Below are 57,671 nucleotides of genomic sequence, written 5' to 3' on the forward strand. Positions count from 1 at the left end.
CGTTCGGACCCAGCAGGGAGAACACCGAACCGGCCGGAACCACCAGATCGATGCCGTCGAGCACGACCTTGTCACCGTAGGACTTGCGCAGACCGTTCGCCGCGATGGCCAACGTGCTCATGAGGGGAGCTCCTTCGAGGGACGGAGGGTGGTCAGAGGCTGCTGGCGGTGATGTCGCCGTAGGCGGTCGTGGCCCGGATGTTCAGGGCGGCGGCGCCGGTGTTGTAGAGCGCGTTCTGGATCCGGCCGTAGGTGGTGCCGGCGTCCAGGGAGGCGGAGACGCCGCGGGCGGCCCCGACCGAGATGTCGCCGTACTGGGTGTCCAGGGTGACCGCGCCGCCATGGGCCTCGGCGATCCGGATGTCGCCCCTCTGAGTGCTGATCTGCGCGGGGCCGCCCAGGCGGCCGACCGTGATCTCGCCGTCGTGGGCGCTGAGGCGGGCGCTGGCGGCCTCGTCGAGCTTGACCGAGCGGTAGCCGCCCTCGAAGGCGACGTCGCCGAGCCGTCCGACACCGCGGAACTCGGCGCCGGCGGTCTTCGCCTCGATCCGGGAGCCGGCGGGCAGCTGGACGGTGACCTCGACGGATCCGGAGCTTCCGAGGAACCGGTTGGTCGCCTCCGGGGCTTCGATGCGCAGGACGCCGTCGCCGTAGGAAACCTTGATCTCCTCGGCCGCCCTGACGTCGCGGCTCTTGGCCGGGTTGGCGGGCCGGACCTCGACCGTGGTGTCGGTCCGGTCGGCGGCGATGAACTGGAGGCGTCCGGCGGGGATGTCGAGGACGGCGGAGATGGGGGCGGGGGTGTCGAACTTCTGCGGGGTGCTCAGGTTCTTCTGCATCGTGCGCTCCTTCGGCTCGCTGTTTCCGATAGTGGAAACGCTACGTTGCATTCATGGTCCTAGCAACACACTCGTTGCACGGAATCGGTATTGCTGCAGGTAGAAGCCGAGAAATCGTTGCAACGGGCCTGAATCTAACGCAACAGCCCCCATGTAGTTCGTTGCAATGAACTGAGGGTGAACGCTATGCCGGAGACCCCACCGCCGTCAGCTCCCCGTCGAGGGTCTCGGACAGGGCCGCCCGGAAGCCCTCGACGAATGTGTCCACTTCACGGTCCGACACGATCAGCGGCGGGGCGAGCCGGACGACGTCCGGCATCACCGCGTTCACCAGCAGACCCCTGTCCTGGGCCGCCCGCTGTACGCGCGCCGCGATGTTCCCGTGCAGCGCGATGCCCAACAGCAGTCCGGCGCCGCGGACTTCGCGCACCAGGGGGTGGCCCAGGGCTTCCAGGCCGTGCCACAGACGCTGTCCCGCCGAGGTCACGTGGGCGAGGAGGCCCGCCCGCTCGATGGTGTCCAGTACGGCGAGGGCGGCCGCGCACACCACGGGGTTCCCGCTGAAGGTGGAGCCGTGCGCGCCGGGCGTGAGCAGCTCGGCGGCCGCGCCGAAGGCGAGCGTCGCGCCGATGGGCAGCCCGCCGCCCAGACCCTTGGCGAGGGTGACGACATCCGCCTCGACGCCTTCGGCCTGCGCCGCGAACCAGCGGCCCGTGCGCCCGATGCCGGTCTGGATCTCGTCCAGGACGAGGAGGGTGCCGGTCGCCGCCGTGATCTCGCGGGCGGCCCGCAGATAGCCGGGCGGCGGCACGACCACACCGTTCTCCCCCTGCAGGGGCTCCAGGATCACCAGCGCGGTGTCCGGGGTGACGGCGGTGCGCAGGGCCTCGACGTCCCCGTACGGCACATGGCTGACGCAGCCCGGCAGTGGCTCGAAGGGACGCTGCTTGGCGGGCTGGCCGGTCAGGGCCAGGGCCCCCATGGTGCGGCCGTGGAAGCCGCCGGTGGCCGACACCATGTGCGTACGGCCGGTGAGCCGGCCGATCTTGAAGGCCGCCTCGTTGGCCTCCGCTCCGGAGTTGGCGAAGTAGACCCGGCCGTCGCGCCCGGCGAGCCGCAGCAGGCGCTCGGCGAGGCGCACGGTCGGTTCGGCCAGGAACAGGTTCGAGACATGCCCGAGCGAGGCGACCTGCTCGCAGACGGCCCGTACGACCGCCGGATGCGCGTGGCCGAGCGCGTTGACCGCGATACCGCCGAGGAAGTCGAGGTACTCGTTGCCCTCCGCGTCCCAGACCCGGGCGCCCTGGCCGCGGACCAGAGGCAGCCGGGGGGTGCCGAAGTTGTCCATCATGACGCCCTGCCAGCGGCGGGTCAGCGCCGCGTTGCCCGCCTCGGTGATGATGTCCGCGCCGTCGTTCATGCCGTCGCTCCCTCGAAGCGCACGTCGTCGTCCGGCACGACCACCGTGCCGGTGCCGTCATCGGTGAAGATCTGCAGCAGGAGGGAGTGCTTGACCCGGCCGTCGACGACACGGGCGGAGCGCACGCCGTTGTTCACGGCGTACAGGCAACCCTCCATTTTGGGGATCATCCCGGAGGCCAACCGGGGCAGCAGCTCGGCCAGTTCGCCGGCGGTCAGGCGGGGGATCACCTCGTCGCTGTGCGGCCAGTTCGCGTACAGACCCTCGACGTCGGTCAGGACGAGCAGCATCTCGGCGCCGAGCGCGGCGGCGAGGGCCGCGGCCGCGGTGTCGGCGTTGACGTTGAACACACCGCCCTCGGCGGCGTCCTTGTCGTCCTCGGGCCGGGCGATGGAGGAGATGACCGGGATGCGTCCGCCGTCGATGAGGTCCTGCACGATCCCGGCGTCGACCCGGGCGACCTCGCCGACGCGGCCGATGTCCACGGGCTTGCCGTCCTTCTCCGCGTAGCGTTTGACGGCGGTCATCAGGCGGGCGTCCTCACCCGTCAGGCCCACCGCGTGCGGGCCGTGCGCGTTGAGCAGCCCGACCAGCTCGCGCTGCACCTGCCCGGCGAGGACCATGCGTACGACGTCCATGGTCTCGTCGGTGGTGACCCGCAGGCCGCTCTCGAACCGGGACTGGAGGCCCAGGCGCTCGAGCTGTGCGCTGATCTGCGGGCCGCCGCCGTGCACCACGACGGGGTGCAGGCCCGCGTGCCGCAGATACAGGATGTCCATGGCGAAGGCCGCCTTCAGGTCGTCGTCGACCATGGCGTTGCCGCCGAACTTGATGACGACGGTCTTGCCGTGGTGGTCCGCCAGCCAGGGCAGCGCCTCGACGAGGGCACGGGCCTTGGGCAGGGCGGCCGATCGAGAAGAATGCGGAGATGGCGAAGCGCTCATGAGGCGTACTCGCTGTTCTCGTGGACGTAGTCGGCGGTGAGGTCGTTGGTCCAGATGACGGCGGAGTCCGCGCCCGCGGCGAGGTCAACGGTGATCCGGACCTCGCGGCCGGACATGTCCACCCGCGCACGGTCCTCGCCCACCGCTCCGTTCTTGCAGACCCACACGCCGTTGATGGCGACGCCCAGCCGGTCGGGTTCGAAGGCGGCGGAGGTGGTGCCGATCGCGGACAGCACGCGGCCCCAGTTGGGGTCCTCGCCGTGGATCGCGCACTTGAGGAGGTTGTTGCGGGCGACGGAACGGCCCACCTCCACGGCGTCGTCCTCGCTCGAGGCGCCCACGACCTCGATGCGGATCTCCTTGCTCGCGCCCTCGGCGTCCCCGATGAGCTGCCCGGCCAGATCGGCGCAGACCGCGCGGACGGCCTCGGCGAACTCGCCGTATTCAGGGGTGACCCGGGAGGCGCCGGAGGCGAGCAGCAGCACGGTGTCGTTGGTGGACATGCAGCCGTCGGAGTCGACCCGGTCGAAGGTGACACGGGTGGCGTCCCGCAGCGCCCGGTCCAGGGCCGCGCCCTCCAGGGCGGCGTCCGTGGTGAGCACGACCAGCATGGTGGCGAGCCCGGGGGCGAGCATCCCGGCGCCCTTGGCCATGCCGCCGACGGTCCACCCGCCCCGGGTGACGGCGGCCGTCTTGTGCACGGTGTCGGTGGTCATGACGGCGACGGCCGCGTCCTCGCCGCCGGACGTGGACAGCCGGGTGACGGCGCTCTCGACGCCGGCCAGAACCCGGTCCATGGGCAGCGGTACGCCGATCAGCCCGGTGGAACAGACCGCCACGTCCGCCGCGTCCAGGCCGAGCCGCTCGGCGGCCTTCTCGGCGGTGGCGCACGTGTCCTGAAAACCCTGTGGTCCGGTACAGGCGTTGGCGCCACCGGAGTTGAGCACGACCGCGCGGATCTCGCCGTCCGCGAGCACCTGCCGGGACCACCGGACGGGCGCGGCCTGCACGCGGTTGGAGGTGAACACGCCCGCCGCGGCGCAGCCCGGCCCGTTGTTGACGACGAGCGCCAGGTCCCGGTTGCCGTTCTCCTTGATGCCCGCGGCGATGCCCGCCGCGGTGAAACCTTGTGCTGCGGTGACACTCACGGTGCGACTCCGATCGTGGAAAGTCCCAGTCCCTCGGGGAGGCCGAGCGCGGCGTTCATGCTCTGGACGGCACCGCCCGCGGTGCCCTTGGTGAGGTTGTCGATGGCGCTGATCGCGATGATCCGGCCGACCGCCGCGTCGAGGGCCACCTGGACCTGTACGGCGTTCGACCCCTGCACGGCCGCGGTGCTGGGCCACTGCCCCTCGGGCAGCAGCCGTACGAACGGCTCGTCGGCCAGCGCCTTCTCGTACACGGCCCGCACGTCGTGTGCGCCGACCCCGGGGCGCGCCGCGGCGGAGCAGGTGGCGAGGATGCCGCGGGGCATGGGAGCCAGGGTCGGGGTGAAGGAGACGGCGACCGGGCGACCCGCCACGGCGCTGAGGTTCTGCACCATCTCGGGCGTGTGCCGGTGGCCGCCACCCACACCGTACGGCCGCATGGACCCCATGACCTCACTGCCGAGCAGGTCCGCCCTGGGTGCCTTCCCGGCGCCGGACGTGCCGGACGCCGCGACGACCACCGCCTCGGGTTCGGCCAGGCCGGCCGCGTAGGCGGGGAAGAGCGCCAGCGACACGGCGGTCGGGTAGCAGCCGGGCACCGCGATGCGCCGGGCGCCCGCCAACGCGGCGCGGGCCCCCGGCAGTTCGGGCAGGCCGTAGGGCCAGGTGCCCGCGTGCGGCGAGCCGTAGAACGTCTCCCAGTCGGCGGCGTCCGCGAGGCGGAAGTCCGCGCCGCAGTCGATGACGAGCGTGTCGTCACCCAACTGCTGTGCGACGGCGGCGGACTGGCCGTGCGGCAGGGCGAGGAAGACGACGTCGTGGCCCTCGAGGGCGTCGGCGGTGGTGAGCCGTACCTCCCGCTCGGCCAGCGGAGCCAGGTGCGGCTGCAGCGTGCCCAGACGCCGGCCCGCGCTGGAATGCCCGGTCAGGGCACCGATCTCCACTTCAGGGTGGGCCAGAAGCAGGCGGAGGAGTTCGCCCCCCGCGTATCCGCTCGCTCCCGCCACGGCTGCTCGGACGGTCATAAACCCTCTCCGTTGACAGACATGTCGCTAGTCACGCGATCCGGGCCCCGAGGCGGCAGGCGTGTCGCAGAACTCGCCGTTCAGAACGGGCAGCAAGGTCTCCGGTCCCCAGTCGCTGTTGTAGTTGAACGTGAGCTGGTGGCGGCCGTCCTCGGTGAAGGCGGTCATGGTGAGCCACCCCGCCGTGCCCCCGTCACGGAACCAGAGGGGGGTGCCGCAGCTCAGCGTGATCTTTTCGATGTCCAGCCCGTAGGTCGCGCCCGGGAAGTCGGGGTTGGCTACGGTCGTCGTCAGCTCCTTCAGCTGCCGCGGCGGCAGCAGCTTCCCGCGGATCAGGGCCCCGTAGAACCGGTTCAGATCGGCCGTGCTGGAGATGATGTCGCCGTTGCCCCAGACCTGCGAGCCGTTCATCTCGGTGACGTCGTCGATCCGGTCCGGCTGCGACAGGAAGAGCTTGGAGTAGCCGCGGCTGCTCGGCTGGGGCAGGCCGATGCCGTTCCCGGGGTTGGACGTCGCCCGGAGCCCCAGGCGTTCGATGATGCGCTCGCGCACCTCGTCCTCGTACGACCTGCCGCCGACCTTCTCCACGATCAGCGCGGCCAGGACGTCGTTGGTGTTGGAGAACGAGAACCGGGCCCCGGGCGCGAACAGGGGCGCGTGGCCGAGGGCCACCTTCACGCGCTGCTCGGGCGTCAGCGTGTCGTACCGGTGCTGGAGGAAGCCGTCGCCCAGCGCGTACGTCTGGTAGTAGTCCTGGTCGGCGAGGTAGTCGAACAGGCCGCTGGTGTGGTTGAGCAGCTCCCGCACGGTGATCTTGCCGCCGTCGTTGCCGTTGCCCGTCACCAGGCCCGGCAGGTAACGCTCCACCGTGTCGTCGAGGCTGAGCTTCTTCTCCGCCTCCATCTGCAGGAGGACGGTCGCCACGAACGTGTCGGTCAGGCCACCGATGCGGAACCGGTCGTTCTTGCCGCGCGGCGCACCCGTCTGCCGGTTGCCCACGCCGGACGCCGACTTCCAGACTCCGTCGGCATCGCGTGCCTCGACGGTGATGCCGGGGATCCCGGCCGCGACGGCCGCGTCGATCGCGCGCTGCGTCGCCTGGTGGTCGGCCGCCGTGGGAGCCGTGCCCTGCGCTGCCCGGGCGGGACCCGCGAAGGCGGTGGCCGTGAGCGCGACCGCCGCCAAACCGACCACGCCGGCCCGTGTTCTCTTCCGTCTCGTCATGCCCCGCTCCTGAGAATCGTCTCTACTTGGCTGATGTCGTACTTGTGCGGTCTGTGGGCGGCACAGTAGGTCAGCTGCCTTGAGTGCGGGTCGTGTGTTCACACCCCCCGGGGCGCGCAGGGTTCGAACACGCACTCCGTGAACCATGTGGCAGCGTTGTCAGCAGGCCGGTGCCACCGTGCTCGCCGTCAACTCCTGGAAGCGGCACACCAGTTGGTCCTGCTCCTGCTGCAGTCGCTCGATACGGCGCTGCAGACGGGATATCTCCTGGCAGAGGGCGAGCACCGCGTCGTCGGCCGACGCGTCGGCCTGCGCGGGCACCGCCTCGGCCTGGGCCGGGGCGGCCGGGCGGGGGCGCACGGCGGTGGCGAGGGCCGGGTCGTGGTGGAGGATCGCCTCCATCAGACCGCGCAGGGCGGGGCCCGGCTCGACGCCGAGTTCGTGCACCATGCGGTTGCGCGCCCGTTCGTACACGCCGAGCGCCTCCGCCTGCCGGCCGCAGCGGTAGAAGGCGACCATCAGCAGGTCGTAGAACCGCTCCCGCATGGGGTGGTCGGTGGTCAGCTCCATCAGCTCGCCGGTGATCTCGCGGTGGCGCCCGGTGCGCAGATACGCGTCGTACATCATCTCCAGGGCGGTCAGCCGGTGCTCCTCGAGCTGGGCCGCCCTGCCCGCGCAGATGTCGCCGAGCACGCTGCCCTCCAGCGCCGGGCCGCGCCACAACGACAGTGCCCGGCGCAGCAGTTCACCCGCCTGCCCCGGGTCCTCGCGCAGGACCCTGCGGCCCCGCTCGGCCAGGTGCTGGAAGCGCGCGGCGTCCGTGTCGACGGGGTCGAGCTGCAGGGCGTAGCCGCGCGAGGTGGTCACGATCCACGGGTGCGGTGCGGGCCGGCCGGGGTGACGGCTCTGCGGGCCGGACAGCAGCCGGCGCAGCCGGGTCACCTGCAGCTGCAGCGCGTTCGCCGCGTTGGCGGGCGGGTGTTCGCCCCACAGCTCGTCGATGAGCCGCTGCACCGAGACGTTGTGCCCGGCCTTCACCACCAGCGCCCCGAGCAGTGCACGCTGCTTGGCACCCGTGGGAAGGATCCGCAGACCGGTCTGTTCGTCCTGGACCTCCACGAGGCCGAGAATGCGGAACTGCATCTCTTCCCCTCACACAGGCTGGTGGCTTCAGCAGGAGCGCGCCGCGCCCGCCGCCCGAAGCGCCGTGGTGGCGTCCCGTTCGATCTGCCGCAGCAGCGGTCCGGGATCGGCCTGGAAATAGAAGTGACCGCCGTCGAAGACCCGCAGCCCCAGGAAGTGCTCGCTGTACTGCGCCCAGCCGGCCATCCGCTGCGGTGCGGCGGAGTGGTCCTCGACGCCCGCGAACGCGGACAGCGCCACGGGCAGGGGACCGGCGTCGGGAGCGGGGCGCCAGTTCTCCACCAGACGCAGGTCGGCCCGGATGATCGGGTCGAACAGGTCCCACAGCTCGGGGTCGTCGAAGACCCCGTCGGGCGTGCCGCCGAGCAGCCTCAGACGAGTCCGCAGCTCGGCGTCGGGCAGCTCGTGGTATCCGCCTCCCGGCCCCGCCAGCTGCGGTGCGCAGCGTGCGGAGACACCGGCCCACACCGGCAGCGGCAGGCCTCGGTCGGCGACCCGCCGGATGATCTCGTACGTCACGAGGGCGCCCATGCTGTGCCCGAACAAGGCGTAGGGACAGGTCAGTTCGGGCTCGATGCTGCGCAGGAGGTAGTCGGCGAGGCGGCCGGCGTCGGGGATCTGCGGCAGCTCGAGGAGGAGGCCGTGGCCCGGGGCGTCGAGCAGCCGGACGTCCCATGTGCGCGGCAGCAGCTGCGGCCAGTCGCGGTACAGCAGGTGTGAGCCGCCCGCGTGGTGCAGGACGAACAGGCGCAGGTCAGGTCGTGTGCTGTCCATCGCTCTCCCTCGGCTCGGGCCGCGCATTCCCGAACCATAGAACGGTGCCGGTCCGCGAGGGCGCGGGCACCGGCCGGTCTCCGCCGAGGGTGTGGCAGCTCTTGAGCGATCCTCAGGCGGGCGCCGCTCCACACCACCTGGGCGGCAAAGGGTCGGCATCGTGGCACACGAACCCGGTGGGGTACAGAGGATCCGGTGGGGTGCAGATCCGGGTGGACGACCGGGCGGTCGGCGAGCCCGTCGCCTTGTAGCGCCGACGGTCGAGTCCTTACGGTGACGTGGCAACGCCGGGGTCGCCACCGATGCCGGGTGTCCCGTCGACCGGACGGCCGAGTGTCCTGTCGGCCGGACAGCCGCAGTGTCCTGTCGGCCGGACAACGCCGATCGGCGACCTCGCGCCCGGTGCTCTCTCGCACCCGGCCCTGGCGATTTCCCAATCCCGAGTCATTCCATGTCGGTTAAGGACGGTGCCAGTTGAGCGCGAACCCCTTCGATGACGAGGACGGCCGCTTCTACGTCGTGGTGAACGACGAGGAGCAGCACTCCCTGTGGCCGGTGTTCGCCGAGGTGCCCGCGGGCTGGCGGGTGGTCTTCGGTGAGGCGGCCCGGGCCGATTGCCTGGAGTACGTCGAGCGGAACTGGACCGACCTGCGGCCCAAGAGCCTGCGCGAGGTCATGGCGGCGGACTGAACACCGGCCGCACACCGACGGGCTCGCGGGCCCGCATACCTGCGTCTCGCCGGCGCTCGTGACGGTCACCGAGCAGGCCGGCCGAAGAGGAACGACGGTGATCGCCGCCCGGGTGCGCGGCCGAGTGATCGCTTAACGCCCATGAAGACAGGCTGTGTTGGGAGATGAAGGTAGTGACGGGCGCTGTGAGGACCGCGAGCAGGTACAAGGCGATTCCGGTGGACAACAGCGGTGAACCGGCACAGCGCGATGTGCTCCTGTCCTTCGTGGGGACACAGGCCAAGGTGCAGAAGTCGGGGCTGATCTTCCCGCAGAACCTGCCGGAGCGGTCCTGGGAGCAGATCGGGACCAACCTGCGTGAACTGGTCAACTCCTCGGCGTGGTGGCTCGCCGACTGGCTGATCTACGGCGAGGCCACCTACGGGTGGCGGCGCTACAAGGAGGCCATCGAGCGCACCGGGCTCGACTACCAGACCCTGCGCAACTACGCGTGGGTGGCCCGGCGGTTCGAGCACCACCGCAGGAGGGACGGCCTCAGCTTCGCCCACCACGCCGAGGTGACCCGGCTGTCGCCGCCGGAGCAGGACTACTGGCTGCGCAAGGCCGAACAGCAGAAGTGGTCGCGCAACGAACTGCGCAGGGCGGTGCGGGCCAGCCTGGCCGTGCAGAGCGACACGGCCGAGGTCTCCCCGAGCGGTGGCGACGAGCAGCAGGAGGTGCCCCGGCTGGCCGAGCCGGCGGCCGCGGACAAGCGCCGGCAGCAGGTCACCACGCTCACCATCGAGCTGTCCGCCGGCCAACTGGAGCACTACTCGAAGGCCGCCGCCGCGCACGGTCTTTCCGTCGACAAGTGGGTGGCCCAGCTGCTCGAGACCGCCGACCGGCGTCTCCCCGAGGTGCGCACCGCCTAGCGGCGCACGCCCGAAGGTGCCGGCAAGCCCGTTCCCCGGGGTGTGCCGGCGGCTCGTCCGACCGGACACCTCTCACATCGGAGTCAGTTGATGATCCTTCAGGGAAAGCGGGTCGCCCTGCCCTCGGCGCCCGTCGTCCACAAGCAGTTCGAGGCGCACGTGGAGGCCGCGCCCGACGCCCTTGCCGTCTCCTGCGGCGGTGAGCAGGTGACGTACGCCGAACTGGACGCGCGGGCGAACCGGTTCGCGCACTTCCTCGTCGCGCGCGGACACGGTCGGGGGGCGAAGGTCGGCGTCTGTCTCGACTACTCGGTCGACATGCTCGTGGCCATCCTCGGCACGCTGAAGGCCGGCGCGGCCTATGTGCCGTTCGACCCGGCCTACCCGGCGGCGCGACTGCAGCTGCTGCTGGGCCAGGTCCCCGACCTCGCCCTGATCGTGGCCTCGCGGACGACGGCGGGGATGGTCGAGTCGGCGGCCGCCGAGGTCATCGGTGTCGAGCAGCTGCCCGGCCGGCTGGCAGGTCTCCCGGCGACCGCGCCCGACGTCCCCGTCACCGGGGACGACGTGTGCTACGCGGTCTTCACGTCCGGATCGACCGGCACGCCGAAGCTGACCGCGGTGCGGCACGAGGGCTGGTTCAACCTGATGAACTGGCTGAAGCTCGAGTACGGCCTGGACAGCGCGTCGAACAACCTGGTCGTGAGCGCCTTCGGCTTCGACCTCTCCCAGCGCGCCCTGATGACGGCGCTGTTCTGCGGCGCCACCCAGTACCTGATGGCGAGCCGGAACTTCGACGCCATGCTGGCGTACCGCCTGCTGACCGAGCACGACATCCGCACGGTGCACTGCGCCTCCAGCACTCTGTACCTGCTGGTGGACTGGGAGACCGCCCGCGGCGGTGACGCGCTCACCCAGCTCGACTACGTGCTCTTCGGCGGCGAGCCGCTGAAGTTCGAGCGGATCGCGGACTGGGCGCAGCGCGAGAACAACTACTGCACCCTGCTGCACCAGTACGGCGTCGCCGAGTGCACGGACGTCGCGACGTCGTACGACCTCGACGGGTACCGGCCCTGCGACCAGGACATCGCCCCGGTCGGCAAGCCGGCCTACAACACCGAGATCCACCTCCTCGACGAGAACCTGCGCGGTGTCGCGCCGGGGGGGTACGGCGAGATCTGCATCGCCGGGGCCAGCGTCGGCGCGGGCTACCTCAACGGCTCGGGCCCCGAGAACGAGAAGTTCACGACCATCGTGGTCGACGGAGAGCCGCGCCGGCTGTACCGCACGGGCGACCGCGGCCACGTCAACGAGGCCGGCGACCTGGTCGTCGCCGGCCGGATGGACGCGCAGGTGAAGGTGCGGGGCATGCGCATCGACCCCACCGACATCGAGCGCGCGCTCGGCAGGCTGGCGGGGGTCCGGGAGGCCGCCGTGGTGGTCACCTACACCGACGCCGGCGAGGCCGAGCTGACCGCGTTCCTCGTCCCGGCGGGCGGCGAACTCGCCGAGGACGACCTGCGCAACGGCCTTCTGCAGACGCTGCCGCGGAACATGGTCCCGGCCAGGTTCGTGAACGTTCTGCGGCTTCCGCTGAGCCCGCACGGAAAAGTGGACCGCGCGGCGCTGGTCGATTCACTCAAGAACCAATATGCCGGCAGCGGCACGGCGGCATAGTCGACGGACCTTGCTGACGAACGAGAGGACTGTGATGATTGCCGACCGCGTGCGCGCCATTTGGTGCCGGGAACTCCAGCGCGATGACATTTCGGCCGACGACGATTTCTTCGCCCTGGGCGGCCAGTCCGTGATCATGGTCAGGATCCAGGGTGCCTTCATCGAGGAACTGGACGCCGAGGTGCCGATGGACCAGCTCTTCCTCAACCCGACGGTGGCGTCGATCTCCGCGTACATCGAATCCCTGAGTGCGGTCACCAAATAGAAAGAGAGGCGCCGCCATGTACGACGTGATTGTCATAGGTGCCCGTGTTGCGGGTTCGCCGACGGCCATGCTGTTCGCACGGCAGGGTTATCGCGTCCTGCTCCTGGAAAAGGCGAAATTCCCGCAGGACACGCTGTCCTCGCACTACCTCCACATGCAGGGCGTGGCGCTGCTGAACCGGTGGGGGCTGCTCGACAGGATCCGTGACTCGGGCGCCCAGCCGATCACCCGCCAGAGCTACCAGGGGCCCGATGTCCGCATCGAGGGCTTCTCCCTGCCGATCGACGGCCTGACGACCACGTACGCGCCGAGGCGGTACGTGCTCGACCCGATCCTCGCGGACGGCGCTGTGGCGGCCGGCGTGGAGTTCCGGCAGGGATGCGCGGTCAGGGATCTGGTATGGGAGGACGACCGGGTCGTCGGGGTGCGGTACACGACGCCCGGCGGTGCCGAGGCGACGGACCGGGCGCGCCTCGTCGTCGGCGCGGACGGCATGCGCTCGCTGGTGGCGCGCAAGGCCGGCGCGGAGAACGTCATCGAGCACCCGCGGATGACCACCACCTACTACAGCTACTGGTCCGGGGTTCCCGCGAACTTCGAGCTGTACGAGCGGCCCGGGCGCTGGATCGGTGTCCTGCCCACCAACGACGACCTCACCCTGCTCATGGCCTACTTCCCGCAGGACGACTACAACGAGGTCCGCAAGAACGTGGAGCCCGCCTACCTCGACGCCTTCCGCACGACGGCGCCCGAGTTGTGGGAGCGGATGCAGTCGGGCAAGCGCGAGGAACAGCTGTACGGCACGGGGCACCAGGAGAACTACTTCCGCAAGGCCTACGGGCCCGGGTGGGCGCTGGTCGGCGACGCGGTGAACCACAAGGACTCCATCACCGCCCGCGGTATCACCGAGGCCTTCGTCCAGGCCCAGTCGCTCACCGACCACATCGGGGACCGGCTGCACGACGACGACGCGCTCAAGGCGGCGCTGCGGCGCTACGAGAACGACCTGGGCGGCGAAGCCCTCAGCCACTACCAGGGCGCGCTCAACGTGGCCGAGCTCAAGCCCGAGGGGCGGACGGACATGCTGCGCAAGCTGGTCGGCCACCAGGACCACATCGACCGGTACTTCTCGACGCTGTCGGGCGCGTGCTCCATCGACGACTTCTACAACGACGAACTCCTCACCCTGCTCGACCAGGGCTGACCGAAGACCTGCTCACCTGGTTTGCCGATTTGGAGACACAATGATCCCGTTGTCGTTCGCGCAGCGTCGGCTGTGGTTCGTGGACCGGTTCGAAGGCCCGTCGCCCACCTACAACGGCGCTTTCGCCCTGCGGCTGACCGGTGAGCTGAACGCAGGGGCGCTCGAGGCGGCGCTCCGCGACGTCATCGACCGGCACGAAGTCCTCCGCACGGTGATCGTCGAGGGCGACGACGGAGTCCCGCACCAGCAGGTGCTGCCGTCCGGGGAGCAGCCGTTCGCCCTGCCGCTCGTCGAGGTCGCGGGGGAGGCCGAGCGGGCGGCGGCGGTCGACGAGGTGGCCACCGCGACCTTCGACCTGGCCGCCGATGCGCCGATCCGCGCCAGGCTGGTGCGGTCCGGACCGCGCGAGCACACCCTCGTCGTCGTGGCGCACCACATCGCCGTGGACGGGGAGTCCTTCGGGCCGCTGTTCCGCGACCTCACCACGGCCTACGCGGCCCGCACCGAGGGCGGGGCGCCGGCGTGGGAGCCGCTCCCGGTGCAGTACGCGGACTACACGCTGTGGCAGCGGGACGTGCTCGGTGACGAGTCCGATCCGGACAGCACGGCGGCCCGGCAACTGGCGTACTGGCGCGAGGCCCTGGCCGATCTGCCGCAGCCGCTGGCCCTGCCGACGGACCGCCCGCGTCCGAGGGTGATGAACCCCGCCGGCGACCGGATCCCGTTCTCCGTCGGCGCCGACCTCCTCGGGGCCGTGGAGAGGCTGGCCACGGAAGCCGACACCACGGTGTCGATGGTCATGCACTCGGCGCTCGCGGTGCTCCTGCACCACCTCGGGTGCGGTGACGACGTGTCCATCGGCGCGCCGATCACGGACCGCACCGACGAGGAACTCCGGGACCTCGTCGGGTTCTTCGTCAACACCTGGGTGCTGCGCGTCGACCTCTCCGGGAACCCGACCTTCCGCCGGTTGCTCCAGCGGGTGCGGGACCGGTCCCTGGCCGCGTACGACAACCAGGACATGCCGTTCGAGCGGCTGGTGGAACTGCTCAACCCGGACCGGTCCACCGCCTACAACCCGTTCTTCCAGGTCATGCTCTCCTGGCAGCCGCCCGTGCCGCCGATGGAACTTCCCGGCCTCGCCGTCCGGGCCGAGCGGCTCGAGACCCAGACGGCCAAGTTCGACCTGTTCTTCGACCTGATCCCGAACGGCTCCGGCGGGGCGAACTGCCGTCTGGAGTACGCCGCCAGCCTGTTCGACCGGGACACGGCCGAGGGCATCGCGCACCGGTTCGTCCGCGTGCTGGGCCTGCTCGCGGCCGACTCGGAGCGCGCGATCGGCACCGTCGACGTGCTCGACGAGGCCGAGCGGGAGCGGCTGCTCACCGAGTTCAACGGCACCGCCGCGGCGGTGCCCGAGCTGACGGTCCCGGAGCTGTTCGAGGCCCAGGTGGCCAGGACGCCCGACGCCCCGGCGCTCGTGTGCGACGACCGGACACTGACCTACCGGGAGCTGGACGACCGGGCGAACGGCGTCGCCTGGGAGCTCATCCGGCGCGGTGCCGGGCCGGAGGACCTGGTGGCCCTCGCGCTGCCGCGCACCGAGGACCTGGTGGCCGGCCTGCTCGGGATCCTCAAGTCCGGTGCCGGATACGTGCCGTTGGACCCGCAGTACCTCAGCGGGCGGGCGGAGAGCGTGCTGTCCGAAGCGGCTCCGCGGTTCGCGGTCACCGACACCGCGACGTGGCAGGAGCTGCCGCAGGGCGACATGTCGTGCGTCAACCTCGACCGGCGCGCGGACTGGGACACGCCCGCGGGGGCGCCGGACAACGCCGGCCGGATCGCGCCGCTGAGCCCGGACAACCTGGCGTACGTGATGTACACCTCCGGCTCCACGGGCAAGCCGAAGGGCGCGACGATCACCCACCGGGGTGTCGTCAACGGCGTGCGCGAGCTGGCGCGCGTCCTCGACGCGCCGTCCGGGTGGAAGATGCTGGCCGGCACCTCGGTGAACTTCGACGTCTCGGTCTTCGAGCTGCTGACCACCCTGACCACCGGCGGCACGGCCGAGGTCGTGGCGAACGCGCTGGCGCTCGGCGAGCGGGAGCGCTGGGACGGCCACGTGATCAGCGGTGTTCCCTCGGTGCTCGGGGAACTGGTGGGCCACCTGGAGAAGGCGCCCGACGTGCGCACGGTCGTGTTCGCCGGCGACGTGCTCCCGGGCCGGCTGGTGCGGCAGGTGCGCGAGGCCCTGCCCGGCGTGCGGATCGTCAACTCCTACGGACAGAGCGAGAGTTTCTACGCCACCACGTTCTCCCTCACGGCGTCCGAGGAGTGGGCGGACAGCGACGTGGCCCCCATCGGCACCCCCCTCGGGAACATGCGTGCCTATGTCCTCGGCCCGGGACTCACCCCGGTGCCGCAGGGCGTGATCGGTGAGCTGTACGTGGTCGGGACCTGCCTGGGCCGCGGCTACCACGGCCGCCCGGGCCTGACCGCCGAGCGCTATGTGCCGAACCCGTTCGGTCCCGCCGGCGAGCGGATGTACCGCACGGGCGACCTGGCCCGCTGGAACGCGCAGGGGCAGCTGGAGTGCGTCGGCCGTGGAGACGGCCAGGTGAAGGTCCGCGGCTTCCGCATCGAGACGGCCGAGGTCGAGGCCGCGATCACCGCGCACCCCGGCATCAGTGAGGCCGTGGTGATCAGCCGGGAGGTGCCCTCGGGCGGGCGGCGGCTCGTCGCCTACGTGGTGCACACCGGCGAGGGAGCCGTCGGTGACGACGGCGCCGGCGGTATCGGCGACGTGGATGTGCAGTCCGGCGCCTCCGCCGCCGAACTGCGCAAGTTCGTCGCGGCACGGCTGCCCGACTACATGGTGCCGTCGGCCTTCGTGGCCCTCGGCCGGCTCCCGCTCGGACCGACCGGCAAGCTGGACCGCAAGGCGCTGCCCGAACCGGAGTTCCTCGGCGAGACCTACCGGGAGCCGCGCACCGAGGCCGAGAAGATCATCGCTGCGGCGTACGCGGACGTGCTCGGTGTGGAGCGGGTCGGTGTCGACGACGACTTCTTCGCGGTGGGCGGCGACAGCCTGCGCTCCATCCAGGTCGTGGCGCGGGCCCGTGCCCGGGGCCTGGAGCTCAGCACGCGGGAGATCTTCGAGTGCCGCACGGCGGCCCGCCTCGCCGAGGTGGCCTCCGACCGCCAGGGCCGGGTGCCCGTGCTCGCCGAGCTCGAGGGCGGCGGCGTCGGCCCGATGCCGCTGCAGCCGGTGGCGCGGCAGGTGTTCGAGCACGGCGGCGGGACGAACCGTTTCGCCATGTCGATCGTCCTCGAACTGCCCACGGGCATCGACGCGAACGGTCTCGCCGCGACGCTGGACGTCGTGCTCGACCGGCACGACCTCCTGCGCGCGCAGCTGGTGCGCGGCGACGAGCCCTGCCTCGTCGTGCGCCCAGCGGGCACCGTGCGGGCCGCGGACCTGATCCACCGGGTCGACTGCGACGGGCGGTGGGACGAGCCGTCCTCGCTTCAGTCGGCCAGGGCCGAGCTGGACGCCTCGGTCGGCCGGCTCGACCCGGAAGCCGGGACCATGGCGGACTTCGTCTGGTTCGCCGCACCGTCGGGTGCGGGCAGGCTGCTCGTGGTGCTGCACCACCTGGCGGTGGACGGCGTCTCCTGGCGGATCCTCATGTCCGACCTCGCCGAGGCGTGGCAGCAGGTCCGCGCCGGCCGGACGCCCGAGCTGCCCGAGGTCGGCACATCGGCCCGCCGCTGGGCTTCGGCGCTCCAGGACGAGGCGCTGTCCCCGCAGCGGGAGGAAGAACTGACGTACTGGCGCGACCTGCTGGAGGCACCGAACCCCCCGCTGGGCACGCGCGCGTTCGACCCGGCCGTGGACGTGTGGTCCACGCTCGACACCGTGCGGGCGCAGCTGCCCGCCGAGGTCACCGAGGCCGTGCTGACCAAGCTGCCCGCGGCGTTCAAGGGCACCGGGACCGACGTGCTGCTCGCCGCGCTCGCCCTGGCGGTGAACCGGTGGCGCGGTGAAGACCGCTCGACCCTGGTCCGCCTCGAGGGACACGGCCGCGAGGAGGAGGTCGTGCCCGGGGCCGACCTCTCCCGGACCGTCGGCTGGTTCACCACCATGTACCCGGCCCGGGTCGATGTGCAGGGGGTGGACCTCGCCGACGTACTGGCGGGCGGCCCGGCGGCCGGTAAGGCGATCAAGCTGGTCAAGGAGCAGCTGCGCGGGGTCCCCGACAAGGGCCTCGGCTACGGCCTGCTGCGCTACCTGAACCCGGAGACCGCCGAGCAGCTCGCCGAGTACCCGGCGCCGCAGATCGGCTTCAACTACCTCGGCCGGATCTCCGACGCCGACGTTCCCGAGCACCTGCGCGCGCACGGGTGGGGGCCGGCGTCCTGGTCCGCCGAGCTGATCGCGACGCCCGACCCGGACCTGCCCGCGCTGTCCGCGCTCGAGGTCAACTCGGTCGTCACGGACACCGCCGACGGCACCCAGCTGCAGGCGGCCTTCATGTTCCCCACCGGGGTGCTGTCCCGCGAGCGGGCCGCCGAACTGGCCGAGCTGTGGGTCGAGGTGCTGCACGGCATGGCCGCGTACGCCGCACGCCCGCAGATCGGCGGGCTCACGCCCTCCGACGCCCCGCTGGTCTCGGTGCGCCAGGACGAGATCGAGGCCTGGGAGGAGCGCTACGGCCGGCTGGTCGAGGTGTGGCCGCAGGCCCCGGGGCAGTCCGGCATCCAGTTCCAGGCGGCGCTCGCCGACGGCACCTTCGACGTCTACCACATGCAGTTCGTGCTGCACCTGTCCGGGCACGTGGACCCCGAGCGCATGCGGGCGGCCGGGCAGGCGCTGCTCCAGCGGTACCCGAACCTGCGCTCCGCGTTCCTCACCGCTGCCGACGGCGATCCGGTGCAGGTCGTGGCGGAGCACGTCACCCTGCCCTGGCGGCACCTCGACCTGACCGGACGGAGCGAAGCCGAGCAGGACGCGGCGCTCGACGCGGCCCTCGCCGACGACCGGGCCGACCAACTCGACCCCACCCGGCCGCCGTTGCTCCGCCTGGCCCTGCTCACCTGCGGGCCCGAGCAGGCGAAGCTGATCATCACGGCGCATCACACCCTCTTCGACGGCTGGTCGTCGCCGCTGGTGATCACGGATCTGATCCGCCTGTACGCCGATACCCGTGAGCTTGCTCCGGTCCGCTCCTACGGCGACTACCTGGCCTGGCTGTCCCGGCAGGACCGGGACGCGTCGGCGGCCCGGTGGAAGGCCGAACTCGAAGGATTCGACCAGCCGACCCTCGTGGCCGCGGGCCTTACCGCCGAGGGGGAGGCGACCGCGCTCGGACGGGTCGAGGTACCGCTGTCGATCGACAAGGGACGGGAACTCGCCCGGCGGGCCGCGGAACTCGGGGTCACGCTGAACACGCTCCTGCAGGGCGCCTGGGCGATCCTGATCTCGAAGCTGACCGGGCAGCAGGACGTGGTGTTCGGCGCCGCCGTCAACGGCCGCCCGGCGGACCTGACCGGCTCGGACGAGATGGTCGGCCTGTTCATCAACTCCCTGCCGACCAGGGCCATGTGCCGATCGGACCAGAGCCTGGCCGATGTCATCACCGACCTGCAGAACCGGCAGATCAGCCTGCTCGACCACCACTACTACGGCCTCGCCGACATCCAGCGCGGTGTCGGGCTGCCCTCCCTGTTCGACACGATCGTGGTGTTCGAGAACTACCCGATCGACCGGGAGGGCATCGTCGACGCGAACGCCTCGGCCGGGTTCACGATCGACGCCATCCGGCCGTTCGCGGGCTCGCACTACCCGCTCACCCTCAACTCCTCCGACCCCTACCTGCGGCTCTCCCTCGACTACCAGAGGAACCTCTACGACCGCGCCTCGGCCGAGGTGGTCGCCGCGCGGCTCGTCCGGGTGCTGGAGCAGGTGCTTCAGGACCCGTCGGTGCCGGTGGGCGCCGTGGACGTGCTGGGCGAGGACGAGCGGGACCGGCTGGTGCGCCGGGTCAACGACACGGCGCACCCGGTGGCCGCGGACACCCTGCCGGCCGCGTTCGAGGCCCAGGTGGAGCGTGACCCCGACCGGGTGGCGCTGATCGGTGAGCAGGAGACGCTGACCTACGGGGAGTTCAACCGGCGCGCGAACCGGCTGGCGCACTGGCTGGTGGAGCAGGGCGCCGGTCCCGAGCGGCTGGTCGCGGTGAAGATCCCCCGCTCCGTCGACCTGCTCGTGGCGCTCTACGCGGTGGTGAAGGCCGGTGCGGCCTATGTGCCGGTGGACCCGGAACTGCCCGAGGACCGGGTGCGGCACGTGCTCGACAGCGCGAAGCCGCTGCTGGTCCTCGACGAGAACCTTCCGGACGTCTCCGCGTACCCGGAGACCGACCCGCAGCGTGAGCTGTCCCCGGACAACGCCGCGTACGTCATCTTCACCTCCGGTTCCACGGGCGGCCCGAAGGGCGTGCAGGTCGCGCACCGGTCGATCATGAACCGGTTGAAGTGGGGTCTGGCGCACTTCGGCGCCGGGGCCGAGGACCGGGTGCTGCTCAGCACGACGGCGAGCTTCGACGTGTCGGTGCCGGAGCTGTTCGCGCCGCTCCAGGTCGGGGCCGCCGTGGTCATCGCGCGTCCGGACGGGCGCCGGGACCCGGCCTACCTCGCCGACCTGATCCAGCGCGAGCGGGTGACCGGCGCCGACTTCGTACCCTCCCTGCTCGAGGCGTTCGTCGCCGAGCCGGCGGCCAAGGAGTGCACCAGCCTGCGCTGGATCGAGGTCGCGGGCGAGGCCTTCCCGCCCGCACTGGCCAACAAGGCCGTCGGCGCGCTGCCGGACTGCGGGGTGCACAACCTCTACGGGCCCACCGAGGCATCGGTCGAGGTCACGGCGTGGCAGCACGTGCCGGGTGCGGACCGGGTGCCGATCGGCGCACCGATCTGGAACACCCAGGTGTACGTGCTGGACGCGGCGCTGCGCCCGGTCGCGCCCGGGGTCGCCGGCGAGCTGTACCTGGCCGGTACCGGGCTCGCCCGGGGCTACCTCGGACAGACCGGGCTGACCGCGAGCCGGTTCGTGGCCTGCCCCTTCGGCGAGCCGGGGGCCCGGATGTACCGCACCGGTGACCTGGTGCGGTGGAACACGGACGGCCAGGTCGAGTACATCGGCCGGACCGACTTCCAGGTCAAGGTGCGCGGCTTCCGCATCGAACTCGGCGAGATCGAAGGGGCGCTGACCGCGCACCCGGACGTCGACAGTGCGGTGGCCGTGGTGCGCGAGGACCGCGCCGACGACCAGCGGCTGGTCGCGTACGTGGTGCCGGTCAAGGGCACGGACCCGGCCGGACTGGACCTCACGGCCCTGACGGGCCAGGTCCGCGAGCACCTGCCGGAGTACATGGTCCCCTCGGCGATCGTGCCGCTCGCCGAGTTCCCCATGACCCCGAGCGGAAAGCTCGACCGCAAGGCGCTCCCCGCACCGGACTACACCGAGGCCGAGACCGGACGAGGGCCGCGCAACCACACCGAGGAAGTCCTCTGCCGGCTGTTCGCCGAGCTGCTCGGGCTGACGGAGGTCGGCATCGACCTCGACTTCTTCAGCCGCGGCGGGCATTCGCTGCTGGCCACCCGGCTGGTCGGCCGTATCCGCAACGAGCTGAACGCCGACGTGAAGGTCACGACCGTGTTCCGTAATCCGACCGTCGCCCAGCTGGCGGCTCAGGTCGAGGAACTGGCCACGTCGAACCGCCCCCGGCTGCGTCCCCGGCTGGGCCAGATGACCGTTGAGGAGACGCGTCGATGATCCCTCTGTCCTTCGCCCAGCGGCGGCTGTGGTTCCTGCACCGTCTGGAAGGCCCGTCCGCGACCTACAACATCCCGTTCGTGCTGCGCCTGGACGGGCCGCTGGACACGGCGGCCCTGGCCGCGGCGGTCACGGATGTCGTCACCCGGCACGAGAGCCTGCGCACCCTGGTCGTCGAGAACGCCGACGGCACGCCGGAGCAGCGGATCCTGCCTCCCGAGGAGGCGGCCCCGCTGTTCCGGGTGACCGACGTGGCCGCGGACGCGGTGGACGCCGCCCTGCAGGAGGCCGCGTGCGAGGGCTTCGACCTGGACACGGAGCTCCCCCTGCGGACCACCGTGCTCCGCGTCGGCCCCGAGGAGCACGTACTGGTGTTCGTGTTCCACCACATCGCCGCGGACGGCGCGTCGATGGCGCCGTTCCTGCGGGATCTGCTGTCGGCGTACTCGGCTCGCCACAGCGGGCGGACCCCGGACCGGCCGCCGCTTCCGGTGCAGTACAAGGACTACACGTTGTGGCAGCGCCAGCTGCTGGGCGACGAGGAGGACCCGGAGAGCATCGCCGCGGACCAGCTGGAGTACTGGCGGGGAGAACTGGCCGGGGTGCCGCAGCCGGTGCAGCTGCCGCTGGACAGGCCGCGGCCGACGGCGGCCGGCCACGACGGCGGCCATGTCGACTTCGAGCTGGACGCGGACCTGCTCGCCGGGATCGGGAAGCTGGCCGCGGAGCGCGGCGGCACGGCGCCGATGGTCGCGCAGGCCGTCCTCGCGGTGCTCCTGCACCACGTCGGCGCCGGCAACGACCTGACGATCGGCAGCCCGATCGAGGGGCGCGCCGATGAGCAACTCGACGATCTGATCGGGTTCTTCGCCAACACCTGGGTGCTGCGCGTCGACCTGTCCGGCAACCCGTCGTTCGGCGAGCTGCTGGAGCAGGTGCGCGACCGGGCCCTGGCCGCGTACGACAACCAGGACGTCCCGTTCGAGCGCCTGGTGGAGCTGCTCGGTCCGGAGCGCACGACCTCCTACCAGCCGCTGTTCCAGGTGATGCTGGCCTGGCAGTTCGAGTGGTCGCAGATCGAGATACCGGGTCTGCGGGTCACCCCCGTCCCGGCGGGCACCGGTACCGCGAAGTTCGACCTGTTCTTCAACATCGTCCCGGCCCCGTCCGGCGGTGCGTACGGCCGGCTGGAGTACGCGACGGAACTGTTCGACCACGCCACGGCCGAGAGCCTCGTCGACCGCTATGTGCGCGTGCTGCGGCAGGTGGTCGCCGATCCCGGGACGCGGCTCGGCGGGGTGGACGTGCTCACCGGGGCCGAGCGCGACCGGCTGGCACAGCTGAACGACACGACGGCGCCGGTGCACGCAGCGACGGTGCCGGAGCTGGTCGCCGCCCAGGTGGCGAAGACACCGGACGCGACGGCGGTGGTGTCCGGGCAGACCGAGCTGTCGTACCGGGAGTTGGACGCCCGCGCCGACCGGCTGGCCGCGGTCCTGCGGGAGCGCGGTGTCGGGCCGGACGTCCTGGTCGCCGTGGCCCTGCCGCGCTCGGCGGACCTGGTGGTCGCGCTGCTCGCGGTGCTCAAGGCCGGCGGGGCCTACCTGCCGATCGACCCCGACTACCCGGCCGCGCGCGTCGACCTCCTGCTCGACACGGCCGAACCCGCGCTGGTCCTGACCGACTACGCGGCGGCGTCGACCGTGGCCAAGTGCCCGCTGCCGGTGCTTCACCTCAACGACCTGTGCCTCGACGGCGGCCGTGCCGTCGAAGCCCCCAACGTGCGGATCGGCCCGGACAACCTGGCCTACGTGATGTTCACCTCGGGCTCGACCGGGACACCCAAGGGTGTCGCCGTCACGCATGCCGGCGTGGTCAACGGCGTGCGGGATCTGCGGCGGATCGCGCACGTCGGGGCGGGGTCCCGGATGCTCGCCGCGACCTCGGTGAACTTCGACGTCTCCGTGTTCGAGATCTTCACCGCGCTCACCGCCGGAGCGAGCGTCGAGATCGTCCGTGACGTACTCGAACTCGCGGAGCGCGGCAGCTGGACCGGCACCACCATCAGCGCCGTGCCCGCGGTGTTCTCCGCGCTGCTCGACCAGCTCGCCACCGACGGCGCGAGCGGCCTCGAACTCGACGTGGAAACGGTCGTCTTCGCCGGTGAGGCCCTCTCGGCCGATCTGGTCCGCAAGGTGCAGCAGGCCCTGCCCGACGTCCGCGTCATCAACGCCTACGGACAGACCGAGAGCTTCTACGCCACCACGTTCACGCTCCCGCGGCAGCCGGCCGGCACCGGAGCGATACCGGTCGGACGGCCACTGGCCAACATGCACGCCTACATCCTGGGGCCGGAGCTGACGCCGGTCCCGCCCGGTGTGATCGGCGAACTCTACGTCGGCGGCCTGCTCGCCCGCGGATACCACCGAAACGGCCCGGTCACCGCGGACCGGTTCGTCGCCAGCCCCTTCGGTCCCGCCGGCGCGCGCATGTACCGCACCGGTGACCTGGCCCAGTGGGACGAGAACGGCCAACTGAAGTACGCCGGACGAGCCGACACCCAGGTCAAGGTGAACGGCATCCGGGTCGAGCCGACCGAGATCGAGACGGTCCTCGCCCGGCATCCCGCGATCGGCCAGGCGGCGGTCACGGTGCGCGAGGACCACACCGGCACCAAGCGCCTCGTCGGCTATGTGGCACCGGCGGGCACCACGGACGGCGAGGCCGGCCCGGACGCCCGTGTCTCGGCGGCGGACCTGCGGCGGTTCGTGGCCGAGCGGCTGCCGGACTACATGGTCCCCGCCGTCTTCGTGGTGCTGGACCGGCTGCCGCTCAACGCGAACGGCAAGCTGGACCGGGCCGCGCTGCCCGAGCCGGAGTTCTCCGGCGCCGCCTACCGGGCGCCGCGCAGCGAGGCGGAGCGGATCCTGGCCGAGGTCTACGCCGACGTGCTCGACGCCGGACGGGTGGGCATCGACGACGACTTCTTCACCAGCGGCGGGGACAGCATCCGGTCGATCCAGGTCGTCGCGCGGGCCAAGACGCGCGGCGTCGTGGTCAGCACGCGGGAGATCTTCGAGCACCGCACGGTCGCCCGGCTCGCGGAACTGGTCGAGGGCCGGGAGGAAGAGGAGCGCGTCACCCTGGCCGAGCTGCCGGGCGGCGGCGTGGGCTGGGCCCCGCTGCCGCCGACGGCGGCCCACGTCCTCGCGCTCGGCGGCGGCATCGGCCGGTTCTGCATGTCCGCCATGCTGACCCTGCCCGCGGACATCGACCGTACGGGTCTGCTCGCGACGCTGCAGGCCGTACTGGACCGGCACGACGTGCTGCGCTCCCGGCTCGACCGGGCGCAGCCGGGCCTGCGGATGGAGCCGGCCGGCCGGGTGGACGCCGGCGCCCTGGTGCGGGAAGTCCCCTACGGCGGCGCCGACGTGCAGGCCGAGCTGGACGCGGCCGCGGACCGGCTGGACCCGGACACGGGCGTCATGGCGCAGTTCGTGTGGTTCACCTCCGGCACGGACACGGACCGGCTGCTGATCGTGTTGCATCACCTGGTCGTCGACGGGGTGTCCTGGCGGATCCTGCTGCCGGACCTGGTGTCCGCCTGGCAGCGCGTCCGCGACGGTCACACCCCGGCACAGCCGGCCGTGGGCACCTCGCTGCGCCGGTGGACCCACGCCCTGGCCGACGAGGCGGCCACCCCCGAGCGGGTGGCCGAACTGCCCGTCTGGCAGGAGATCCTGCGCGCCGAAGAGCCGGTGCTGGGCGCGCGGGAGCTGGACCCCGCGCGCGATGTCACGGCCACCGTGGACACGGTGCGCGTCCAGGTGCCGGCGGACGTCACGCAGACCCTGCTGACCACGGTGCCCGCGGTGTTCCGCGGCGGTGTCGACGACGGGCTGCTGGCCGGACTGGCCCTGGCCCTCGCCCGCTGGCGCCGGACGCGGGGTGTTTCCGCGTCCCAGGCGCTGGTGCGGCTGGAGGGACACGGCCGGGAGGAGCACCTGGTGCCCGGCGCGGACCTGTCGGGCACGATCGGCTGGTTCACCGCGATGTACCCGGTGCGGCTGGACCTGGCGGGCATCGACGTGGCCGACGCGTTCGCCGGCGGCGCGGCCGCCGGACGGGCCGTCAAGGCCGTCAAGGAACAGCTGCGGGCGGTCCCGGACAACGGCATGGGCTACGGCCTGCTGCGCCACCTCAACGAGGAGACCGCCGCCGAGCTGGCCGGACAGCGCGCACCGCAGATCGGGTTCAACTACCTGGGCCGCTCCTCCGGCGCGGACATTCCCGAGGACCTGCGGGGCCTGGGCTGGGCACCGGACACCACGCACGGGGACCTGATCGCCGCGCCCGACGCGGACATGCCGGTGCTGTCGGCGCTGGAGATCAACGCGGTGGCCGCCGGTGACGAGCTGACCGCCTACTTCGGTTTCCCGGCCGGGGTGCTCTCCCGTGCCGAGGTGACCGAGCTGGCCGGGCTGTGGGTCGAGGCGCTGACCGCCCTGGCCCGGCACGCCACGACCCCGGACGCCGGCGGGCTCACCCCGAGCGACGCGCCCCTGGTCGAGGTGCGCCAGGACGAGATCGACGCCTGGGAGGCCCGGTTCGGCAAGCTGGCCAAGGTGTGGCCGACGACACCGGTGCAGTCCGGGATGCTGTTCCACACGGCGCTGGCCGGCTCCTCCTTCGACGCCTACCACATGCAGCTGGTGTTCCACCTGTCCGGCGACGTCGACCCGGAGCGGATGCACCGGGCCGCGCAGGCACTGCTGGGGCGTCATGCCAGCCTCCGTGCGGCGTTCGTCGACCGGGCGGACGGCGATGCGGTGCAGGCGGTGCCGGAGACGGTGTCCCTGCCCTGGCAGTACCTCGACCTGACCACCTTCGGCGGGGCGGAGCGGACCGAGGAGTTCGAGCGGTTCCTCGCCGAGGACCGGGCCGCCCACTTCGACGTGGCCACCCCGCCGCTGATCCGGATGGCACTCGTCCACCTCGAGCACGGCCGCGCCGAACTCGTGATGACCGCCCACCACGTGCTGATCGACGGCTGGTCCATGCCCCTGCTGATGCAGGACCTGCTGCTGCTCTACGCGTCCGGCGGCGACCCGGCCGGCCTGCCCGCGAGCCGCGACTTCGGCGAGTTCCTGACCTGGCGCGCCCGGCAGGACGAGAAGGAGTCCGCACGGGTCTGGGGGGCCGAGCTCGACGGCGTCGAGGAGCCGACCCTGCTCGCTCCCGGCTCCGAAGACGCGGGCGAGGGCGTCGCCCAGGTCGACATCACGCTCCCGGTCGACGAGGCCCGGGCACTCAGCCGGCGTGCCACCGAGCTGGGCGTCACCATCAACACCCTGGTCCAGGGCGCCTGGGCGCTGCTGCTCGGCCAGCTCACCGGCCGCCAGGACGTGGTGTTCGGCGCGACCGTCTCCGGGCGCCCGCCCGCCGTGACGGACGTCGACTCGATGGTCGGGATGTTCATCAACACCCTTCCCGTACGCGTCGCGTACGCGCCCGGCGACACCCTCGCCGAGGTCCTCACCCGGCTCCAGAGCCGGCAGGCCGCTCTCCTGGACCACCACTACTACGGGCTCACGGAGATCCAGCAGTCCGTCGGCCTGAAGTCCCTCTTCGACACGCTGGTCGTCTTCGAGTCGTACCCGGTCGACGAGGAGGGCATCAGCGCCGCCTCCGACGCCGCGGACGGGATCGCCTTCACCGGCCTGCGCGCGTCCACGGCCACCAACTACCCGCTGACCCTGATGGCGGCAGCCGCCCCGCACCTTCAGCTCATCCTCCAGTACACGCAGGGTGTCTTCGACCGGGGCACGGTGGAGGTGTTCGCGGCCCGCCTCGTGCGCGTCCTGCGGCAGCTCGCGGCCACCCCCGAGGCGAAGGCCGCCGACGTCGACATCCTGGACCCGGCCGAACGCGACCGGCTGCTCACCGAGTTCAACGACACGACGGTGGCGACCCCGGACACCACCGTCGACGGGCTCGTCTCGGCACAGGCGGCGCGGACACCCGACGAGGTCGCCGTGGTCGCCGAGGGCGAGTCGCTCACCTACCGCGAGCTGGACGCCCGGGCGGGCCGCCTGGCGCGCGAACTGGCCGGGCGCGGAGTGGGCCCGGAGTCGGTGGTCGCGGTGTCGCTGCCGCGGTCGGCGGACCTGGTGGTCGCCCTGCTCGCGGTCCTGAAGGCGGGCGGCGCGTATCTGCCGGTCGACCCCAGGTACCCCAGCCGGCGCCTCACCGCCATCCTCGACGAGGCGCGGCCGCGCCTGGTCCTGACGGACTCCACCACGGTCGCGGCGCTGCCGGAGCACGCCGCCCCGGACGTCCTCCTCGACGCGCTCGACCTGTCCGGCGCCGACTCCGGCCCAGAACTGCCGGTCCACGCACAGCAGTTGGCGTACGTCATGTACACCTCCGGCTCCACGGGCAAGCCCAAGGGCGTCGCCATCACCCACGCAGGCGTGGTCAACGGCGTGCTTCGGCTCGCCGACCGCGTGGGGCTGGGGCCGGGCAAGCGGCTGCTGGCGGGCACATCGGTCAACTTCGACGTCTCGGTGTTCGAGATCTTCACGACCCTGGCCACCGGCGGCGTCGTCGAAGTGGTCCGGGACGTCCTGGTCCTGGGCGAGCGGAAGGGCTGGAGCGGCAGCGTCGTCTCCACCGTGCCCTCCGCCTTCGCCGAACTCGTCGACGAGATCTCCGGCCGCACCAGTGTGGAGACGGTCGTCTTCGCCGGCGAGGCGCTGCCCGCATCGCTCGTCGACAAGGTGCGGGCCGCCTTCCCCGGCGTACGGGTCGTCAACGCCTACGGACAGAGCGAGTCGTTCTACGCCACCACCTTCACCGTCTCCGACGGCACCCAGGGCTGGACGGGCAGCGCGCCCGTCGGCACCCCGCTCGGCAACATGCGGGCCTACGTCCTCGGCCCCGGCCTGGCACCGGTGCCGCCCGGCGCGGTCGGCGAGCTGTACGTCGGCGGGAACGTGGGCCGCGGCTACCACGGCCGCGCCGCACTGACCGCCGAGCGCTTCGTCGCCGACCCGTTCGGCCCGTCCGGCGCGCGCATGTACCGCACCGGCGACCTGGCCCGCTGGCACCCGGAGGGCCGGCTGGAGTACGTGGGCCGCGCGGACACGCAGGTCAAGGTGCGCGGCTTCCGCGTCGAGCCCGGCGAGGTCGAGGCCGCGCTCACCGCGCACCCCGGGGTCGCGCAGGCCGCCGTCCTCGCCTGCGACGGGCGCGGCAGCGGCACGGGCAAGCAGCTGGTCGCGTACGTCGTGCCCGCCGTCACCGGCGACGACGCGACGGCCGGCGACCGCGCCGGCCTGGAGACGAAGGAGCTGCACGGCTTCGTCTCGGAGCGGCTGCCGGACTTCATGGTGCCGGCCGCCTTCATGGTCCTCGACCGGCTGCCGCTCACCCCGAACGGCAAGCTGGACCGGGCCGCGCTGCCCGAGCCGGAGTTCACCGGCGCCGCCTACCGGGCGCCGCGCACTGCCCGCGAGGAGACCCTGGCCGGGCTGTTCGCCGAGGTGCTCGGCATGGACCGGGTCGGCATCGACGACGGCTTCTTCGAGCTGGGCGGGCACTCCCTGCTCGCCACCCGGCTGATCAGCCGCGCCCGCGCCGAGCTGGCGATCGAGATACCCATCCGCAAGATCTTCGACCTTCCCACGGTGGCCGCGCTCGCCGCCTGGTCGGAGCAGTCGGCAGCCCCCCGCCGCCCCAGTCTCCGCCAGATGATCGTCAAGGAGTGAAGCAATGATTCCGCTGTCATTCGCCCAACGCCGGATGTGGCTTCTGCACCAGCTGGAACAGGGGGCGGCGACCTACAACATCTCGGCGGCGTTCCGGCTGACCGGTGCCCTGGACCGGCACGCCCTCGGCGCGGCGGTCCACGACCTGGTCGACCGCCACGAGATCCTGCGCACCACGTACGCGACGGACGACGCCGGTGAGCCCTACTCGCGGCTCCTGCCGACGGCGGAGGCCGCGCCGGAACTGCGGGTGGCCGAGGTGGCGCCCGAAGACCTCACCGGCGCGATCGAGGAGGCCGTAGCGCACCAGTTCGACCTGTCGGCCGAACTTCCCCTGCGGGCAATCCTGTTGCGCTGCTCCCCCCAGGAGCACGTGCTGGTGATGGTCGTCCACCACATCGCCTCGGACGGCAGCTCCAGCGCGCCGATGATGCGGGACCTGATCCACGCCTACACCGCCCGCAAGGACGGCCGGGCACCGGAGTGGGAGCCGCTGCCCGTGCAGTACAAGGAGTACGCGCAGTGGCAGCGCGAGGTGCTCGGCGACGTCACCGATCCGGAGTCTCTCGCCGCGGCGCAGGTCGAGTACTGGCGCAAGGAACTGGGCGGGGTGCCGCAGCCGCTGACCCTGCCGTTCGACCGCCCGCGGCCCGCGGAGGCGAACTCGCACGGCGACACGATCCCCCTCGCGGTGCCGGCGGAAGTGGCGGCCAGGCTGCAGAAGCTCGCCGACGAGCGCGGGGCCAGCATGTCGATGGTCCTGCAGGCCGCGCTCGCGGTGCTGCTGCGCCAGCTCGGCGGCGGCGACGACCTGACGATCGGCAGCCCGATCGCCGGGCGGACCGACGAGGCGCTGGCCGATCTGATCGGGTTCTTCGTCAACACCCAGGTGCTGCGGGCCGACCTGTCCGGCAACCCGACGTTCACCGGCCTGCTCGCGCAGGTGCGGGACAAGGCGCTGACGGCCTACGAGTACCAGGACGTGCCCTTCGACCTGCTGGTCGAGGCCATCAACCCGGAACGCTCCGCCGCCTACCAGCCGCTGTTCCAGGTGATGTTCGCCTGGCAGAGCTACCAGAAGCCGGACCTCGACATCCCCGGCCTGAAGATGACGTTCGAGCAGGCCATCCCGTCGACCGCCATGGTCGACCTGTTCTTCAGCCTGACCGTGGACGAGTCGGGGGCGCTGCGGGGCGACCTGCAGTACGCGACCCAGCTGTTCGACCGCGACTCGGCCGAGGTGATCGCCGCCCGGCTCGCCCGGGTGCTGGAGCAGCTGGCCGCCGATCCGAGCGTGCGCGTCGGAGACGTCGACGTGCTGAGCGACCAGGAGCGGCAGCGGCTGCTGACGGAAGTGAACGCCGCCGGCAGCGACATTCCCGAGGTCACCCTGGTCGAGCTGTTCGAACGGCAGGCGGCGCAGCGGACGGACGCGGTCGCGGTGACCTGGGACGGCGCCTCGCTCACGTACGGGGAGCTGAACGCCCGGGCCAACCGGCTCGCACGGCACCTCGTCGCCCAGGGAGTGGGTCCCGAGTCCCTCGTCGGAGTCTGCCTGGACCGCTCGGCCGACCTGGTCGTCGCGCTGCTCGCGGTGCTCAAGGCGGGCGGTGCCTATCTGCCGATCGACCCCGACTCCCCGGCCGACCGCATCGCCTACATCGTCCAGGACGCCCAGCCGGTCCTACTGGTCACCACCAGCACCAACGGCACCGCACAGGGCCTGGACCACGACCTTCCGCTGGTCCACCTCGACCAGGCCGGGGCCTTCGCGGAGGAGACGGCCACCGACCTCACCGACGCCGAGCGCCGCGCCGCCCTGCGCCCCGACCACCCGGCGTACGTGATCTACACCTCCGGGTCGACCGGCCGCCCCAAGGGCGTGCTCATCCCGCACCGCAACGTGGTCGGGCTCTTCACCGCCGCCGAGGACTTCGCCTTCGGCGCGGACGACGTGTGGACCCTCTTCCACTCCTACGCCTTCGACTTCTCGGTGTGGGAGCTGTGGGGGCCGCTGCTGTACGGCGGCCGCCTGGTCGTGGTCCCCTACGACGTCTCCCGCTCCCCGGCCGACTTCCTGCAGCTGCTCGCCCGCGAGCAGGTCACCGTCCTCAACCAGACGCCCTCGGCCTTCTACCAGCTCGTCCAGGCCGACGCCGAGGCACCAGGCCAGGAACTGGCGCTGCGGTACGTGGTGTTCGGCGGCGAGGCCCTCGACCTGGGCCGCCTCGCGGACTGGTACGCGCGCCACGCCTCCGACGCGCCGGTGCTGGTGAACATGTACGGCATCACCGAGACCACCGTGCACGTCACCCGCATCGACCTGGACGAGCACTCCGCCGCCCGCTACAAGGCCAGCGTGATCGGCCCGGCCATCCCGGGTCTGCGCGCCTACGTCCTGGACACGAACCTCAAGCCGACGCCCACCGGCGTGACCGGGGAGCTGTATGTGGCGGGCTACGGCCAGGCACGCGGCTACCACGGCCGGCCGGGCCTGACCGCCGGACGGTTCGTCGCCTGCCCCTACGGCGAGCCGGGTGAGCGCATGTACCGCAGCGGCGACCTGGTCCGCTGGAGCAGGAACGGCCAGCTGGAGTACGTCGGGCGAGCCGACTCCCAGGTGAAGATCCGGGGCTTCCGCATCGAGCTGGGCGAGATCGAGCACGCGCTGGCCGGACACCCGGGCGTGGCGCAGGCGGTGGTCCTGGTGCGCGAGTACCAGGAGGGCGACAAGCGCATCGTCGGCTATGTGGTGCCCGAGCCCGACGCCACGGTCGATGCCGGTGAGCTGTCCGCGTACCTGCACGAGCGGCTGCCGGACTACATGGTGCCGTCCTCGCTGATCCCGCTGGCGGAGATCCCGCTGACCTCGAACGGCAAGCTCGACCGGCGCGCACTGCCCACGGAGGACACCACCGCCGTGGCCGGCCGGGAGCCGCGCAACGCCTACGAGGAGAAGCTGTGCGCCCTCTTCGGCGAGCTGCTCGGGCGGGACAACGTCGGTATCGACGACGGCTTCTTCGCGCTCGGCGGACACTCGCTGCTGGCCACCCGGCTCAGCGTCCGCATCCGCCAGCAGTTCGACATCGACATCCCCATCCGGACGATCATCAAGTACCCCACGGTGGCCGAGCTGGCCGCGCTGATGCTCGCCGGCGGCGTGCCCGCCGACGACGCCGACACGTTCGCGGTCGTACTGCCCCTGAACAGCGATCCCGGTACGGGCAAGCCGCCGGTGTGGTTCTTCCACGGAGGCGGCGGCCTGGGCTGGGCGTACTACAGCTTCGCGGCGCACCTGCAGGACCGGCCGGCCTACGCCCTGCAGTCCCGCGGCTCCGACGGCGTGGAACCGCTCGCGGGCTCCGCGCAGGAGATGATCGAGGACTACGTCACCCAGATCCTGAAGATCCAGCCGGAAGGGCCCTTCCACCTGATCGGCTGGTCCTACGGCGGCACGGTCGTGCAGGCCGTCGCGGACGCGCTCGACCGGCGCGGGCACGAGGTCTTGCTCGTGGCCGTCCTGGACGCCCAGCCCGGGGGACACGGGTTCCGGCAGGTCCATGCCGACAAGGAGTCGTCGGACTACCGGGCGGAGCTGGAGGACGACTTCGGCCAGTACATCCGCATGGGCAACCGGCAGGGCTTCCTGGACACCATGGCCAAGGTCATGGCCAACAACACGTCCCTCATGATCGACTTCGAGTCGCCGGTCTACCGCGGTGATGTGCTGTATTTCCACGCGGCGCTCGAGGACACGTCGTACGCGCACCTGTGGCGGCCGTACGTCGGCGGTTCCCTGGAGGTGCACGACCTGCACGCCACGCACCACGAGATGCACATGCCCGCACCCGTGACCCAGTTCTTCGAGGTCGTCGGCCCCAAGCTGGCGTAGCGACCGGACAGCTGTGTCCCGGAGCTGGTTCAACAAACGATCCAAGAGAAGATGATGGGGGTTGGTCAGGGTGACAGAACCCGGCGTATCCGCGGAGCACGGGGAACAGACCGCGCTGCTGTGCGTGCCGTTCGCGGGAGCGGGTCCCTCGTTCTTCCACCCGTGGCGGGAACTGGCCGCCGGCCGGTGGCGCGTGACCTCGGTCGAACTGCCCGGCAGGGAGCGGCGGATCCTGGAGACGCCGTACCGCAATGTCGTCGAGGCGGCCAAGGGCTCGATCGACGACGTCGTCGCGGACCTCGGTGCGGGGACGCGGACCGTGCTGTTCGGGCACAGCCTGGGCGCGGTGCTCGCCTACGAGCTGGTGCACCTGCTGAGCACGCGCGATGTGCACGTCGAGCGGCTCGTCGTCAGTGGTTCGCCGGGGCCGTGGACCCAGCGCGAGCGGCGGGCGGCGGGCCTGCCGGACGAGGAGTTCCTCGCCAGGGTCGAGGAGTTCGCCGGGTTCCGGCACGAGGCTCTCGACCACCCGGAGATGCGTGAACTGATCCTCCCCGTGCTGCAGGCCGACTGCGAGATGCACGAGAGCTACGTCCCGAGCACCGACGAACCGGTGTCGGTGCCGATCTGCTCGCTGCGCGGCGACCACGACGGGCTGGTCACCGCGGAGGAGGCCCGGCAGTGGCAGGCCGCGACCACGGCGGAATTCAGCTATGCGGAGTTCCCGGGCGACCACATGTACCTGGTCGACCACGGCCGCGAGGTGCTGGACGTGATCGAAGCGGAGTCCGCCCGCGGCCGCTGACAAGGCGCCGGCCACCGACCGGACACGCGGCTCTGACCAGCGTAGACGGGGTCGAGCGCCGTGACAGGGGGGTGACAGGCCCGGAGAGGAAAGTGGAAGCATGAGAAGTTCAGCGATTGCAGTTTCAGGGCTGCGCAAGGCATACGGCGACAAGGTCGTGCTCGACGGCGTCGACTTCGATGTCGCCGCGGGGTCGATCTTCTCCCTGCTCGGTCCGAACGGGGCCGGCAAGACGACGACGGTGAACATCCTGACGACGCTGATGAAGGCCGACGCCGGAACGCTGCGGGTCGCCGGGCACGATGTGGTGACCGCGACCAAGCAGGTGCGCGCGGCCATCGGCGTGACCGGCCAGTTCGCCGCGGTGGACGAGCTGCTGTCGGGCCGGGAGAACCTGCGCCTGGTGGCGGACCTGAAGCGCGTGCGCTCGGCCGGCCAGCTGGTCACGCAGCTGCTGGAGCGGTTCGACCTGGTGGACTCGGCGGACAAGATGGCCGGGACCTACTCCGGTGGTATGCGCCGCAAGCTGGACCTGGCCATGACGCTGGTCGGCGACCCGCAGGTCATCTTCCTGGACGAGCCGACGACGGGTCTCGACCCGCGCAGCCGGCGCACGATGTGGGAGATCGTCCGCGAGCTGGTGGCCGAGGGCACCACCATCTTCCTGACCACCCAGTACCTCGAGGAGGCCGACCAGCTGGCCGACCGGATCGCGGTGCTCAACCAGGGCCGCCTGGTCGCCCAGGGCACCCCCGAGGAGCTCAAGCGCCAGATCCCCGGCACCCACGCCCGGTTCCGCTTCGCCGACATCCACGACCTCGACACGGCGGCGCGGGTGCTGCCCGGGTCCACGCGGGACGACGAGGAGCTGACCCTGCGGGTGCCCAACGACGGCGAGTCGAGGTCGCTGCTGGCCCTGCTGAGCCGGCTCGACGAGAACGCCCTCAACGCCAAGGAGTTCTCGGTGCACACGCCGGACCTCGACGACGTCTTCCTCGCCCTGACCGACAACACGGCCACCGGCAGCACGAACACCGAGCACACGATCAAGGAGAAGGAGGCGGTCGCACCGTGAGCAGTGTCGCGACCTCGTTCGGCGACGCGGCGATCATGATGCGCCGCAACTACAAGCACACGACCCGGAATCCGGTCACCGTCTTCAACGCGGTCCTGTTCCCCATCGTGATGATGCTCATGTTCGTCTACGTGTTCGGCGGCGCCTTCAACGTCCACGGCAAGTACGTCGACTACGCCGTGCCGGGCCTGATCGTGATGGCCATCACGTACGGGCTGGGCCCGACCGCGGCGGCCGTGAACAGCGACATGACGACCGGCATCACCAACCGGTTCAAGGCCATGGACGTCTCGCACGGCGCCGTGCTGTTCGGTCACGTCGTCTCCACGACGCTGCGCGCCCTGATCGCCGACGCGGCCATCATCGGCGTCGGCTTCGCGATGGGCTTCCGTCCGCACGCGAACTTCCCGCAGTGGCTCGGCGTGATCGGCCTCATCCTGTTCCTCGGGTTCGCGACCAGCTGGCTCACGGTCGCCATGGGCCTGGGCGCGAAGACCGTGGAATCCGCGGGCATGGCCACCGTGCCGCTGATCATGCTGCCGTTCCTGAGCAGCGCGTTCGTCCCCGCGCACACGATGGGGGCCGGCGTGCGCCAGTTCGCCGAGTACCAGCCCTTCACCCCGATCATCGAGACGCTGCGCGGCCTGCTGTTCGGTACCACGCCGTCGACCGGCCACGTCATCGCCGCCGTCGCCTGGTGCACCGGGCTCACGGTCCTCGGCTATGTGTGGGCGATCGCCAACTTCAAGAAGCGGGTGTGACCTCGCCCCACCGCTCCTCACCCCCTCCCCGGCCGCCCGGCGAACTCCCCTTCGCCGTGGCGGCCCTGTGCGTTCCGCGCGCACTCGTCGCGGAGCCACAGCGTGTGGGGCAGGCGCCCGCGATCACCACATCCGTGTCCGTGCGGGTGTGCCCCACGTCGTTCCCCCTCATTCCACCGGGCCTCTAACGTCGTTAAACCGAGGCGCTGTCGAATTGCCCTGTTCCGCCGACGGGACGGAGGAAACACAGCACCTGCGGTGGCGTCAGCATGCGGGCTCGCAACCCGGACCGCCGGCGCAGCACGGGAGACCACCGAATCGGTGTGAATGGACGCGCATGCGCGCCACACTCAATTCGGCCATTCGAAGAATTTGTCTCGCCGGCGGGACAGCGCACAGGGCCCCGGTGGTCGTCATGGCGATGACGGTCCGGACACCGGACCGAAAAGGACGCGAGCGGGCACTCCCGGTCGGCGGAGGAAGGAAAGACTGGCATGGAACGACAAGCCGCGCCTTCGAGCGCGCCGGTTTCGCTCGGGCAGGAAATCGCGCAGCTGTGGGCGGAATACCTCGACTGTGAGATCGGTCCGGAGGACGACTTCTTCGCGCTCGGCGGCAATTCGCTGTCCGGCATCAAGATCATCGAGCGGGTGGCCCAGGACTACGGCGTCCAGCTGTCCGTGCGCGACTTCTACCTGGCGCAGACTCCGGCCCGGGTCGCCGAGCTGATCGAGCAGGGGAGGGCCGGGACGTGAGGCTGACGCCGGGTCCCGCGCGCGACATCGACCTCGACGGTGTCGACCTGTTCGACCTGGACCTGTACACCTCGGGCGATCCGCACCCGATCTGGGACGTGATGCGGGCGAAGGCGCCCCTGCACCACCAAGTCCTCCCGGACGGCCGGGAGTTCTGGTCGGTGACCCGCCACGAGGACGTCTGCCGCGTGCTCGGCGACCACCGGGAGTTCACCTCGGAGCGCGGCACGACACCCACCCACGTCGGGGTGGACGACCCCGCGGCGGGCAAGCTGCTGACGTCCACCGACCCGCCACGGCACACCGAGGTCCGCAGGCCGCTCGGCTCCAAGCTCACCGCCCGGGCGGTGAAGTCCTGGGAGGACTCGATCCGCGGGACGATCCAGCGCTTCCTCGAGCCGGCGCTCGACGGCGAGACCTTCGACCTGGCCGAGCGGGCGCTGCTCCTCCCGGCGATGGTCACGGGCCCGCTGCTCGGCATCCCGGAGAAGGACTGGGAAGAACTCGTCCAGCTGACCGCGATGGTGACGGCTCCCTCGGACCCGCACTTCATGGTGGGCCACGAGGCCGCGACCCTGGCCATCTCCCACCACGAGCTGGTCAACTACGTCACCGAGTGGGTCAAGCGGCGGCGGGCGGCCGGGGACGAGGACGACACCCTGCTCGCCCACCTCATGAGCGTCCGCGCGGGCGGCGCGCCGCTGACCGACGAGGAGATCGCCCTCGACGGCTACAGCATTCTCCTCGGCGCCAACGTGACGACGCCGCACACCGTCTCGGGCACGGTGCAGGCGCTCATCGAGCGGCCCGAGCAGTTCGAGAAGGCGCAGGCAGACCCGTCGCTGATCCCGGACCTGGTCGAGGAGGGGCTGCGCTGGACCTCGGCCGCGTGCAACTTCATGCGGTACGCGGTCGACGACGTCGAGATCGCCGGGGGCACGATCCCGGCCCGTGCGGCGGTCGTCGCGTGGATCGGGTCGGCCAACCGGGACGAGGCCCAGTTCACCGATCCGCACACGTTCGACATCACGCGGAGCAACGCCAAGCGCCACGTCGCGTTCGGGTTCGGGCCGCACTTCTGCATCGGTGCACCGCTGGCCCGGATGACCCTGCGCATCTTCTTCGAGGAACTGCTCCAGCAGTTCGGCTCGATCGAACTCGCCGGCGAACCGCAGCACCTGCGGTCGTACTTCATCGCCGGGATGACCCACCTGCCCGTCGTCGCCCAGAAACGAAAGACGCCATGACATCCGGCTCCACCACCGCCGCGTCGCCGTGGTTCGTCCGGCCGCCGTCCACCGGCCACCCCGCCCGGATCTTCTGCTTCCCCTTCTCCGGGTCCGGGGCGTCGGCCTTCAGCGGATGGCCGGCCGCGATCGGCGACGTCGAGGTCTGCCCGGTGCAGTTCCCCGGCCGCGAGAACCGGCTCGGCCATCCCCACTACGGCACCTACGAGAACCTCGCCGCGGACCTGGTCGAACCCCTGGCGCCGCTGCTCGACCGGCCGTTCGCGTTCTTCGCGCACTGCGCGGGCGCGCTGCCCGCGTACGAGACCGTGCTCAAGCTCGCCGAACTCGGCCTGCCCACACCGGACCGCCTCTTCGTGTCGGGCCAGCCGGCACCGCACGACGCCTCCCGCGACCGGATGCTCGGCATGACCGAGTCCGAACTGCGCGCGGAGGTGGAGTCGTTCATCCGCAGCCGGGGGATCGAGCCGCGGCCGGACATGCTCGACCTCGGCCTCATGGTGCTGCTGCGTGATCACGCGGCGGCGAATGCGTACCGGCGGGCGGAGCCGGTCGCGGTGGACTGCCCCATCGTCGTACTGCACTGGCGCGACGACCCGGACGTGAGCCTCGCCGACCTGCAGGGGTGGCGCCGGTACGCGGACTCGGTCGAATTCCGGGTGGTCGACGGCGGCCACTACGACTTCATGAACGCGCCGGACGAGCTGCGGAAGCTGCTGACCCGTTGGCTGTGAGCGCAGTGCAGCCGCCCGCAAGAGCCGTCCGCCGAGGGAACCGGAAGGAATACAGATGAGTGGCGCAGCCACCGATATTGCCGTCATCGGGATGTCGTGCCGCTTTCCCGGTGTGCACAACCTGGCCGAGTTCTGGCGCCTGCTGCTCGACGGCAAGTCGACCATCGCAACGTTCCCCGAGCAGCGGGCCGCCGACGCGAACTCGAAGCACACCTCCCACCCGGACGCCGCCACCTTGGGCTCGGGTTCGTTCTTCGACTCCGTCGACGGGTTCGACGCCGCCTTCTTCGGCACGGGGCCGGCGGAAGCGGCCGCCATGGACCCCGTGCAGCGGCTGGGTCTCGAGCTCGCCTGGGAGGCCGTCGAGGACGCCCGCATCCCGGCGACCGCGCTCGCGGGCCGCGAGGTGGACGTCGTGGTCGGCGCCGCGCCCTCCGGGTACGACCTGCTGCGCAAGCTGTCCGGCAGTGACCAGGACGACCACTACGCCGCGCTCGGCTCCAGCGGTGCGCTGATCGCGAACCGCATCTCGAACCTGTTCGATGCGCGCGGCATGAGCTTCTGCGCGGACTCGGGCCAGTCCTCCTCACTCGTGTCGTTGGCGCTGACGTGCGAACGGATAAGGTCCGGTGCCGTCGACACGGCCCTCGCCGGCGGCGTGCACCTGATCGTCGATCCGGAAGCTGGAGCCGGCCTTGCCAATCTGGGCGCCCTGTCGCCCGACGGCCGCTGCTTCCCCTTCGACGAACGGGCCAACGGCTTCATCCGGGGAGAGGGCGGGGCGTTCGTCCTGCTGAAGCGGCTCGACCTCGCCGTCGCCGACGGCGACCACATCTACGCGGTGGTGCGCGGCTGGGGCGTCAACAGCGGCGGAGCGACCAGCCGGATGCCGGACCCGAGCCCCACCGGGCAGGCGGCAACCGTGCTGTCCGCCCTCCAGCGCGCGGCCGTTGCGTTCGACGGCGTCGACTACGTCGAGGCCCACGGCACCGGCACCCGGCTCGGCGACCCGGCCGAGATATCCGGTCTGCGCGAGGTGTTCCGGGAGACCGGCCGCAGCCGCGCCCTGACGATCGGCTCGGTGAAGGCGAACGTCGGGCACCTGGAGCCGGCCGCAGGGATCGTCGGCTTCGTGAAGGCCGCGCTCTGCGTGGACCGCGCTCACCTCGTCCCCACCCCGGGCTTCCGCTCCCCGAATCCCGCCGTCCCCGACTTCCACGAGGACTTCGAAGTCCTCCGTACCGCGCGGCCCTGGCCGAGCGAGCCGGGCCGGCCGCGGCGGGCCGGGGTGTCGTCGATCGGGATGGGCGGCACCAACGCGCACGTGATCCTCGAGCAGGCCCCCGAAAAAAGGGCTCCCGAAGAGCAGGCCCCCGATGAGCAGGTCGAACTGCCCGCCACGGGCGGCGACTTGACCTCCACGGGCATTTCCGGGGCCGTGCCGTGGGTGCTGTCGGCGCGCTCGGAACCAGCGCTGCGGGAGCAGGCGGCGCGGTTGCGGGAGCTGGTGGCCTCCGACGCGTCGCTGTCGGCGATCGACGTGGGCCATTCGCTGGTGTCGACGCGGTCGTCGTTCGAGCACCGGGCGGTGGTGCTGAGCGGTGACCGTACGGAGGCGCTGGCCGGCCTCGACCTGGTGGCGGCGGGTGGTGCCGCGGCCCGGGCGGTGCGCGGCGCGGCCACGGGGCCCGCGGGCCCGGTCGTCTTCGTGTTCCCCGGCCAGGGGTCGCAGTGGCTGGGCATGGGCAAGCAGCTGTACGCGGAGTCGGAGGTCTTCGCACGCGCGATCGACGAGTGCGCGAGCGCTCTGGACCCGTGGCTGGACTGGTCGCTGGTGGACCTGGTGACCGGCGCGGAGTCGGCGCCGTCGCTGGAGCGCGGGGACGCCGTGGTCCAGCCCGCGTTGTTCGCGATGATGGTCTGCCTGGCACGGCTGTGGCGGTCGCTGGGAGTGGTCCCCGACGCGGTGGTGGGGCACTCGCAGGGAGAGATCGCCGCGGCGTGCGCGTCGGGTGCGCTCTCCCTCGCGGACGCGGCGCGGGTCGTCGCCCTGCGCAGCCGGGCACTGACCGCCCTGGCCGGCCTGGGCGGGCTGAACGCGGTGGCCGCGCCCCTGACATGGGTCGAGGACCGGCTGGGGCGGTGGCCCGGGCGGCTGTCCGTGGCCGCGGTCAACGGGCCGGCCTCCGTGGTGATCGCCGGTGACCTCGAGGCACTGGACGAGTTCGCCGAGCTGGCGGCCGGTGACGGGGTCCGGGTGCGCCGGGTCAAGATCGAGTACGCGTCCCACTCCCACCAGGTCGAACGCATCCGTGACCGGGTGCTCGAGGCCGCCGCGGGTGTCACGCCGAGGCAGACGGCGGTGGAGTTCCACTCCACGGTCACGGCAGGACTGCTCGACACCCGGGTGCTCGACGCCTCGTACTGGTACGACAACCTGCGCTCGACGGTGCGTTTCGGCGAGGTCGTCGAGAACCTGATGCGCGAGCGCGGTGGCGTGTTCGTGGAGGTCAGCCCGCATCCCGTGCTCCAGGTGGCGATGGAGGAGGCCGCCGACGCGCTCGCGAGCCCGCCCAAGGTGGTGAGCACTCTGAGCAGGCACGACGGGAGCCTGGGCAAGGTCCTGGCGTCGCTGGCCGAGCTGCACGTGCGCGGCGTGCCGGTGAACTGGAAGGCGGTGTTCGCCGCCGGCCGGCCGCGCCGGATCGACCTGCCGACCTACCCGTTCCAGCGGCAGCGGTACTGGCTGACGGCGCCGGCCGGCACCGACACCGTGCACAGCCCCGACGCGCAGGCGGACGGACCGGGCGCGCACACCGGGGCGGCGCGGCTGGACTCCCCGTCGGCGGTGCTCGCGCTCGTGTGCGCGGAAACGGCAGCGCTGCTGGGCACGAAGGGCGCGGGTCTGACGGCCGCCGATCTCGAGGCGAGGTCGACGCAGACCTTCAAGGCCCTGGGCTTCGACTCCTCGATGGCGGTGGAACTGCGCAACCGGCTGGGCGCGGTGGCCTCGGTGCGGCTCCCGGCCACCGTCGCGTTCACCTACCCCACCCCGCAGACGCTCGCCGACCACCTCTTCTCCCTCCTCGAGCCCGAAGCGACCGAAGCGACCAGAGCTCCCGAAGCTCCCGAAGCGGTGGAGGAAACGAGTCTGGAAGGCCGCAGCGATGACGATCTCTACGCGTTGATCGAACGCGGATACGCATAGCCACACCCGTTCTTCTAAACAACCTTTGGGGGAGGCCCTGGTGGAGGATGTCGACAAGCTCCGGTCCTACTTGCGACGCGCCGTCGGCGACGCGCAGGAACTGCGCGAGCGAGTGCGCGAGTTGGAGGAGTCCGCGCGCGAGCCCATCGCTGTCGTGGGTGTGGGGTGTCGCTTCCCCGGCGGGGTGACGTCCCCCGAAGGTCTGTGGTCGGTCGTGTCCGACGGTGTGGACGCCATGGGCGACTTCCCGCTGGACCGCGGGTGGGACGTGGAGGCCCTCTACGACCCGGATCCCGAGGCGCACGGGAAGACGTACACGCGCACGGGCGGATTCCTGCCCGATCTCCCGGAGTTCGACGCGCAGTTCTTCGGCATCAGCCCGCGCGAGGCGCTGGCGATGGACCCGCAGCAGCGGCTGATGCTGGAGACGTCGTGGGAAGCGCTGGAACGGGCGGGTATCGACCCGGCCGGTCTGCGCGGTTCGGCGACCGGGGTGTTCACCGGGATCTACGGCGTCGACTACGGCCCACGGGTGGGCGGCGGCGCAGCCGGCGAAGTGGAGGGTTTCCAGCTCACGGGGAACTACCTCAGCGTGGCCTCGGGCCGGGTGGCGTACGTGCTCGGTCTGGAGGGTCCGGCGGTGTCGACCGACACCGCGTGCTCGGCGTCGCTCGTCGCCGTCCACCAGGCCGTGCGGTCCCTGCGGTCCGGGGAGTGCACGCTGGCGCTGGCCGGCGGGGTGGCGGCGCTGCCGACTCCGGGGATGCTCGTGGAACTCGCCCGGCAGCGGGGTCTGTCGCAGGACGGGCGGTGCAAGGCGTTCGCGGACGCGGCGGACGGCACCGGCTTCTCCGAGGGCGCGGGCGTGCTGGTCCTCGAGCGGCTCTCCGACGCGCGGCGCAACGGGCACCGGATCTGGGCGGTGATCCGCGGTTCGGCGATCAACCAGGACGGGGCGTCCAACGGGCTCAGCGCGCCGAACCCACTGGCGCAGCAGCGGGTCATCCGGGCGGCCCTGGCCGATGCCGGGCTGTCGACCGGCGATGTGGACGCGGTGGAGGCGCACGGCACCGGCACCAAGCTGGGCGACCCCATGGAGGCGGAGGCCCTGCTGGCCACCTACGGTCAGGACCGGGACCCGCAGAGCCCCCTGTGGCTGGGGTCGCTGAAGTCGAACATCGGTCACACGCAGGCGGCCGCGGGCGTCGGCGGCATCATCAAGATGATCATGGCGATGCGCCACGGGGTGCTGCCCAGGACCTTGCACGTGGACCGTCCGTCGACGCACGTCGACTGGTCGGCCGGTGCGGTGGAGCTGCTGACCGAGGCCAGGCAGTGGACCACGGGAGCGGGCCGGCCCCGCCGCGCGGGCGTGTCGTCCTTCGGCATCAGCGGCACCAACGCGCACCTGATCCTGGAGCAGGCACCCGAGACCCTCGCGCGGGAGGAGGCCCCGGCTCCCGCGGCCGCGGACTCCACCGCCGGCCAGGTGTCCGCCGACGCGCCCGGCGCGGTGCCCTGGGTGCTGTCGGCGAAGTCGGAGCAGGCGCTGCGGGAACAGGCGTTGCGGCTGCGGGACCTGGTGGCCGCGGACGCGGACCTGCCGGTCGCGGGCGTGGGGCACGCGCTGGTGACGACGCGCTCGCTGTTCGAGCACCGCCAGGTGGTGATCGGCGCCGACCGGGACGAACTGCTCGCCGCCCTGGCCGCCGTCGCCGCGGGTGACGAGCCGGGTCCCGCCCGTGCGGTGTCCGGAGTCGCCAAGCCGGTGGGCAGGACGGTGTTCGTCTTCCCGGGCCAGGGGGCGCAGTGGATCGCGATGGGCCGGGAGCTGTGGGAGACCTCCCCGGTCTTCGCCGAGGAGCTGCGCGCGTGCGCCAGGGCGCTGGAGCCGTGGGTGTCCTGGTCGCTGATCGACACCGTGTGCGGCGGGCCGGAGGCGGCGGACCTGGAGGACATAGACGTCGTCCAGCCGGTGCTGTTCGCGGTGATGGTGTCGCTCGCCCAGGTGTGGCGCTCGCTGGGGGTCACACCGGATGTGGTGATCGGCCACTCCCAGGGTGAGATCGCCGCGGCCTACGTCGCGGGGGCCCTGACCCTTGAGGACGCCGCCAAGATCGTGGCCCTGCGGTCCCGGCTCCTTGCCACGGTCACCGGGCAGGGCGGCATGGCCGGGATCCTGCTGCCCGAACACCGCGTGCAGGAGCTGATGCAGCGGTGGGGCAACCGGATCGGGATCGCCGCGGTGAACGGACGGAACTCCACGACGGTGTCGGGTGAGACCGCGGCGGTCGAGGAACTGGTCGAGGCCTGCCAGGCCGAGGGCGCCCGCGCGCGGCTGATCAAGTCCAGCGTGCCCGGGCACTCCCCGCTGATGGACCGGTTCGACGGCCGGCTCCAGCAGGAGCTGGGCCGGATCACCCCCATGCCCTCGCCGGTGGCGATCTACTCGACGGTGACCGGCTCGCTGATCGACCCCATGCAGCTCGACACGGCCTACTGGTACCGCAACCTGCGCGAACCGGTACAGTTCGCGGCCGCCATGGGGCGCCTGATCGAACAGGAGCGGGGCAGTGCGGTCATCGAGCTGAGCCCGCACCCGCTGCTCGTGATGAACATCCAGGAGATGTTCGACACCACCCCCGGCGCCACCGGGTTCGTGGCGGGTTCGCTGCGCCGCGACGAGGGCGGCCTCGCGCGGCTGTACCAGTCGGCGGCCGAGGCCTTCGTGGCGGGCGTCGCGGTGTCGTGGGAGGCGGCGTTCCCGGGCTGGGAGGGCCGGTGGGTCGAGCTGCCCACGTACGCCTTCCAGCGGCAGCGCTACTGGCTGAACACACCCGCCGAGACCACCACCGCGAGCACGTCGGACCATCCGCTGCTCGACGCCGTGATCGATCTGCCCGATGACGGCGAGCACGGCGGAGTCGTGGCCGGCGGGCGCCTGTCGCTGGAGCGCCACCCGTGGCTCGCCGACCACGTGGTCCACGGCGCCGTCCTGGTGCCTGCGACGGTGCTGGCGGAGCTGGCGGCGTGGGCGGCGCACAAGGCGGGGTGCGACGTCGTCGACGAACTCACCCTGGAGACACCGCTGGTGCTGTCCCGGACGGCCGAGCGCGAGATCCGCGTCGTGGTCGACGGCAAGCATGTGATCAGCGTGCACTCACGAGGCGAGGGCGAACCCGAGTGGACGCGCAACGCCGTCGGGACCGTCGGATCCGGCCCCGGAGCACCCCCCGCGCAGGAAGGCCTCGTCTCATGGCCTCCCGCGGGCGCGGCGAGTGTGCCCTTCGAGGACGAGTACACCAGGCTGTCCGCCCTCGGGTTCAGCCACGGGCCCCTGCTGCGAGGCCTGAAACAGGTGTGGCGCCAGAAGGACACCCTGTTCGCGGAGGTGGAGCTGCCCGCGTCCGACGGCGCGGACCACGGCCGGTTCCGGATCCACCCGGCGCTGCTCCACGCCGCGCTGCTCCCGGTCGGCCTGGGGCAGTTCGTCGACAACTCCCGGCCCGAGGGCTGGCTGCCGTTCCGCTGCACGGGCATCCGCATCCACTCCGCCCAGCCGACCGCGCTGCGCGTCCGTCTCGCCCCCGCGGGCGAGAACACGCTGTCCGTGACCCTCGCGGACCAGAACGGGATCCCTGTCGGCGGTGTCACATCGCTGAGCCTGCGGCCCGCGGAGGTCGAGAAGCTGACCGAGCTGAGCTTCGACCACCGGGACTCGCTGTTCCAGGTGGAGTGGGTTCCCCTCACGGTCGCGTCCGGTCCGGCCGCGGACCGGTACGCGGTGGTGGGCGGATCCGACGCGATCACCGCATCCCTGGGCCAGGACCGGGCGGTCTTCACCGACCTCGACGAACTCGCCGCTCTGGGCGGGGAGATACCTCCGGTCGTCATCGCCGGCATCGAGCGTGCGGACGGCGCCGACACGCCCGCCGACGTCGAGCGGAACCTCCACCGTGTGCTGCGCTGGACGCAGACCTGGCTCTCCGACGAGCGGTTTTGCGACTCCCGCCTGGTCGTCGTGACGCGGGACGCGTTCCACGACGAGCAGGTGCAGCACCCCGACCCCGCGGCTGCCGCGATCTGGGGATTCCTGCGTACCGCGCAGACCGAGAACCCGGGCCGGTTCACGCTCGTGGACACGGACGACCGGGCCGCCTCGTGGGCCCAGGTCCCGGCCGCGGCCGCCACCGGGGAGGCCCAGCTCAAGATCCGGGCCGGCAGTGTGACCACACCTCAACTGGTCCGCGCCACGGGCGCGTCCGACGGGGCACTGGACGCTCTCGGCTCCGGTTCGGTGCTGATCACAGGCGGTACCGGCGGCCTGGGCGCGATGCTGGCCCGGCACCTCGTCGCGCGGCACGGCGTGCGCCACCTGGTGCTGACCAGCAGGCGCGGGGCGGAGGCTCCGGCGGCGGCCGAGCTGCGCGAGGAGCTGACCGGGGCCGGGGCGCAGGTCGACATCGTGGCCTGCGACGTGACAAGCCGCGAGTCCGTCGCCGAACTGATCGCCGGGGTGCCGTCCGAGCATCCGCTGACCGCGGTGATCCACTGCGCGGGCGTGCTGGACGACGGCGTCGTGGAGGCCCTGACCGAGGACCGCCTGGACGCGGTCCTCGCGCCGAAGGTGCGCGGAGCCTGGAACCTGCACGATCTGACCCGGCAGCTGGACCTGTCCGCGTTCGTGCTGTTCTCCTCGATCGCGAGCGTGCTCGGCTTCGCGGGACAGGCCAACTACGCGGCGGCCAACGCCTTCCTCAACGGCCTCGCGCAGGCGCGCCGGGCCGAGGGACTGGCGGCCGGCGCACTGGGCTGGGGCTTCTGGGCGGAGCGCAGCGAGATGAGCGCCGACCTCACCGACGCGGACGTGGTCCGCATGCAACAGCAGGGCGTGCAGCCGCTGTCGTCGCAGGAGGGGCTCGCGCTCTTCGACTCGGCGGTCTCGGTGGACGAGCCGGTACTTGTGCCGGTGCGACTGAACCTGACGGCGCTCGGCCCGATGGCTTCGCCGCTCCTGCGCACCCTGGCCGGCACGCCTGCCGGACCCGGCGGCCCGGCGAGCCGGGAATCCACCGACGCCGCACTCGCGCAGGCGCTCAGGTCGCTGCCGCCGGCCGAGGCGGAGGCGGCGCTGCTCGATGCCGTACGGACGCAGACCGCGCTCGTCCTCGGGCACGCCGACACGGCGCGGATCGGTCCCGCCGCGACGTTCAAGACGCTCGGGATCGACTCGCTCACGGCACTGGAGCTGCGCAACAAGCTGGCGGCGGTGATCGGCCTGAAGCTGCCCGCCACGCTCGTGTTCGACCACCCGAACCCGGCCGCCCTCGCCCAGTTCCTGGGCGCGGGCATCACCCCCGACGCCGGTGCCGGCGCACAGTCCCCGGCCGATCACCTGGTCCAGGAGATCGAAGGACTGGGCGCCCGGCTGGAGGAGGCGTTCCTCCAGCTCGCGGAGGACGACAAGACCACCATTTCCACTCTGCTCGGCGAGCTGCAGGGCCGAGTCCGTTCGATGGTGAGCGCCGGAGAACCGGCCGGCATCGTCGACCAGATCGGTTCGGCCTCAGCGGGAGAACTCCTCGCGCTGCTGGACAAAGAGCTTGGCTAGGGGAAAGCGATGACCAACGACAACAACGCCGACGTTCTCGACTACCTCAAGCGGACATCGATCGAGCTGATCGAGACACGCAAGCGCCTGCAGGAGCTCACGGACGCCGCCGCCGAGCCCATCGCGATCGTCGGTGTCGCCTGCCGCTACCCCGGCGGGGCCGCGTCCCCGGAGGAGCTGTGGGAGCTGGTGCGGGCGGGCGCGGACGTCGTGTCGGACTTCCCCGACGACCGCAACTGGAACCTGGAGTACGACCCGGACCCGGACCGGCCCAACACCTGCTACACGCGCAAGGGCGGCTTCCTGTACGACGCCGGTGACTTCGACGCCGAGTTCTTCGGGATCAGCCCGCGCGAGGCGCTGTCCGCCGACCCGCAGCAGCGGCTGCTCCTGGAGACCTCGTGGGAGTCCCTGGAACGAGCCGGTGTCGACCCGGAGACCCTGCGCGGCAGCAACACGGGCGTGTTCGCGGGTCTCGCGTACTTCGGATACGGCAACCACTTCTTCACCCCCGAGGCCGTCGCGGGCTACGGGCAGGTCGGTTCACTGCTGAGCGTGGCGTCCGGACGCGTGGCGTACACGCTGGGCCTGGAGGGCCCGGCGGTGTCCACCGAAACCGCGTGCTCGTCGTCGCTGGTGGCGGTGCACCAGGCGGTGCAGTCGCTGCGGCAGGGCGAATGCGGCCTCGCCCTGGCCGGTGGCGTCACCGTCGTCGGGATGCCGCAGGTGTTCCGGGAGATGTCGCGGCAGCGGGGTCTGTCGGAGGACGGGCGGTGCAAGGCGTTCGCGGACGCGGCGGACGGCACCGGCTTCTCCGAGGGCGTCGGCGTGCTGGTCCTCGAGCGGCTCTCCGACGCGCGGCGCAACGGGCGCCGGATCTGGGCGGTGATCCGCGGTTCGGCGATCAACCAGGACGGGGCGTCCAACGGGCTGACCGCGCCGAGCGGGCCGGCGCAGCAGCGCGTGATCCGGGCGGCGCTGGCGAACGCCCGGCTGCAGGCGGGCGATGTGGACGTGGTCGAGGCGCACGGGACCGGCACGACGCTGGGTGACCCCATCGAGGCAGGTGCTCTGCTGGCCACCTACGGTCAGGAGAGGGACCCGGACAACCCGCTGTGGTTGGGGTCGCTGAAGTCGAACATCGGTCACACGCAGGCGGCCGCGGGCGTCGGCGGCATCATCAAGATGATCATGGCGATGCACCACGGGGTGCTGCCCAGGACCTTGCACGTGGACCGTCCGTCGACGCACGTCGACTGGTCGGCCGGTGCGGTGGAGCTGCTGACCGAGGCCAGGCAGTGGACCACGGGAGCGGGCCGGCCCCGCCGCGCGGGCGTGTCCGCCTTCGGGGTCAGCGGCACCAACGCGCACGTGATCCTGGAAGAGGCCCCGCCCGAGGAGCAGGCGGACGAGCCCGGCCCGGACGCGGGCGTCGTCGGCGGCCCGGTGCCGTGGGTGGTGTCGGCCAAGAGCGCCAAGGCGCTGGAGCAGCAGGCCGGCAGGCTGCGCGACTTCGCCGCCGCCGACGCGGACCTGGACCTCGCCGACGCCGGCTGGTCGCTGGTGTCGAGCCGGTCGCGGTTCGAGCACCGCGCGGTGCTGCTGGGGCACGACCGGGACGAGCTGCTGAGCGCCCTGGCGTCGCTCGGCGACGGCGAGGAATCCGCCGCGGTGGTCCGCGGCGTCGCCGGGGAACGGGGCGGATCCGTCTTCATGTTCCCGGGCCAGGGCTCGCCCTGGGCGGGAGTGGCACGGCAGCTGTACGACACCTTCCCCGTCTTCGCGCAGAGCCTCGACGAGCTCTGCGAACGCTTCGACGCGCACCTGCCGTTCGCGCTCAAGCCCCTGCTCCTCGCCGACGAGGTCGAACCCGAACAGCGCGAGCGCACGGACATCGCCCAGCCGGCCCTGTTCACCCTGCAGGTCGGCCTGTACCGGCTCCTGGCTCGGTACTGCCCGCGGCCGGACCACCTGATCGGTCACTCCGTCGGCGAGATCGCCGCCGCCCACGTGTCCGGGGTCTTCGACCTGGACACCGCGACCAGGCTCGTGGCCGCACGCGGGCGGACCATGCAGACGGTCACCGAGCGCGGCGCCATGCTGGCCGTACGCGCCTCGGAAGCCCACGTGAGCGCGCTGCTCGGCGACTACGACCGCGTCGGCATCGCCGCCGTCAACGGCCCGGAGTCGGTCGTGGTCTCGGGCCTGCGCGACCAGGTCCACGCGATCCGCGACCGGCTCGTCGCCGAGGGCACCTCGGCGAAGCTGCTCCCGGTCGACCACGCGTTCCACTCCCCGCTCATGGACCCGATCCTGGACGACTTCGCGGGATCGCTCGAGGAGTTCCCCACGGGCGGGATGTCGATCCCGATCGTCTCGACCAGGCTGGGCCGCGAGGTCACGCTCCAGGAGCTGACCTCCCTCGAGTACTGGGTGAACCACGTCCGTGAACCCGTTCGCTTCCACGACGCGGTGGAGTGCGCCCGTACGGCCGGTGCGGACGTCTTCCTCGAGGTGGGGCCGGGAGCGACGCTCACCGGCATCACCCAGGAGGCCTTCGCCGGCGAGGGCGTGCACGACGCGGTGGTCCTGTCGGCGTCGCGGCGGGACCGCACCGGGCCGCAGGCGCTGATCGGCGCGCTGGCCCAGCTGCACGTCCGGGGCGGGTCCGTGGACTGGACCGCCCTGTTCGGCACGCGCCGGAGGGTGGACCTTCCGACATACGCGTTCCAGCGGCAGCGGTACTGGCTGGACCTCCGGGCCGGGACGGAGCCGGCGGACGTCGCCTCCGCCGGTCTGTCGGCTCCCGAGCACCCGCTGCTCGGCGCCGCGGTGGACCACCCCGGCACCGACGAGGTGGTGTTCACCGACCTGTGGTCCCTGCGGACCCACGACTGGCTGGCCGATCACGCCGTGTTCGGCGCGGTCGTCGTACCGGCGACGGCCTACATGGACCTGGCGCTGTCGGTGGGCGACCACGTCGGGTGCGGCGCGGTCGAGGAACTCACCCTGGAAGTCCCCCTGATCCTCCCCGACTCGGGCGACGTGCAGGTCCGCGTCGTCGTCGGTGCGGCGGACGAGACGGGACGCCGCTCCCTGGACGTGTACTCGCGTCCCGGCGAGGACGGCTTGACGGCGGGCGGCTGGACCCGGCACGCGATGGGCAACCTGGCACCGGCCACCCCGCCCACGGCCACCTGGGCGGACGACACCCGCGCGCTCGCCGTGTGGCCGCCGGCCGGGGCCCGGCAGCTCGACATCGCCGCCCTCTACGACGACTTCGCGGACGCGGGCTTCGACTACGGCCCGATGTTCCGCGGGCTGCGCGAGGTCTGGCAGCACGGCGACGACCTCTTCGCCCTCGCCACGCTCCCGGACACCGCCGAGGGCCCGGCCGCCGGCGCCTTCGCCCTGCACCCGGCACTCATGGACACCGTCCTGCACGCGGCGATCGTCGGCGGTGTCATCGAGGTGACGGGCGAGCAGGGCCGGATGCCCTTCTCGTGGTCCGGGGTGAACCTGGCCGGGGAGTGCGGCACGACCATGAAGGTCCGGCTCTCCCCCGTCGGCGAGGACGTCGTGTCCGTGGCGATCGCCGACGAGCAGGGCCGCAAGATCGCATCCGTCGAGGCGTTGACGTTCCGGCCGGCCAGCGCCGAGCAGGTGCGCTCGGTGCGCGGCGGGCAGGAACAGTCGCTGTACGAACTGCAGTGGCGACCGGCCGGGCAGAGCAAGCCGGAGACCCGTCGCGGGCAGTGGGGCGTCCTCGGTGCGGAGAACGGTCTGGCCTCCCGGCTCTGCGGGGCGGGTGACGACAGTGCCGTGTTCTACCGGTCGATGGACGAGGCCCTCTCGGGGAAGGCCGCCCGGCACATCGTCCTGTGCCTGGACGACTTCGTCGCCACCGGCCCCGATCTGCTCGCCACGGTCGGCGACACGGACAAGCGCGTACTGGACTGGGTCCAGCGGTTCCTCGCCGGGGAACACCTCGACCGGTCCACGCTGGTGGTGCTCACCCGCCGGGCCCTCGACACCGGTTCCGGCGAGGGCGTCGAAAGCCTCCCCGGAGCGTCCGTGTGGGGCCTGATCCGGTCCGCCCAGACCGAGCACCCCGGCAGGTTCCGGCTCGTGGACATCGACGACGCGGAGACGTCCTGGGCACGCTTCCCGGACGTGCTCGCCGCCGACGAGACCCAACTGGCCCTGCGCGACGGCGCGTTGCTCGTCCCGCGCCTGGCCGCGGCCGCACCCGAGGACCAGCGGATCGAGCCGCCGGCGGCCGGCGCCCACCGTCTCGGCATCCCGAACAAGGGAACCCTGGAGAACCTGACCTGGGTCCCCTGCCCCGAGGTGGAAGCGCCCCTGACGAGCGGTCAGGTACGCATCGCCGTACAGGCCGCCGGGCTCAACTTCCGCGACGTCACGATCGCGTTGGGCCTGGTGGACAAGACGGCCATCGACGCCGGGCTCGGCAGCGAGGGCGCCGGAGTCGTCCTCGAGGTGGCGGACGACGTGACACGTCTGGCGCCGGGCGACCGGGTGACCGGCATCTTCACCGGCGCGTTCGGCCGCACCGCCGTGGCCGATCACCGCATGCTCATGCCCATCCCCGACGGGTGGAGCTACGCCGAGGCGGCGTCCGTGCCGTGCACCTTCCTCACCGCCTACCACGGGCTCTTCCGCGTGGCGAACCTCAAGAAGGGGCAGCGCGTCCTCATCCACGCCGCGGCGGGCGGCGTCGGAATGGCCGCCGTCCAGCTCGCCCAGCACGTCGGCGCCGAGATCTACGCCACCGCGAGCCCGGCCAAGTGGCCCGTCCTGCGCGGCCTGGGACTCGACGAGACACACCTGGCGTCGTCGCGCGACCTGGAGTTCGCCGAGAAGTTCCGGCACTCCTCCGGCGGCCACGGTGTGGACGTCGTGCTGAACTCCCTCGCGCACGCGTTCGTCGACGCCTCACTGACGCTGCTGCCGGGCGGCGGACACTTCGTCGAGATGGGGAAGACGGACATCCGCGACCCCCGTCAGGTGGCGGCCGGCCACCCCGGAGTCGACTACGAGGCCTTCGACCTCTACGAGGCGGGCCCGGACGCGATCCACGAGATGTTCCGGGCCGTCATGGAACTGTTCGCGGACGGGCGGGTACGGCTGAACCCGGTCTCCCTGCGCGACATCCGCGACGCGCGCCGGACCTTCCGCGAGATGAGCCAGGGCCGCCACGTCGGCAAGCTGGTCCTCGAGGTGGGCGAAGGCTTCGGCGGCGGCACCGTACTGGTCACCGGCGGCACCGGGGGAGTGGGTTCGCTCGTGGCACGGCACCTCGTCGCCGAACACGGTGTACGGAGTCTGCTGCTGGCCAGCCGCAGCGGAACGGCGGCCGACGGGGTGAGCGAACTGGTCGCGGACCTTCGGGGCGCGGGAGCGGCGGTACGCGTCGTCCAGTGCGATGTCGCGGACCGGGCCGCCGCGGCGGACCTGCTCGCGGACATGCCCCCCGGGTACCCGCTGACCGCGGTCGTGCACGCGGCGGGAGTGCTCGCGGACGGCACCGTCGAATCGCTGACCGCACAGAGCATCGACCACGTGCTGCGCGCCAAGGTCGGCGGCGCGGTCAACCTGCACGAGCTGACCCGGGATCGCACCCTGTCGGCGTTCATCCAGTTCTCCGCCCTCGCCGGCACGCTCGGCAACGCGGGACAGGCCAACTACGCCGCGGCGAACGCCTTCCTGGACGGTCTGGCGGCGCGGCGCAGGGCATCCGGCCTGCCCGGCACCTCGCTGTGCTGGGGCTGGTGGGAGCAGAGCAGCGGCATGACCGGGGACCTGGACCAGGCCGACCTCTCCCGGCTGCGGCGGATGGGCATCGCCGCCATGCCGACGCACGAGGCACTCGCCCTGTTCGACGCGGCCTGCGCCAGCGGCAAGCCGGTCCTCGTCCCGGCCCGGCTGGACGTCGCCGCGCTGCGCAACGAGACCGGTGACGAACTGCCCTCGCTGCTGCGCGACCTCGTCGACGGCGGCCGGCCACGCCGCACCAGGGCGGGCACTGCCAAGGACGGCGGCTCGCTCGGACTGGCCGCGAAGCTGGCCACCCTGCCGGCGGACGAGGCACAGGCAGCCGCCCTGGACTGGGTCCGCGACCAGGCCGCCGTCGTGCTCGGCCACCCGTCGGGCACGGCCGTCGACAGCGACCAGGCCTTCACCCTGCTCGGATTCGACTCGCTGACCGCGGTCGAACTGTGCAACCGCCTGGCTGCCTCGACCGGACTGCGCCTGCCGTCCACGCTCGTCTTCAGCTACCCGACACCACGCGAGCTGAGCGAGCACCTGTGCGGCCTGCTGCGTCCGGAACCGGACACCGGCTCGGCCGAGGCCGCCGAGCAGGCAGAGGACGCCGAGATCCGGGAGGTGCTGCGGACCGTCTCGATCGACAGCCTGCGCAGCGCGGGCGTCCTGGACCTGATCCTGGCGTGCGCCGAGGCGCCCGAGCCGGGCGGCGACGCACCGGCGGCGGACGCGGACGCCGAAGCGGACGAACTGTCGGACCTGGACCTGGAAGCACTGGTCGACCTGGCTCTGGGTGAGAAGGGGTAAGTGACATGACCAACTCCGCAGATCGCACCGCGGACGGATCGGACCGCGTCCAGCGGGCACTCCGCACGCTCATCGAGGAACGCGACCGCCTCCGGCGGGAGAACGACGCCCTGAAGGCCGGCCGCGGCGAGCCGATCGCCGTGGTGGCCATGGCGTGCCGCTACCCGGGAGGCGTGTCGACACCCGAGGACCTGTGGGACGTGATCCGCGAAGGCCGGGACGTCGTCGGAGACTTCCCGCAGGACCGCGGGTGGCGGGACGTCTACGACCCCGACCCCGACGCCGCCGGCAAGGCGTACACGCGTCAGGGAGGGTTCCTGGCCGACGTCGCCGGATTCGACGCGGACTTCTTCCACCTCAGCCCGCGTGAGGCGCTGGCCGTCGACCCGCACCACCGCCTGCTGCTGGAGACGTCCTGGGAGGCCTTCGAACGGGCCGGCATCGTCCCCGCCGACGTACGCGGCTCCGAGGTCGGCGTCTTCTCCGGGGTCAGCTCGTCCGAGTACGGGTGGCGCTTCCTGGAGGGCGGCCAGAAGGAACTGGAGGGCTACTTCCTGTACGGCAGCGCGCTGAGCGTCGCGTCCGGCCGGGTGGCGTACGAAATGGGGCTGACCGGGCCGGCGGTGTCGGTGGACACGGCGTGCTCGTCGTCTCTGGTGGCCCTGCACATGGCGGTGCAGTCGCTGCGTTCGGGCGAGTGCTCGCTCGCGCTGGCGGGCGGGGCGCTGGTGATGGCGACGCCCGCGATGTTCGTGGAGTTCTCCCGGCAGGAGGCTCTGTCGGCCGACGGCCGGTGCAAGGCCTTCGCGGACGGAGCCGACGGAACCGGCTGGGCCGAGGGAGTGGGTGTACTGCTCCTGGAGCGGCTGTCCGACGCCCGGCGCAACGGCCACCCCGTGCTGGCCGTCGTGCGCGGCAGCGCGGTGAACCAGGACGGGGCCAGCAACGGGCTGACCGCCCCCAACGGCCGCGCCCAGGAGAAGGTGATCCGCAAGGCCCTGGCGAACGCGGGGGTCTCGCCCTTCGAGGTGGACCTGGTCGAGGCCCACGGCACCGGAACCTCGCTGGGGGATCCCATCGAGGCAGACGCTCTGCTGGCGACCTACGGAAAGGACCGGGCCGAGGACAGGCCGCTCTGGCTGGGATCCCTGAAGTCGAACATGGGTCACGCCCAGGCCGCCGCCGGGGTCGCCGGGGTCATCAAGGCCGTGCTGGCCATGCGCCACGGGTACCTGCCGAAGACCCTGCACGTGGACACGCCCTCCCACCACGTCGACTGGTCCTCCGGCGCGGTCGAACTCCTGGTGGAGGGACGTGAGTGGCCCCGGACGGACGGCCCGCGGCGGGCCGGGGTGTCCTCGTTCGGGGTCAGCGGTACCAACGCGCACGTGATCCTGGAAGAGGCCCCGCCCGAGGAGCAGGCGGACGAGCCCGGCCGGGACGCGGGCGTGGTGGGCGGTCTGGTGCCGTGGGTGGTGTCGGGCAAGCGGGCGAAGGCGCTGGAGCAGCAGGCCGGCAGGCTGCGCGACTTCCTCGCCGCCGACGCGGACCTGGACCTCGCCGACGCCGGCTGGTCGCTGCTGTCGAGCCGGTCGCGGTTCGAGCACCGCGCGGTGGTGCTCGGGCGCGGTCGTGACGAACTGGTGAGCGGCCTGGCGTCACTGAGCGAGGGGGCGGACTCCGCCGCGGTGGTACGCGGCATCGCCGGGAACCTCGGTGGCGTCGCCTTCATGTTCCCCGGCCAGGGCTCGCAGTGGGTCGGCATGGGCCGGGAACTGTACGACGCCTTCCCGGTCTTCGCACGGTCACTCGACGCGTGCGCGGCCGCACTGGCCGAGTGGGTCGACTGGTCGCTGCTGGACGTGGTGCGCGGTGTGGAGGGGGCGCCGACCTTCGAGCGCGTGGACGTGGTGCAGCCGGCGCTGTTCTCGGTGATGGTGTCCCTGGCCGCCCTGTGGCGGTCCTGGGGCGTGGAACCGGCCGCCGTGGTGGGCCACAGCCAGGGCGAGATCGCCGCCGCCCACGTCTGCGGTGCGCTGTCCCTGCGGGACGCCACCAAGATCGTGGCACTGCGCAGCAAGGCCCTGATCGAGCTGAAGGGGCTCGGCGGGATGGCCTCGGTCGCGGAGTCCGCGGAGGTCGTGGCGGAGCGACTGGCTCCGTGGAGCGACCGGGTCAGCGTCGCCGTGGTCAACGGACCCCGTTCCGTGGTGGTGTCCGGGGAACCGGACGCACTCGACGAATTCGTCGAGAAAATGAAGGCCGACGGCGCCCAGGCGCGGAGAATACCGGTCGATTACGCCTCCCATTCCCACCAGGTGACCCGGGTTCGCGACCAGGTGATCGGCGCACTGACCGACGTGAGCCCGAAATCCTCGACGCTGCCCTTCTATTCGACCCTGTACGGCGAAATCATCGACACCGCGGGGCTGAACGCCGACTACTGGTACAACAATTTGCGCGAAAAGGTCCTCTTCGAGACGTCCGTCCGGCAGCTGGCCGAGGACGGCTTCCGGGTGTTCATCGAGATGAGCCCGCACCCCGTGCTGAACGTCCCGGTGCAGGAGATCGTCGAGGACGTGGACGACGCGCTGGTCCTGTCGTCGTCGCGGCGGGACCGCGACGAGGTGGAGGCCGTGCTCGGCTCGCTGGCCCAGCTGTACGTCCGGGGCGGGACCGTCGACTGGGACGCCCTGTTCGGGACGCGCCGGCGGGTGGACCTGCCGACGTACGCGTTCCAGCGGCAGCGGTACTGGCTGAACTCCTCACCCACGGCGGCGGTGGCGGCGGAGGTGTCCTCGACGGAGCCGCCCGCGGACGACGAGCAGGTCGTCCCGCTGCCGGACAGGATCTCCGCCCTCCCCGACGACGAAGCGCACACACTCGTCCTCGACCACGTCCTCGAGAAGGCCGCCGTCGTGCTCGGGCACCCCTCCAGCGCGTCCATCGACCCCGACGAGAAGTTCTGGGAGATCGGATTCGACTCGATGCTGTCGATGGAGCTGAGCAAACGCCTGAGCGCGTCGACCGGACTCAAACTGAGGGCGAACATGGTGCTGCGGCACCCCACCGCGCGACTGATCGCCGGGCACATCGTGTCCTCGATGCCCACACGCGTTCCGCGGTGACGTGTCCCGCCGGCGGGACACCGCAAGCTCGACAGCGGCTCGTCCCGCCGGGAATCAAGTTGTCTTGAACGGCTGACCCACCCCGCCCGACCATGGGGGTGATCTGCGAATTCCTCCGGTGTCCCGGTTTGTTTGTTCGAGGGGTTGATCTCTGTGCGTTCGTTCGGTGCGTCGTCTGCGCATAAAGGCATGTGGCGGGCGCAGGAAATGGCTCCCGACACGCCGAACCATGCGCTGACCATGTGGGATGTGGACGGCGAGCTGGACGCGGCCGTCATCCGGTCCGCGTTCCTGCACGTGATGGGCGAGGCGGAGGTGCTGCGCGTCAACTTCGCCGACGACGGCGGCGCACTGCGCCTCATCCCCCGCGAACTGGGGGACTGGCGGCCGTTCTTCCTGGATCTCAGCGCCGAGGCCGACCCCGAGCAGGCGGCGCGCGAAACCCTGGCCGACATGGTGCGCCAGCCGTTCGACCTGGAACGGGATCTGCTGTTCCGGCTCGGCGTGGTCAAACTCGCGGAGACCCGCCACCTGCTGGTGATCGCCTACCACCACCTCATATCGGACGGGTTCGGCGCGGGCGGCCTGCTGTCGAAGCGCCTCGCCGAGGTGTACACGGCGCTGGTGCGCGGCGAGCACGTGCCCGAACTGCCGCACCCGTGGGACACCGAGTCGTTCGCGACCGAGGCGACGGAGTACCTCGCCTCCCAGAAGTTCACCGAGGACTCGGAGTTCTGGCGCGACTACCTGACCGATGCACCGCCGCCCGCGCAGGTTCCGCGCGTCGCCCTCTCCGACGACCAGCGGTCCGCGCTGTCGGAGCCGATGAGCAGCGCCGACCGCTGGTCGGAGGTGGCCGAGACCATCGGCATGGTGAGCCGGACCCTGACCGTTCCCCGCGCCGAGGCGGACGTGTGGACCGAGACCGCGCAGTCCATGGGCGTGTGGATGTCACAGATGCTGACCGCGGCCACGGCGGTGTTCCTGCGGCACC

The 57,671-nt window shown here is 71.8% G+C and carries 26 protein-coding genes and 2 pseudogenes (1 of these 28 running past the window's edge); 19 read left to right on the forward strand and 9 right to left on the reverse strand.

Annotated elements, in window-relative coordinates:
* The 9 genes and pseudogenes from ACWGJ5_RS40590 to ACWGJ5_RS40630 all read right to left on the reverse strand — a co-directional run.
* Window positions 1-121, reverse strand: a pseudogene (locus tag ACWGJ5_RS40590) (ABC transporter); the annotation flags it as partial.
* 31 nt (window positions 122-152) lie between these two features.
* Window positions 153-839: a DUF4097 family beta strand repeat-containing protein gene (locus ACWGJ5_RS40595; RefSeq protein ID WP_453314631.1), complete on the reverse strand. Its 687-nt coding sequence runs from the start codon at window positions 837-839 to the stop codon at window positions 153-155.
* Window positions 840-1,023: 184 nt separating this feature from the next.
* Complete coding sequence (locus tag ACWGJ5_RS40600) at window positions 1,024-2,259, reverse strand: acetylornithine transaminase (protein WP_453314632.1); 1,236 nt, start codon at window positions 2,257-2,259, stop codon at window positions 1,024-1,026.
* Window positions 2,256-3,203 carry an acetylglutamate kinase gene (argB, locus tag ACWGJ5_RS40605; protein WP_453314633.1) on the reverse strand — a complete coding sequence of 316 codons (948 nt, stop codon included), beginning with the start codon at window positions 3,201-3,203 and terminating at the stop codon, window positions 2,256-2,258. The genes ACWGJ5_RS40600 and argB overlap by 4 nt, the downstream gene beginning before the upstream one ends.
* Entirely contained in the window at window positions 3,200-4,351 is a 1,152-nt protein-coding gene (gene argJ / locus ACWGJ5_RS40610) for a bifunctional glutamate N-acetyltransferase/amino-acid acetyltransferase ArgJ (protein WP_453314634.1), read from the reverse strand. Before argJ ends, argB begins: the two co-directional genes overlap by 4 nt.
* Window positions 4,348-5,376, reverse strand: a complete 1,029-nt coding sequence (gene argC / locus ACWGJ5_RS40615; RefSeq protein WP_453314635.1) for an N-acetyl-gamma-glutamyl-phosphate reductase — start codon at window positions 5,374-5,376, stop codon at window positions 4,348-4,350. The genes argJ and argC overlap by 4 nt, the downstream gene beginning before the upstream one ends.
* Before the next feature lie 27 nt (window positions 5,377-5,403).
* Complete coding sequence (locus tag ACWGJ5_RS40620; protein WP_453314636.1) at window positions 5,404-6,600, reverse strand: serine hydrolase domain-containing protein; 1,197 nt, start codon at window positions 6,598-6,600, stop codon at window positions 5,404-5,406.
* A gap of 159 nt (window positions 6,601-6,759) precedes the next feature.
* Window positions 6,760-7,743, reverse strand: coding sequence for an AfsR/SARP family transcriptional regulator (locus ACWGJ5_RS40625; RefSeq protein WP_453314637.1), 984 nt, complete (start codon window positions 7,741-7,743; stop codon window positions 6,760-6,762).
* Window positions 7,744-7,770: 27 nt separating this feature from the next.
* Entirely contained in the window at window positions 7,771-8,517 is a 747-nt protein-coding gene (locus ACWGJ5_RS40630) for a thioesterase II family protein (protein ID WP_453314638.1), read from the reverse strand.
* A gap of 474 nt (window positions 8,518-8,991) precedes the next feature.
* On the opposite strand from ACWGJ5_RS40630, the gene ACWGJ5_RS40635 reads away from it, so the two are divergent.
* From ACWGJ5_RS40635 to ACWGJ5_RS40725, 19 genes and pseudogenes are all read left to right on the forward strand, one after another.
* Window positions 8,992-9,207 (forward strand): MbtH family protein, encoded by a 216-nt coding sequence (locus ACWGJ5_RS40635; protein ID WP_453314639.1) that lies wholly within the window; start codon window positions 8,992-8,994, stop codon window positions 9,205-9,207.
* 218 nt (window positions 9,208-9,425) lie between these two features.
* The gene (locus tag ACWGJ5_RS40640; RefSeq protein WP_453314640.1) at window positions 9,426-10,118 is read left to right on the forward strand and encodes an LmbU family transcriptional regulator; all 693 of its coding nucleotides are present in this window, start codon (window positions 9,426-9,428) and stop codon (window positions 10,116-10,118) included.
* 90 nt (window positions 10,119-10,208) lie between these two features.
* Complete coding sequence (locus ACWGJ5_RS40645; protein WP_453314641.1) at window positions 10,209-11,795, forward strand: amino acid adenylation domain-containing protein; 1,587 nt, start codon at window positions 10,209-10,211, stop codon at window positions 11,793-11,795.
* Between the two features lie 34 nt (window positions 11,796-11,829).
* Entirely contained in the window at window positions 11,830-12,060 is a 231-nt protein-coding gene (locus tag ACWGJ5_RS40650) for a phosphopantetheine-binding protein (RefSeq protein ID WP_453314658.1), read from the forward strand.
* A 16-nt stretch (window positions 12,061-12,076) separates the two neighbouring features.
* Complete coding sequence (locus ACWGJ5_RS40655) at window positions 12,077-13,264, forward strand: NAD(P)/FAD-dependent oxidoreductase (RefSeq protein WP_453314642.1); 1,188 nt, start codon at window positions 12,077-12,079, stop codon at window positions 13,262-13,264.
* A 40-nt stretch (window positions 13,265-13,304) separates the two neighbouring features.
* Window positions 13,305-21,098, forward strand: a complete 7,794-nt coding sequence (locus ACWGJ5_RS40660; RefSeq protein WP_453314643.1) for an amino acid adenylation domain-containing protein — start codon at window positions 13,305-13,307, stop codon at window positions 21,096-21,098.
* Window positions 21,095-28,867 (forward strand): amino acid adenylation domain-containing protein, encoded by a 7,773-nt coding sequence (locus ACWGJ5_RS40665; RefSeq protein ID WP_453314644.1) that lies wholly within the window; start codon window positions 21,095-21,097, stop codon window positions 28,865-28,867. Before ACWGJ5_RS40660 ends, ACWGJ5_RS40665 begins: the two co-directional genes overlap by 4 nt.
* 4 nt (window positions 28,868-28,871) lie before the next feature.
* Window positions 28,872-32,759, forward strand: coding sequence for a non-ribosomal peptide synthetase (locus ACWGJ5_RS40670; RefSeq protein WP_453314645.1), 3,888 nt, complete (start codon window positions 28,872-28,874; stop codon window positions 32,757-32,759).
* Window positions 32,760-32,829: 70 nt separating this feature from the next.
* Window positions 32,830-33,564 (forward strand): thioesterase II family protein, encoded by a 735-nt coding sequence (locus tag ACWGJ5_RS40675; RefSeq protein ID WP_453314646.1) that lies wholly within the window; start codon window positions 32,830-32,832, stop codon window positions 33,562-33,564.
* A gap of 100 nt (window positions 33,565-33,664) precedes the next feature.
* Window positions 33,665-34,639 (forward strand): ATP-binding cassette domain-containing protein, encoded by a 975-nt coding sequence (locus ACWGJ5_RS40680; protein ID WP_453314647.1) that lies wholly within the window; start codon window positions 33,665-33,667, stop codon window positions 34,637-34,639.
* Entirely contained in the window at window positions 34,636-35,400 is a 765-nt protein-coding gene (locus ACWGJ5_RS40685; RefSeq protein ID WP_453314648.1) for an ABC transporter permease, read from the forward strand. Before ACWGJ5_RS40680 ends, ACWGJ5_RS40685 begins: the two co-directional genes overlap by 4 nt.
* A gap of 494 nt (window positions 35,401-35,894) precedes the next feature.
* The gene (locus ACWGJ5_RS40690; RefSeq protein WP_228626036.1) at window positions 35,895-36,155 is read left to right on the forward strand and encodes an acyl carrier protein; all 261 of its coding nucleotides are present in this window, start codon (window positions 35,895-35,897) and stop codon (window positions 36,153-36,155) included.
* Window positions 36,152-37,402 (forward strand): cytochrome P450, encoded by a 1,251-nt coding sequence (locus ACWGJ5_RS40695; RefSeq protein WP_453314649.1) that lies wholly within the window; start codon window positions 36,152-36,154, stop codon window positions 37,400-37,402. Before ACWGJ5_RS40690 ends, ACWGJ5_RS40695 begins: the two co-directional genes overlap by 4 nt.
* The gene (locus tag ACWGJ5_RS40700; protein WP_453314650.1) at window positions 37,399-38,136 is read left to right on the forward strand and encodes a thioesterase II family protein; all 738 of its coding nucleotides are present in this window, start codon (window positions 37,399-37,401) and stop codon (window positions 38,134-38,136) included. The genes ACWGJ5_RS40695 and ACWGJ5_RS40700 overlap by 4 nt, the downstream gene beginning before the upstream one ends.
* A 55-nt stretch (window positions 38,137-38,191) precedes the next feature.
* Window positions 38,192-41,344 carry a type I polyketide synthase gene (locus tag ACWGJ5_RS40705; protein WP_453314651.1) on the forward strand — a complete coding sequence of 1,051 codons (3,153 nt, stop codon included), beginning with the start codon at window positions 38,192-38,194 and terminating at the stop codon, window positions 41,342-41,344.
* Window positions 41,345-41,414: 70 nt separating this feature from the next.
* A pseudogene (locus ACWGJ5_RS40710) lies at window positions 41,415-46,955 on the forward strand (SDR family NAD(P)-dependent oxidoreductase); the annotation flags it as partial.
* 9 nt (window positions 46,956-46,964) lie between these two features.
* On the forward strand, window positions 46,965-53,549 hold the full coding sequence (locus ACWGJ5_RS40715) for a type I polyketide synthase (RefSeq protein ID WP_453314652.1): 6,585 nt from the start codon (window positions 46,965-46,967) through the stop codon (window positions 53,547-53,549).
* Between the two features lie 5 nt (window positions 53,550-53,554).
* On the forward strand, window positions 53,555-56,677 hold the full coding sequence (locus ACWGJ5_RS40720; RefSeq protein WP_453314653.1) for a type I polyketide synthase: 3,123 nt from the start codon (window positions 53,555-53,557) through the stop codon (window positions 56,675-56,677).
* A gap of 153 nt (window positions 56,678-56,830) precedes the next feature.
* Window positions 56,831-57,671, forward strand: partial view of a non-ribosomal peptide synthetase gene (locus ACWGJ5_RS40725; protein WP_453314654.1) — the beginning only. Its footprint extends 2,378 nt past the window's final position; 841 of the gene's 3,219 nt are visible here — the first part of the coding sequence; the start codon lies at window positions 56,831-56,833; its stop codon lies beyond the right edge, outside the window.

The sequence above is a fragment of the Streptomyces sp. NPDC054783 genome (assembly GCF_053611725.1).

Coding starts and splice junctions, on each gene's coding strand:
- argC (WP_453314635.1), bottom strand. CDS start 5,376: ATGACCGTCCGAGCAGCCGTGGCGGGAGCGAGCGGATACGCGGGGGGC.
- ACWGJ5_RS40655 (WP_453314642.1), top strand. CDS start 12,077: ATGTACGACGTGATTGTCATAGGTGCCCGTGTTGCGGGTTCGCCGACG.
- ACWGJ5_RS40705 (WP_453314651.1), top strand. CDS start 38,192: ATGAGTGGCGCAGCCACCGATATTGCCGTCATCGGGATGTCGTGCCGC.
- ACWGJ5_RS40660 (WP_453314643.1), top strand. CDS start 13,305: ATGATCCCGTTGTCGTTCGCGCAGCGTCGGCTGTGGTTCGTGGACCGG.
- ACWGJ5_RS40625 (WP_453314637.1), bottom strand. CDS start 7,743: ATGCAGTTCCGCATTCTCGGCCTCGTGGAGGTCCAGGACGAACAGACC.
- ACWGJ5_RS40650 (WP_453314658.1), top strand. CDS start 11,830: ATGATTGCCGACCGCGTGCGCGCCATTTGGTGCCGGGAACTCCAGCGC.
- ACWGJ5_RS40645 (WP_453314641.1), top strand. CDS start 10,209: ATGATCCTTCAGGGAAAGCGGGTCGCCCTGCCCTCGGCGCCCGTCGTC.
- ACWGJ5_RS40630 (WP_453314638.1), bottom strand. CDS start 8,517: ATGGACAGCACACGACCTGACCTGCGCCTGTTCGTCCTGCACCACGCG.
- ACWGJ5_RS40665 (WP_453314644.1), top strand. CDS start 21,095: ATGATCCCTCTGTCCTTCGCCCAGCGGCGGCTGTGGTTCCTGCACCGT.
- ACWGJ5_RS40715 (WP_453314652.1), top strand. CDS start 46,965: ATGACCAACGACAACAACGCCGACGTTCTCGACTACCTCAAGCGGACA.
- ACWGJ5_RS40720 (WP_453314653.1), top strand. CDS start 53,555: ATGACCAACTCCGCAGATCGCACCGCGGACGGATCGGACCGCGTCCAG.
- ACWGJ5_RS40670 (WP_453314645.1), top strand. CDS start 28,872: ATGATTCCGCTGTCATTCGCCCAACGCCGGATGTGGCTTCTGCACCAG.
- ACWGJ5_RS40700 (WP_453314650.1), top strand. CDS start 37,399: ATGACATCCGGCTCCACCACCGCCGCGTCGCCGTGGTTCGTCCGGCCG.
- ACWGJ5_RS40690 (WP_228626036.1), top strand. CDS start 35,895: ATGGAACGACAAGCCGCGCCTTCGAGCGCGCCGGTTTCGCTCGGGCAG.
- ACWGJ5_RS40620 (WP_453314636.1), bottom strand. CDS start 6,600: ATGACGAGACGGAAGAGAACACGGGCCGGCGTGGTCGGTTTGGCGGCG.
- argB (WP_453314633.1), bottom strand. CDS start 3,203: ATGAGCGCTTCGCCATCTCCGCATTCTTCTCGATCGGCCGCCCTGCCC.
- ACWGJ5_RS40600 (WP_453314632.1), bottom strand. CDS start 2,259: ATGAACGACGGCGCGGACATCATCACCGAGGCGGGCAACGCGGCGCTG.
- ACWGJ5_RS40595 (WP_453314631.1), bottom strand. CDS start 839: ATGCAGAAGAACCTGAGCACCCCGCAGAAGTTCGACACCCCCGCCCCC.
- ACWGJ5_RS40680 (WP_453314647.1), top strand. CDS start 33,665: ATGAGAAGTTCAGCGATTGCAGTTTCAGGGCTGCGCAAGGCATACGGC.